A 57,671-nucleotide genomic window follows, 5' to 3' on the forward strand; every position below is an offset into this window, starting at 1 on the left:
CTGATCAAGCATCTCTATTCCAATAGTGCCCTGCCCGGCAATAATGTGGGCATCATTAAACGCATGTACAAATGTTGCACCTGTCTCCTTTTGGATTTCTATCGCTTTTTCGTAGGCGGCATCATAATTCTCCCCAGCGAGAATTACTTCGGCACCATAACCCTTGGTAGCAGTCGCTTTGGTAATGGGCGCTCCTTCCGGCATGATAATGGTGGCCTTTGTGTTTAGCAATGCTGCGGCATAGGCCACTCCTTGAGCATGATTGCCGGCGGAAGCGGCAATTACCCCCTTTTGCCTCTCCTTAATAGAAAGATTATGAATTTTATTATATGCACCACGGATTTTAAAAGAGCCGGTCTTTTGGAAATTTTCTTGTTTGAGATACACATCCAAACCGGTAAGCTCACTGAATGTAGCGGAATGATCCATAGCCGTCATATGGATTACAGGGTATAAGAGCTCGGCCGCATCTTTAATTGCTCCCACAGATACAGGCAAATGGTTCCTTATCATAGCTATCACCCCCTTATGTTTTGGTAACGACCTAGTACCAACTTCCCGGGGCCACTTCTATTTGCTTGCCAACCGTGTCCACAGAAATAAGGTCCAAAATTGATACATAATTGGCTACTAACTTTTCCTGGGGTTCCGAGGTTGCCACCATCACTCCGGTGGCCAGAACCTGGGCATTAAACTCTGCTAATAGATCATGCATTCCCCTGGCAGTTCCCCCTGCCTTCATGAAATCATCTATTATTATCACTTTAGCATTTGCCGGGATAGCTCGTCGGGCCAAAGACATGGACTGAATGCGCTGGGTGGACCCAGAAACGTAATTGATACTTACCGCCGACCCTTCGGTAACCTTGTTGTTAGCCCTAATAATCACGAGAGGTACATTAAAGGCATTGGCGGTCATCAAGGCCAAAGGGATCCCCTTTGTTTCCACAGTGACAATATAATCCGGCTTAAGGTCAGAAAAAATTGTAGCGAATAACTGTCCTACTCTACTGATCATTTGCGGATTGTAGCTTAAATCCGCCATATAAAGGTATCCGCCGGGCAATATTCTGTCTCCTCTAGCGATTTCCTGTTGGAGGTATTCGATCAATTCTTCGGTTTCCCTACGATTTTGCTTGGGCACAAACTTGACCCCCCCTGCCGCACCAGGGATAGTGACCACTTCTCCCAATCCCCATTTGTGACAGGCATCTCGCATAATCGTTAAATCCTCACTAATGGTAGACTTGGCAGCGGAAAAACTCTCCGAAAAATAATTTAATGAAAATAAATTCCTAGGGCGTTGGGTCAGTAGGCGGGTAATTACCACCATTCGTTCACTTCTACGACTTTTACTCATTTGTTTTCCCCCTTAGCAGCCATAGTAACAGCCAATTTCCGAATATTATTCGGCCAACACTAAAATAATATTCACTTCTACGCAGAACTAGAATTCCCTGCATGGGGAAAAAACTACTTAGCGGTCCCGTATAATACCAGTATCACACCTGATATGGTAATAACTATTTTTGCCCAAGATATATTTCCAGCCAAATCAGCAATACCCAGTACACTGACGGATACCATAATCAACGGTCCTACCAGCCCCAGAAAGGCATTTAATCGCAGTGCTTGAGGAATAGAGTTGTATTTTAACATCAATACTGCCGCTGAAAAAATCAACAGTGCAGAAATAAATCTTAATACAGCCATAAACAGTACTGTTCTGTCAAATGCCATTTTTCTCACCCCAAATTACTCACTAGCGATATAATACCCGAACGGATAGTCAATTAACTCCTTAACTATAAAAAACCTCTTAAAATTAAGAGGCGAATAGCAGTTGATTAAATTCAGCGACTGCCCTAATTGGTTAAAATACAGGGCGCAACATCATCCCCAGCGTCAACCATTCTGTACTAATTTCAACCAGTCATATAGTTTTTGACCATTTCCAGGTCGCTGAGTTTGTCTACATCCAGACCTACTTCGGGGTAGGGACTAATAACTGCATAGCCATTAATACCTAAAAGTGAAGAAACCCTGCTCTCAGCTTCTGTAATACTTAAAGCACGAAGCAAGAACTTAATGAGAAAAGTCACCCCCACTAATTTACAAAGTTCAAATGGCTTTTTTCTAAGGCGCACAAAATCTTCAACCTTAGCGGCACACTGGGGGACCTTATTGGGATTTATCAAAAAAATGTTGCCCCCGGTAAAAGTTCCCTCTTTTAATTTAACATAAGTACGTTCCGACCCCGGATACCTTGCTTCATGAACCTCGCGGTTAATTATCGGATAAAAAAGATCCGCTTTTCTATCTTGGCACTGCCCCACAAAATGGTCCACTGCCTCTGTTGTTATTAAGGGAATGTCATCAGTAGCAACTAACACCATGCCGGCGCTGTCTGAATGCTTCAGCCCATTAATGAGACTTTTCACCGGGGTACTTCCTGCCGGGGCAAGAACCACTTCAGGCCAATCCCGAAAATATTCTTGTACTTCCGGCAATCCCACTACAACCACGCTGTTAATGTTTTCTGATGCCAACAGCGCCTCCAACACATATTGAACCATGAGTTTGTTATGAATTTCTATCATGCCTTCCGCAGCAACTCCGCTAGCTTCCTGCAGTTTAGCGGAATTTGTACTTCCGGCTAAAATAATGGCATCCATTTACTTGTTCCTCCTCCGTAACTGGTTATCTGCTCTCTTCCTGTTTTTCTATGGCATCTAGAATGCTGTTCTCAGCATTTTCAATATGCTCAAGAGCCAATTCTCTTGCCAAACTAGCATTTCTTTCTGAAATTGCCTCAACAATCTTCTTATGTTCCCGCAGCGTATCTTTCATTCGCCCTGGAGATGCCAGCGATGTGGTACGAAAACGCTGTATCTGCTCCCGCAAATTACTAACTATTTGCACCAAACGGTCATTCCGACTGGCCCGATATAAACAATCATGAAACTCCGTATCTATCTCGATTATCTTTTCCAAATTCCCGTTGGCTGCACAGTCGGCAACCTGTACCAACAAGCGCTCCAACTCTTCCTGCTCTTCTTCGGTAATTCTATCCGCCGCCATACCCGCAGCTAAAGATTCTAATGCTGCACGTATTTCAAAAACATCAGCAATATCTTTAGTGGAAATGCCGGCTACATAAGCTCCTTTACGAGGTACCATGACAATAAAGCCTTCCAATTCCAGCTTACGAATTGCCTCTCGAACCGGAGTCCTGCTTACTCCCATTTCTTCTGCTAATTGTACTTCCATTAGCCGTTCACTAGGCCGAAGCTGCCCGCTGATAATAGCTTCTCGCATTGTTTCAAATACTATCTCCCGCAACGGACGGTAGTTTTCAAGTTTTATGGGTAGTAACCTTTCTCTCGTCATATGAAGTCCTCCCCCCTAAATAGTCTCAGCTACCTGAACAAATATCCCGTTTCTCTCCTGCAATCTTCGTACTATCTCACTTGCGTGTGACTTGCCCCGAGCTATACCGAAAACCGTCGGCCCGCTGCCGCACATCATCGCCTTTTCCACACCGTACCGGTACATTAACTCCTTTATTTCCTCTACTTGAGGGTATAACCTGAAAGTACTACTTTCCAGCACATTTTCCATCCCTTGTAGTAATAATTCTCTGTCACCTGCTTCTATCGCTTTGACTGCCACCCGGTTATTCGGTCTCTTCTGCACTTTTTGAGGGTCGAAATTATCATAAACCTGGGCCGTAGGCACGCCAAAATCCGGTTTGGCCAACACTAACCAAAAATGCGGCGCCGGTGGAAGCAGCGTCAGACGTTCGCCCCGTTCAGTGGCCAAGCATGTACCCCCCAATAAACAAAACGGGATATCGGAGCCTAACCGTCCCGCCAAATGCCCCAACCGTCCTATAGTCAACCGCAACCCCCATAAATTATTAAGTGCCAACATCACCGCAGCAGCGTCACTACTACCGCCGGCAAGCCCTGCCGCTACCGGGATATTTTTATTAATAACAATGCGGGCGCCACCTTCGTAATTAGTTTCCCGTTTTAGCAATTCCGCAGCCTTGTAGGCCAAATTATCCGGTCCTGAAGGCACCGCCGCATTATTACATTCCACGGTCAAACCATTACTAGGGTATATACTTACCTCATCATGAAGTGAAATACTCTGCATCAGCATTGATACCTGATGATAGCCGTCACTCCGTTTTCCCAAAACATCAATACTAAGATTCAACTTGGCATACGCATTAACTATTATCTGATTTTCACCCAAGGCAACTGCACCTTCCGTTAGTTTGTCTTCCTATTAAATTAGTTACCCGTTGGTAAAAATCCTTTTTTCCTCACCTCGATTTTGAACCGCATTCCTCGCCCTTTTATCGGCTTTAACTAAAAATTCGCCTTCCCTACTGTATATTTTTCCCATTAACATAGTCACTATACCAAAAAGGAAACCACATCCATCTCAGAAGATTAATAAACTCTAAGGATTAAATACTTTCCAACTCTACCAGCTTGTTAAATGCTTTTATAGCCAGGTTAAGCTCTTTTTCCGTTGGCTCTGAGGTAAATAAAAGATATTGTAGAACACCACCAATTTTACAAAGAAACCGGGATATCCCCCGAATGATTTTATTATTACTTTTAAATAGCTCATACCCTAATGCCACGCTCAATAGGGGTGTAATATACGCCGGCAGGAAAAGGGCCAGTGGTAGATTAAGCAGGATGATAAAAACCACAAGATTGGTCCCACATCTCGCCGATACCCTGCTTGCACTATTTACATTTTCAAATGTGATTTCCTTTCCCTTTAACCAGGTATTAAATACTTTATGCTCAGCACCATGCGACTTGCCCACGAAGTGTTTTATAAAAATTACTACTAGAGGAAACAGAATTAAATCAACCGGAGTGAACAGTCCGAATATCGGCCAACTAACACCTAAAAATTGGTTGTTAAAGTCAAATAGTAATGTGAGACTGATATCCACTGCTGCTAAGCCCGCCAATAAAATCCAGGTTACCTTTGTGCCCAGCAGTAAAGTGAAAATTCGGACCAAGCCGCGAACAACCGGGATATCGTAAAGTTTTCCCGCCCTATTACCCGATGACCTATGATAAGAGACCAGAATCCTGTCTTTCGAGGCCCTGGCTGTAACTCGAAACCTTCTAGAAAAAAATGTGACCTGGTTGACGAAGGCCAATCCACCAATAACCTGCAAAAACCTCACCCCTAACCAAACTTAATCTTATTATATCTATTCTAGCCGGGTTTCACCAGCATATGGGACAATAGCAGTAAGCAATAAATTTATCCACCCCGAAAAAAGAACAAAAGCATTTCATGCCTTTCGGCACTTAAAAGGTATCGGGAATTATCCATACCCATAATTCCTATACAAAATAGACTAGGCGGATGCCACCTAGTCTATAATATGATATTTTTATTATTATTTGCATCTGTGATTTTTTGCATTAGCCACGTCTGTCAAAATGGTAACTTTAACTTTTGTCCGGCAAAAGCCTGATTTCCACTAAGACCGTTAATTCGTTGTATTTCCTCCACCGTACTATTATACTGTTGGGCCAATGTTACTAAGGTCTCCCCTTGGCGTACAATATGGTCAAATACACGTATTTCCGCCACTATTACCACCTCTACCTCACGAGGCATCGACGGGTCAAAACGAGTATTAATAAATTCTACCCTCACATCCACATCGGCAAAATCACCCCGCCCAATGCCGGGCGCTTCAATAAAGTGAACAAAATTTACCCGTTCATCAAATTCAAAAACTTTGCGATCCGGTTTTCCAACATAGAGTACGGAAACCACAAAAAAGCCCTTAACAATTATCTTCCCGGGAATGGTTCTAACCTCTTGAACTACTGTTTTACTCACCCTCGCTTCTGCCACCTTGATGGCGTCGGGAAGACCATTAGGTATTGTAAGCTCCTCTTGAATAAGAAATTGGGTGCTGGCTTCAAATTGCTGCCTAAGAATAAAAATATTACCTTGTGCAGTACCTACAACAATTTCCAAGAGACCGTCGTCGTTTACATCGCCTGCAGCAACGCTGCTGATGGTGCCCTCGACATTAATTCTAGCAATTTCAGTAAATGTTCTATCCCATTGAAAGATAAATACCCTGCGGGACGTGCCCACTATCAGTTCGTTGTCGCCATCTTCATCCCAGTCTCCCGCTGCAAATCCTTGTATTTGAGAACCGAGGGAACTACTGACAAAACGTTCGCGGAGATTAGCTGTTCGTTCCAGAACCACAAACCGCGAGCCGGAATCAACCCCTACCACGATTTCTTCGTCAAAACTATCGATAACATTTCCAACAAATAAGGGCCCTGCTATGGTCCTGCCAATATTTGTACTACGCACCTCAACAAACTGCAGTCCGGTCCATCGAAAAAGACTTATTTGCCTTCCGCCGACAAATGCTACCACAAGTTCTATGCGCCCGTTTCCGCTAAGATCGCCAGCTCCTACCAGTACCCGTCTGTCGAAATCTAATTCTGCCACCAGGTCATATTCGGCGCCGTCAAAACCATAGACCAGCACCCTGCTGCCTGCCGTTACCGCGATTTCTTCAAGTCCATCATTGTCAAAGTCGCCCACGGCGATACTGGTAATTCTGCCTACATTAGTGCGGAACACCTGTTGAAAAGAAGCACCGGTCCACGTCCATACCTGCACTCCTCCGGTAGTACCCACAATAATCTCATTAATTCCATCCCCGTCAGTATCCCCTAAGGCGACTACCTCCACTGGTCTACCGATACTAATAAGCCCTCGTCGGCGGTAAGTACGTCCATTCCATTCGAAGATAAATACTAGTCCCTCGGAGGTTCCGCCAATAATATCAGTCAAACCGTTACCGGTCACATCTCCCACCGCGACCGTCACTCTTCCGCCCAGTTTATAACCAGACCAGGCATTATTATAGCGTAATCCGCTCAAATAAATTACCCCCTGAAAAATATGCTAATTCATTATATTCTCCAAGGACCGAGAAGTGACGTACACCCATAATATGAAGACTAAATTTATCAAAAGAGTCCCGGCTTAAATGCAAGTGCATATCATGTATTAAATCTTAGGGAAAGAAGTGATTGTCTTTGGCAAAAATAGTTATCAATCTCGGTCTTCGCCAACTATATTATTACAAAGACCAAGAACCGGCCAAAGTTTACCCCATAGCTATCGGTAAACCTTCTACTCCGACGCCAACCGGAAGTTGGCAAATTGTCGCAAAAATTAGACACCCCGGCGGTATCCTGGGTACCCGCTGGCTGGGTTTAGACATTCCTGACGGACCTTACGGAATTCACGGTACACCCCATCCGTGGACAATTGGCAAGGCCATTTCCCACGGATGCATCCGCATGTATAACCAGGACGTAGAAGAACTCTTTTTAAAAGTTAAAGTGGGAACTACTGTGGAAATTATCACCAATTGGCAAAGCAGCAGTACGCCTCCACCCCAAGCAACCCCCCCTACCCAACCGGCAAAACCCATCAGCGAGAGCCCTGACACTTATGTAGTTCAAAGTGGGGACAGCGTCTGGTCTATTGCACAACGTTTTAATCTGAATATGGAAGAACTGATAAATGCAAACAATTTTAAAAATCCCAATGTTATAAAAGTTGGGCAAAAATTAAAAATTCCCCTTCATACTTAAATTAGCAGTAATTATTGTTCCGGTTAGATTGCTGCGTAAAGTTGGAAACGCGACCATAATGGTCGCGTTTTTTTGTAGTCTTAGCTTATCCATTTGATTTCGCTTTCCTTGATCTGCCACTTGCCCTCCTTTTGTTCCAATACTGTTTTAACCCCAATGGCACCATTTCCCGAACGGAATTTGGATCCTTCAATAACTACTTTGCCGCTAATTGTTGTGTCTACTTGTTCCACCTTTAAGAGGAGGCCCTTGAGACTTAATGTTTCTTCGTCAAACAATCCCTTTTCTTTTAAAACATCCATTGACGCGTCCATCACTGGAACACCATGCTTTTTAAAAGAATTAAGTACCTTTTCCTTATCTTCTTGGGTAGCATCAAAAAGCGTTTCGGTATCAATGGCAATGAATTCTATATCACCGTTTAACCCCTTATCAAGCTGCATGAAGGAGTTGAGCCCTACGCTGTATATTTCCCCCATATCTTTTTCTGAACTACACCCAACAAGCGCTGTGGAAATAATCATCACTAATATTAATGCTATTATTTTTCTCAAAAGTTACACCCCCCTTTTTTTATGATTGACGCATAATTCTTCTATTAGTTCCTTTTTCATCGTTTAAAGCTATAAGCACAAACTCGTAATTTCGTTATTTCCATAGATGGGAAGTTATACTCAATCCTGATACTCATTTTAGGAATTTAATCTATTTAACAACGCAAAAACCGCTTAAAGCCATCATTGCAGCTTGAAAGCGGTTTTCCCTACAGTCTAAAGAGAGGTGATTAAAAAAATTACCTCTCTTTAGAATAATATAAGGTAGTTAATTACAACGTTAGCAACATCTTGCCTAGTTACTGCTTGATAAGATTGCCGAAGTAAGCTTTACAGTAAAGTTTGGGTTATGAAACACAACCACCTGGCCCGCAAACATACTGTGATTGCTTGACATCAGATGCTTTTTAGCATAGCTGTGTAATCTCCTGGCCAAACTTCATGCAGCGATCCAAACTTTCGTCATCAGGATACCATAATTCACGGAGACCATCGTGGATTAAATCAAAACCGCATTCTGATAGGCTTTCGGATATCATTTTAACTGATTCTCCACTCCAACCGTAGGTACCAAAAGCCGCCGCTTTTTTGTTCTTAAAGCCCAGTCCGCGTATTTCTTCAAAAATTCCGGCCAGAGCTGATAAAATGCCTTTGTTAACAGTTGGGGAACCTGCCAATACTGCTTTGGACTTGAACACCTCTGTAATAACATCGTTTTTATCGGAACGAGCAACATTAAAAATTTTGATATTAACATCTGAGTCCGCATCAGCAATTCCTTTTGCAATCGCTTCTGCCATTCTGCGGGTGCCGTTCCACATAGTATCATAGATAATCGTGATTTGATTTTCTTGATAATCTTCAGCCCATTTTGCGTAGGTTTCTACAATTTGAGTAGGGTTGTCCCGCCAAATAATCCCATGGCTGGGACAAATCATATTAATAGGTAATTTTAGGTCCAGCACTTCTTTTATTTTTTTGGTTACCAATTTACTGAAGGGTGTTAAGATATTTGCATAATATTTAATACACTCATAATCTAGCTCGGCCTGATTTACTAAATCATTAAACATTGGTTCAGCCGCATAATGCTGGCCAAAAGCATCGTTACTAAATAATACTTCATCACCTGTTATGTAACACATCATAGAATCCGGCCAGTGCAGCATGGGGGCTTCAATAAAAACCAAATCTTGTGAACCAATGTTTAATTTATCGCCGGTTTTTACAACTTGAAAATTCCAATCCTGGTGATATTGCCCCTTGAGTGACTTTACTGCATTACGAGTACAGTAGATAGGCGTATCGGGTATTTCCTTCATAAGCTCGGGTAAAGCACCACTGTGGTCGGTCTCCCCATGGTTTGCGACAATATAATCAATCTTATTCAAATCTATTTCTTTTTTCAGGTTTTGAACAAATTCTTTGGCATAAGGGCCCCAGACAGTGTCAATCAGCACATTTTTTTCGTCCCTAACTAAATATGAATTATATGTTGAACCCTTATGAGTTGAGTATTCTTCACCATGAAAAGTTCTTAATTCCCAATCCACTTTCCCAACCCAGTTGATCTTATCAGTGATTTTAAATCCCATTTTTATCACTCCACCTCCGCTTTTTTAAATTCGAATAATTGTTTATTTTTCTTCGTCGATAATGTCTTTATAGAAATCTTGCACTTCATTTTTAAACTTAGCAGCACATTCAGGACATACACACCAGCACGCCTCTTCTTTATCATTCTGGTCATTAAGCATTACAGTACAACTCATATTGGACTGAACTTCCTTTCCACACATATCACACTTAGCACATGCTGCAGTTCCTAATTCACTCATCACAAAAACCTCCTTAAGTAATATATTAGATGTTAAAAAATTGTTTTGACATCTTTTAATAAAATACCTCTTTTTTTCTTTTCCCTTTGCTCTATAAGTCACATATCACTCTACCGATATGTGTAACCACCCAGATTTAGTTTCTGCTCTTTAGTGTCATTGTAACGACATAAACAGAACCTTCTCTGTATAAAAATTTTTCTAGACCAAAACTAACATTGCGGAGGTGAATATGAAAAATGAAAGGTTTAAGCTTTATTGAAGGAGTTAGAAAGGGAACTGGACAAATACTCTATAATGCCTCCTGGGCCTAATATCGAAAGAAGAGCTTAATTTGATGAGCAAAATGATTCAATTTGGCAAGTTAAGAGGATGGGCATACATGCCCCCACAATTCACACTTGGGACAACTTAATCAGAACACCGATTCACCGCATCATTCTCGCCCACCACAACTAATAGATCACCCGCAGTAACCAGACCATCGGCGCCCGGTGCAACGATAATTCTTCCTCCTTTTTTTATTGCCAATACACTGATACCATACTTGGCTCTCAAATTTAAACTCCCTAACGTTTTCCCCACAAATTTCTTGGGAGCGATGAATTCAACAATTGAATGGCTGGGCGAAAGTTCAATAAAATCTAAAATGGTTTCCGATGATATGCTTTTTGCCACCTTTACTCCCATATCCTCTTCTGGGTAAACTATTTTAGAAGCTCCAACCTTCTCAAGTACCTGCCCGTGAAGCTCAGTCTGCGCCTTTGCAGTTATATTCTTTATTCCCATTTCACTAAGCATCACAGTTACCAATATATTAGCCTCTAAGTCCTGCCCGATAGCTACAACAACCCCATCAAAGTTACCCATCCCTAATGACCGCAGTGTTTCTTCGTCTTCGGCATCGGCTATAACCACGTGTGCCAGCATCTCTGCTAAGGCTTGAACCTTTTTGGGAGAGGTATCCACCCCCAGCACTTCATGACCTAATGCTGTAAGGGTCCGGGCAACACTTGCGCCAAACCTGCCCAATCCTATTACTGCGTAAGTACCCATTCTAATCCCCCTTACCCAGAAACGATGAGCAAAGTCGGTTCAATTGCCCGGCCAATATATTATGAAATACGTCATTTCCCATTTGTCCAGCATCCAAATCCTCAATAATTGCTTTAGTAGCTTTGATTAATTCTGGGTTATGGGTGCTATTAGCCGTGGTTTCTAAATCGGCAATAATTGACCACAGAAATTCTATTGTATCACCATCATAACTTTTATGTGCAATAGTTTCGTATTCAGCCTTACACTGCAAGCAATGTTCCACTTCTTTAATTACTTCGGCTGCAGCTTCAAGCCCTGATAAGTAGGCAACCTTAAACTTACTCATGTTTACATTGGCAGCTATCCCGCTGACGGGCGTGTACTGTAATTCTCTAAACTTAACATGCAAATGATGTTCTTGCCCTAATAGCTCCTCAATCAACGTTGTTGTCAGTTTACTCCACACGATAAAATGTATATTATTACGAGATAGGTATTTCAGACTATCCAAGTTAACCAGTTGAAGTCTTAGAAGATTTAACCCCAAACCCGGTCCCATAAGTATCTCCTCCAATAAGGGCAGTCTCTTGATTAAATTGTAAATTCATTTACCATAAATAAGCTGTAAAAAAAAGTTGAAGAGGTGTAAAAAAAATATAAAAAAAGCTTCGCGAGCAAGCTCGTGAAGCTTTACCTGTTTAGTTTTACCATTCGATTATCATCAACCTATACCCAACTCCCGGGTCCGTAATGATGTATGTCGGTTGGGTAGGATCAGGTTCTATCTTTCTCCGAAGCTGGCCTATATAAACTCGGAGGTAATGATGCTGGTTCTGATATTCCTTACCCCAAATAGCAGAAAGCAATTGACGATGAGTCAATACCTTTCCAGCATGTTGAGCAAGATTTTTTAAAATATCATATTCTATCGGTGTCAACCTTATTTCCTTACCGCTTACGATTACTTGGCGGTGGGCCAAGTCAATTGTAAGTTCGCCCAAACCAATAACCGGCTCATCTTCAGTGTTAGCCGCATGACGCAAAGCTACTCTAATTCTAGCCAATAGTTCACCCATACCAAAAGGCTTAGTCACATAATCAGCTGCACCAGCATCTAAAGCCCTTACTTTATCCTCTTCCTGTTCTTTAACTGATAGGATAACCACTGGTACCTGCGACCACTCTCGCAGATTATCAATCACTTCAAAACCATCTATGTCGGGCAGCCCTAAATCTAGTATCACTAAGTCTGGATGAAATAAAGCTACCCTTTCTAAGCCCTCCTGGCCTAACCCGGCTTCTTCCACCTTATAACCTTGGGCGGTAAGGGCAACTTTTAACATTTTCCTTATTTGTTGTTCATCATCAATAACCAATATACGGGCACCATTACCTGACATTTTCTTCACCTACTTCCAAAGGTAAGTCCGCGGGCACACTTTCACTTAAAGGCAATGTAAATAAAAACTGGTTTCCTCCACCATTTCGAGGTTCCGCCCAAATCCTACCATCATGTGCATCAATAATCCCCTTGCAAATAGATAAACCTAAACCCGTTCCTTCGGTCTTTTTATTTGGGTAATATGAACGGTAGAATTTATCAAAGATTTTTTTCCTTTCTTCAAGGGGAATTACAGTGCCTTGATCAATAACTGAAACCATAATCTCTTTCCCGTCACACTTCATTTCTACGGCGATACCCGTTCCCGGTGGGGAATACTTGGCAGCATTGTCTATTAAGTTTATCAAAACCTGTTCGATTAAGGTGAAATCAGCTTTAACAAGTGGGAGTTCATAGTTTGCACTGACCGTTAAACTATGCCGGTTGACAGTTTTCTTAGCGCGGCGTAAAGCTACCCCTAAAATATCCTGTATATCGCACCACTCTAATTTTAATTCTAGCCGCCCACTTTCCAGGCGAGCCATGTCCAAAAGGTTTTTCACTAGTCTATCCATACGTAGAGCACTCTCGTTCATGGTCTGCAGCAGCGATTGTTTATCTTTTCTGGTATAAATATCCCATTGGTCCAGCAAGCTGGTAATCGCACCAATAATCGAAGCTAGTGGTGTACGTATTTCGTGCGATACCGAATTAAACAATGCTGTTCTAAGCTTTTCTGATTGTGCGAGGTAATGGGCCTGTTGAGCTTCTTCAGCTAAGCGCAGCCGCACAATTGCTATAGCTACCAAATTCGCAAAGGCTTCCAGAAGTCTTTTTTGTTCGAGAGTAAAAAATTCTTCTCGTGCACCAAGTTGAACTGAAAGCACCCCTATGTTTTGCTGTTCGGATTTAATTGGTAAGTAGAAAGTGTCTGAATCACTAAAAGTTTCCGTTCCCTTTCCCGCTGTTTCCCCGTGTTTATAGACCCACTCCACCTTTCCTTTGTCATAGTTATTAAACATTTGCTCTGTGGATGCACTGACTTTCAACTCTTCGTTTTCATTGGGGGTCAGAATTGCTGCTCTACCATCTATCGTATTGGCTATCATTTTAACTGCGGCCTTAAAGATTCCTTCTATATCTGGCTCTGCTACTATCTTACGGCTTAAGGAATAGAGTGCCGCTGTTCTATTCTCTCTTATGCGCGCCAAATTAACTTGATTTTTCAATTTTACCGCTGTTGTACTGGTAGTAATGGCAACAAGCAAGAAAATTGCAAAACTTAAAAGGTAGCGGAGGTCATGAACGGTAATACTGAAATGAGGCGGTACAAAAAATACGTCAAATGAGAGTACACCTAATAATGAGGCCATTACGGACGGCCCATAGCCCCAGTTTACTGCACTGAAAAGCACAGGTAAGAGGTATAGCAAAGCAATATTGGCCAAATCAAAATATGGGTCAAGGAGCTTATTTACTAGTGTTATACTGATTATCAAAATGGCCGTGGCTAAATAATGCCAAATTTTTGTTCCCTTGACTTCCTTAGAAAGCACACTTCTTTGGAGTTTAACGTTCTCACGCTGAATTTGTTCATTTTTTTTATTTGAAAGTCTATTCCCGTCATTCATAGTTACTTCTCCTCAGGCAAATTAATGCATAGTAACTGAATATCTCTAATCTTCATTCTATTTTTTGAATTTTTTATGGAAATCAACTTGTCTACGCCTTACTTCCAACTCTGAATTTCCACTATGTTCCCCTCCGGGTCTCTCGCATACACAATAGTTAATAGATTCGGGACAAGCAATATTCTATCTATTATGTATTTCGCTATTATGACAATTTATCCTGGTCTTTATTTTTAACACTCAGGCGTTGGAAGAGTATGCATATATTTACTTCCCTTTACCCCGCTCCATGGATATAAGGAATGTCCACAGCTTTTTTGTAATCAGTAGGAGGTTTTATGGTATTATTAACAAAATACATCTGATTGTGATTATAAGAACCCCTCGTGGGTAATGTTTAGATTATGGGCTGCGGGGAAGCTAGCAGTTTATATTAATTCTCTGCTTGGAGAGTGACGAATGAAGCCATCTTTTGTACTACTTATCGGAAGTATTATTTTAACTTATGCAGGGATTAATTTCTATATTGGCTTAAGAGGCTGGCAGTCTATAGGAAGGTTTATTCCTTTCTTAAGTAGTATGGTTTACTGGTCAGCCTTTTGGCTGATGGTATTCTCCTACATTCTTAGTAGGCTTACCGAGAAGTATTTACCTGACTTTTTCACTAAATCTTTCTCAATACTAGGCGGTTACTGGATCCCGGCCATGGTTTATTTGTTGGTAATTTTATTAACCCTTGACTGCCTGCGGTTGATTGACCGACATTTTAGTATTTTCCCCAAAGTACTCAGGGAACACCCCTATGCCGTGCTTTATACAGGTTTCAGCGTTTTGTTAATTTTGTTAATTGTTTTTACCTATGGTACCTTTAATAGCCGAAACATTAAAATTACCAATTACCAATTACCAATACCCAAAGAAACCGATATTAATCAATTGCACGCTGTCTTAGTTTCAGATATACATTTAGGATTAGTGATAGGCAATAAACGGCTGACGGAGATAATAGAAAAGGTCAATAGCCTGAAACCTGATATTGTTTTTCTGGCGGGGGATATTCTCGAAGAAAATATCAACCAGTTGAAAGAAAAACAACAATTAACAGATACCTTTCGTCAGTTGAATGCTAAATACGGGGTTTTTGCCATACTAGGCAATCATGAATATATCGGCGGCAGCGCGGACAGTGTTGCTGAGTTTTTTAAAGACGTCAATGTGATTACCTTACGGGACCAATATGCAAAGATCGCCGATAGTTTCTATGTGCTTGGGCGCGATGACTTATCCACCAACCGCTTTAATCAAGGAATGCGGCAGGACCTTTCTGCCATTATGAGAGATATTGATAAATCGCTCCCTATGATTTTACTTGACCATCAGCCCAGCCGCTTAGATGAAGCGCAGCAGGAAGGTATTGATCTGCAATTGTCAGGGCACACCCATCGTGGTCAATTTTTTCCCTTCAACCTTATCACAGACCGGATTTTTGAAGTAGATTGGGGGTACCTGAAAAAAGATGATTTACAGGTTATTGTCTCCTCCGGTGCCGGTACTTGGGGCCCACCCATTAGGATAGCAAGCAGATCAGAGATAGTAAGTATTAAGATAAAGCTTGATAAATAATCTCCTTTGGCATAGGCGGTGACAACATTGCTAACGACAAGTGAAAATACTTTAGTTTTTCCCTGCAAAAAGTGGTTTAGCTTTGGCCTAACACGAGGTGCATTGTATTCCTCGGGCACGCACCTTATTAAAGAGTTATAAGAGGTATCATGCCAAACATGTCCGCTGATGGATAATGGAAACTTCTCTCGTCCAAAATTTGTGTTTCCTTTATCAAGTTTTTTAGCATTATTCATTATAAGTAAATTGCTTATATCGCGTATAATCGCTTTCCCGGCATTCCACAGTTAGTAGTGTCCCATAACTTTCATAACTTACTGATTTTACATTAGCATATTCATTGAAGTAAGACACAATACTGCCTTGTTCATAGGGAATAAGCATTTTACATTCAATATGCTTAAATATCTTTTTGCTGATAAGTTGTATCAATTCTTCTAATCCTATCTTTTTCTTAGCAGATATATAAACAGTTTCGTCTGTGTTATAAGGCGCATCCATTGTAGTAAGGTCCACTTTATTATATACATAGATCGTTGGAATTGCTCTAGCCCCTATTTGTTTCAAGGTCTCATCTGTTACCTCTATCTGCTGCTCGTAATTAGGATTTGAAAAATCTACAACATGTAGTAACAAATCTGCATCCCTCACTTCTTTTAAAGTCGAGCGGAATGCTTTGATTAAATCATGTGGTAATTTACTTACAAAACCAACGGTATCGGACAAAAGAAATACTTTGCTATCGGGCAATGTGATGTTTCTCACTGAGGTATCAAGTGTTGCAAAAAGCATGTCCTTTTCAAATACTTTTTTGCTAGCGGATTTTTGGTAAAGTTCAACCATAGAATTCATAAGGGTTGACTTACCTGTATTTGTATAACCTACTAATGCAACTGTTGGTAATCCCACTTTATTTCTTTTCTTACGCTGTGTCTCACGAACATTACCAATTAACTCTAACTCTTTGTTTAAATCATGTATCTTTTCCTCAATTTTTCTACGGTCAAGCTCTATTTTCTTTTCTCCCACTCCTCTATTTTTAGTGCCTACCCCTCCACTTTGTCTACCCAAATCTTGATTCAACCCTATTAGTCTGGGCAGCATATAGCGGAGACGAGCTAATTCAACTTGTAGCTTAGCTTCTCTTGTTTTAGCTCTATTAGCAAATATTTCTAGAATCAGTGATGTTCTATCCATTATTATAGGCTCTAGGGCCTTTTCAAGATTTCGTAATTGGGTTGGAGATAGCTCATTATTAAAAATTAAAACATCTGCTTCTGTCTCGTTTATTAAGTCATTAACTTCTTCAATTTTACCAGAACCGATATAATGTCCTATGTTTATAGACTTGAGATTCTGCTCTATCTGCCCCACCACTTCTAATTCACAAGCAATTGCTAAGTTCTTTAATTCCTCAAATGTTTCTTCAAAATTAGCTTGTTTATTTATATTTACACCAATCAAAAGCGCTCTTTGTCTTTCTTCCATCCTTAGTCTCTCCTTTTAATTACTTTTGTGGAAAACACCACCTTTAAAGGGATTAGGTAAATACCTCTGTTTTTGCATACCAATTACTTGCACAAATTCAACTGCAAGACGTTTTGGTGAACATCAGTACAATACAAAAAGAGAGGCCTTGCCCCTCTTTTTTGACCAACATCCCTCTTCTATGAGCTGGCTATATCGGATTTCGGTTCTGTTGTTGATTTGCTTTCCTTTTCGGCAGTTGGTTTACTAACAGTGCTCTCTTTCTTGGCCTTATCCTTATCTGCTGCCGGGCGGTTGTCAGTGGAATAAAACCCTCCTGCTTTATAAATAATTCCTACGTTTTTACTGATAAGCCGTTTAACAGGGCTGTCACATTTAGGGCAGCTTTCAATAGCTTCTTCGGTAATTCTCTGCTTTGTTTCAAACACTCCACATTCGGGACAGCGGTATTCGTAAATAGGCATGTCGTGCCCTCCTTAGAAGATATATTATTAATTCTTAAATCATTTATTGTTCTCCTCTGCTATATTATTGAAAATTTTTTGAAACTCTTCATAAGGCTGGGCTCCTACAATACGATATCTGTCGTTAATAACAAATGTCGGTACACCCGTGGCCCCCTTCTTGGAAGCATCGGCAGAAAACTGCTTCAGACGCTCTTCGAAAATAGGATTCTGCCATGCTTTTTGTACTTCTTCCCGTAAAAACCCGGCTTTTTCAGCAAGTTGAAGCAAGACTTCTCTATCTCCGATATTCTTTCTCTCTTTAAAATAAGCTTGGAAAAGATTCTTGTGCATATCACTTCCTTCCGGACGTGTTTCGGGGTGAATTTCTAAACCAATCCATTCTTTTTTAATTTCAAATTCTTGTTCAAGTTTCTCGACAATACCATTGCCGATATAACAAAACGGTCAAATGTAATCAGAATATATTTTTATTTTGAACACAATAGTAACCTCCTGTCTATTTCTTTTTTAATTTAAGATCTGAAATTCTATCTTTTAGCGAAAGGTTGGGCTCAGCGCCACTCTCTGTCTCCGCTGGTCCGTAGTATCACAAGTTTATCTGCTTGCTCATGAAAAACACTCCTTTTTTTGTAATTTAGTTCAATCCCAACCATCTTGGCGGGATTATAGTTTTATGATAATGGTGGTTCCAGACTAATACTGATATTCTAGCATAAAATGATGATTTTCCAAACCTGGTACCAATAGCAAAACAGGTAATCTAGGGCACTAAACCAATGACTGACTTTTGTGGATACCTATCTAATGTAGTGTATTAATCTATACTAGAAAGAAAATACTATGATAATAAAAGACAAAGAACAAAAGGAGATACGATGACAAAGAGAAAAGAAATAATAGAAACAGGATGGAACTTAGAAAATAGCTATGCCCGTCTACCGAAATTATTTTTTAAGAGACTTAACCCGAACCCTGTACCCTCACCGAAGTTAATCATTCTCAATCATCCTTTGGTAACATCTCTGGGGTTGAGTGTCCAGGCGCTGCGCGGCGAAGATGAAGTCGAAGTGCTTGCTGGCAGCCGGATTCCCGAAGGCGCTTTCCCTCTTGCTCAAGCTTACGCGGGACATCAATTCGGGCATTTTGCCATGTTAGGGGACGGCCGGGCTCTGCTGCTAGGCGAGCAGATCACTCCCCTAGGTGAGCGGGTTGATATTCAGCTCAAGGGTTCAGGAGAAACGCCATACTCCCGCCAGGGTGATGGTCGGGCAACACTTGGATCGATGCTACGCGAATACATCATCAGCGAAGCAATGCATGCGCTTGGTATTGCTACCACCCGTAGCCTCGCGGTGGTGACAACTGGTGAATCAGTAATCCGCGAAACCAAGCTGCCTGGTGCAATCCTGACTCGCACAGCAGCCAGTCATCTGCGCGTCGGTACCTTTCAATACGCTGCAAAATGGGGCAATGTTGAGCACCTCCGGGTCCTGGCTGATTATACATTGCAACGACATTTTCCCGACGTTGACGCAGTTGAGAACCCTTATCTTTTCCTACTTCAAAAAGTGATCAAGCGTCAGGCCGGGCTCATTGCCAAATGGCAACTGATTGGCTTTATTCACGGGGTAATGAACACCGACAACATGGCCCTTAGTGGAGAAACCATTGATTATGGTCCCTGCGCCTTCATGGATGCCTATGACCCGGCAACGGTATTCAGTTCCATTGACACTCAAGGCCGCTATGCCTATGGCAATCAGCCGCATATTGCTGGGTGGAATCTCGCACGATTTGCTGAAACCCTGTTGCCGCTGCTTGATGTCAATCAGGGGCAGGCTGTCAAGCTGGCCCAAGATGCGATCTCGGAGTTTGCAGAATTATATCACCATCATTGGCTGGCAGGGATGAGAGCAAAGCTGGGAATATTTAATCAAGAGCAACAGGATGAATCCCTTATTGAAGGCCTCCTCGGTGTGATGCAGAAGTATGGTGCGGACTATACCAATACCTTCCTCGCATTAACTTTTGATACGCCGGAAGATACGGTCTTGTCCGGCAAGCCAGAATTTACTCAGTGGCATGAGCTGTGGCAGGAGAGACTAGACAGGCAGCAGGAATCGAAAACCTCCTCGGCTCAGTTAATGCGCGACAGCAATCCTTCACTAATCCCTCGAAATCACCGGGTAGAAGCTGCATTAGAAGCCGCAGTAAAACAACAAGACTATAGCGTGATGGAGCGGCTGCTCACTGTTCTCTCAAACCCCTACGCACATTCCCCCGAACAGGCGAGTTACTCCACTCTGCCTGAGCCATCATCCCGTCCTTACCGAACCTTTTGCGGTACGTGATAGATGCACGGGACACTTAAGTAACATAGCTGCTTTAATAAAAAAGGCTCTATAATAGATTATTTTCTAAAGTAAAACCGACGCCATGGAAATTCAGAAGGTGCGTATTTTTCGACAAGCATGACACAAGGTTAAAAAAACGGTATAATCCGTGTATCCCTTTTCTTTATTATTTATAAAGAACGTATTCTTGTTGTTGAATCCCAACCCATCAACGGATAAAATATACATAATAGATGGGGGGGCGAGCCCTTGTTCGGAGCAAGAATAATAGTAGCAGATAGTGATGCGCGCTTTCGTCAAAAACTAAACAAACTGCTGACTAAAGCCGGCTATTTAGTAGTGGCCGAGGAAGATGACGGTCGTAAAGCTATTCAAGCAATACATACTATGCAGCCGGATTTAGTTATTATCGATTCACAGCTCCCTGGCAAAAACGGTCTGGAAATTGCCAAAATTGTGGAAGAAGGACGGGTAGCGCCTGTGCTGCTGCTAACTGCATATAATCATCGGGAAATGGTGGAGAAGGCCAAAGAATCCTGGGTATTTGCTTATCTGGTTAAGCCGGTTAACGAAGCCAATTTATTTCCTGCGATGGAAATTGCTATGGCCAACTACCGCAAATTAATAAAGCTGGAACAAAAAATAAGCCAACTGGAGGAAACTCTGGAAACCCGCAAACTAGTTGACAGAGCTAAGGGAATGCTGATGGAAACGCTAAACATAAGTGAACCCCAATCCTTTCGACTATTGCAAACCCAAAGCATGCAGCGCCGTCAATCCATGCGCCAGGTAGCAGAAATAATTCTTTCTTATTCTGTAGAACAGCTTAAGGAAAAAATACATTATTAAAATGCAGCATCGCATCAAGTATACAATATTCTTCCGAAGAAACTCTTGTAAACAATTTGATAAATAGCTAAAATTAACCTAGTTTATCGGGCAAAGGGGCCCAAAGGCACATTCGCAGGCTATTTCTGTGCTTTTGAGGGTCTTTTTTTATTGTTCTTTTAAGGGCATTGTAACGTTAGGGTAAATAATATTCTTCCAAGGAGGTGACAATAAACATAATCGCGTACCTTTAGTAGGCTCTCAGGCTAAAATTTAAAAAATTAGAAAAAGATGGAGGATGGTAGAAATGACTTTTAGCAGACCAAATAGATCAGAAGCAACTTTAACAAGGAATAGGACGCCTAAGTCCATATCGCCTTTTAGCGGTATGTGTGCCACTTGTTCGGTTGAGTGCGCCGGCCTTTGTGACATAGGCAAATCTTCGTATCGTGGAAAGGAAGCCCTTTACCCCCAGCCCTTCGGTGCGGTTACTGCAGCTTCAGAAAAGGATTATCCGATAGATTACTCTCACTTCAACATCATGGGTGGCGCAGTTGGCGCTAAGGGTATTGAAGCCGACAGCGACAAGGCAATATTCCCTAATGTAGATACTTCAATTAAAATTAGCGATATTGAGTTGGATATGCCTATTGTTATTGCTGGTATGGGTTCCACTAATGTGGCAGCCAATCACTGGGAAGGTATGGCCGTAGGCGCAGCGATTTCTGGTATTGGTATTGTAATTGGCGAGAACGTTGTCGGTATGGATCCCAACTCGGAAATTAAAAATGGCCGGGTAGTTCAGGCCCCTAACCTTGCTAGAAGAATAAAAGATTTTCAAAAATATAGTGAGGGAAAAGGCTTTATCGCGGTGCAGGCAAACGTTGAAGATACCCGTCTGGGTGTACAAGAATGGGCTATCGAAAACTGCGGTGTCGAAGTAGTAGAGATGAAGTGGGGCCAAGGCGCAAAAGATATCGGTGGAGAAGTAAAGCTTGATAGTTTGGACAGGGCTCTACAGCTTAAAAGACGCGGCTATGTTGTTCTTCCCGATCCGGAAGACCCCAAAGTACAGGAAGCACATAAGAACGGAGCTTTTAAAGAATTCGAGCGCCATTCCCGTATCGGCATGGTAGAAGAAGAATCCTTTCATGCCCGAGTTGCGGAGCTGCGCGCTGCCGGAGCCAAGTATATATTCCTGAAAACGGGCGCATACCGCCCTGCTGACCTAGCCCGTGCACTGAAATTTGCTTCTGATGCTAAGCTTGACATGCTGACCATTGATGGCGCCGGTGGCGGCACCGGCATGAGCCCCTGGCGGATGATGAATGAATGGGGTGTTCCTTCAGTAGAGCTGCACAGTCTGGCCCATCAATATGCCAGCCGTTTAGCGGCCAAGGGTAAGCATGTTCCTGCCATGGTATTTGCGGGCGGCTTTACCTTGGAAGACCATATCTACAAGGCCCTCTCCCTGGGTGCACCTTTCGTCAAGGCGGTTGGTATGTCTCGTGCCTATGTTACTGCTTCTTTTGTGGGTAACAATGTTGCACAAGCGCTTAAAGAAGGGAAATTGCCTTCTGCATACAAAACTTATGGCGAACGGGCTGACCAAATATTTATTACTTCAGCAGAACTAAAATCACGTTTCGGCAGTGACTTTGATAACCTACCTGCCAGTGCCATTGGCGTCTATACCTATACAGAACGCCTCAAGCAGGGACTCAAACAATTTATGTGCGGTGCAAGACAGTTTTCCCTGGACTATATTACCCGTGATGATATCGCTGCATTAACCAAAGATGCTGCAGCTGTTAGCGGCATTACCCACATTATGGATGTTGATAAGGATGAAGCAGAAAAAATTCTTGGCTAACTCCTTGGTCGACAATTCCTCATAGCATTCAAAAGAACCTGCAGGTTAATCTGCAGGTTCTTTTTATAATGATCTTTCGCCCAACACCAAATGCAGCTATAAGCATTTGGTGTAATGCTATCTTTATCATTGTCTTACGCTTTTTATTTCTCCGGGAATATCGCCGTCAGTAAACTGAAGATACCGATTAATTCCTTTGGCAATGGCCAAGGCTAATTCTTGTTGATAATCCTCTGTCTGCAATTGGTTTCGTTCCTCTATGTTAGTAATGAAACCCAATTCAACCAGCACGGCCGGAATTGAGGCCTGCTTTAAAATAAAGTAATTAGCGGGAATTAAATCCTGCTGATGATGGCGAGAGACCTTACGCAGTTCAGCCAGCAGCGTTTCAGCCAGCCGTTTGCTGTCCGAGCTATTCTTTTGGTAAAAAACCATTGGACCTTTGAAGCTGGCTTGGGCCGCATTAACATGAATGCTTACCAAAACATCCGCATTTTCCTCCTGAGCCACCTTGACCCTGGCCATGAGGTCTCTGCGCTGCCTGGTTCGTTCCTCGGGATAGAGTCTGCTAATGTCATTATCGGCTTCGCGGGTCAGCATTACTTTGCTACCCAATTTAGACAAGTTCTTCCCCACTTTTTCAGCAACGGCCAAAGTAATTTCCTTTTCCTTTAAAGAACCGTATTCGCTACCCCCGTCTATACCACCGTGGCCGGGGTCTAACGCTACCAAATACTCCTCCAACGACAGTTTCTCCACTAGCTTTTCTTGGGGTTTAGGTTCTGACCGCCGCGGATATATGACAATTGTCCCCGCTACCAGCAAAACAACCATAAGCGCGCCAACCGCTAGATATACTAACTGCCTATTCGTTAATATCATATCTGACTCCCAATCTCTTTTTATTACATCTTATGGAGAAAGGTCAGACATTATTTATCTTGCAGCAGCTTTTTTCGTCGATAATAAAACATTCCCATGGTTGCTGCTATAATTACTACACTGATAACCTGGGCCGCCCGCAGATTGCCTAACATTAAACTATCGGTACGAAGTCCTTCAACCACAAAACGTCCCAGGGAATAGAGTGCCGCATAAAGCAAGAATACTTCACCGTGCACCTCTTTCTTGCGCCGGCGATACCATAATAAGACTAAAAAGACGCCCAAATCCCATAAGGACTCGTAAAGAAAAGTCGGGTGGCGGTATGCACCATCAATATACATGGCCCAAGGCAAATCCGTGGGATAACCGTATGCCTCTTGATTAAAGAAATTACCCCAGCGGCCTATGGCCTGGCCTAAAATGATGCTGGGGGCGACGATATCTGCCATCTGCCAAAAATTAAGTCCCTGCCGGCGTACAAATAAATAACCGGCCAATACACCCATAATAAGTGCACCATGGATAGCCAGCCCGCCATGCCAAATTGCCGGTATTTCAGATGGGTGCTGACTATAATAAGGCCATTGAAAAATTACATAGTAAGCCCGGGCTCCGATAAATGCCAGCGGCGCAGCAATTATCACCAAATTTAATATTTGTTCCGGATCGATATTTTGCCTATCCGCCTCACGATAGGCTAAATAAGTACCAAGAGCCAAAGCGGTACTCATCAATATTCCATACCATCTTATGGCCAACGGGCCAACCTCAAACGCTATCGGATCCAAAATTTTGCCCCTCCTCTTCGTATGAAACTTTCTTTTACATTATATCTTACCCCATTGTCTTGACCGGGTAAACGGTAACCCTGATAAATTAAAAAAATATGCTGCAGGCAGCAACTATCGTAGTTACCAAATTAACCGCAATAGACAATTTAAACCCGGGGGCTACGTCCCCCGGGTTTGCATTACCTTTACAATTAATTTGTCCACCTGACAACTCTTATCATATACTTCCTTATCGGTCAGTGATTTGCCTGCTGCCAACATACGAGTTAATTCTTCCCTTTCCGCGGCTAACTTAACATTAAGCTCGCTCTCCTTATCCACGGGGCTCACCACTTCCACTAAATATTGTACTGCTATTCTGCCTGTTTCCTATATATGGTATTTCGACAGCTTTAATAGAATTCCTGCCCCAAATCGATTTATTTTCTGCATTTTATCCATTTTTATACATTATTCCAAAACCGCCTCGGGGGTTACGCCAATCAATATTGTCATGAGCGCACCCGTACCTGCAGGTACCACATTCTAAACATCCTTCATATGCGGTATCTATACGCTCTTCTTTCTCGTCCCAAGCATATACTTTTGCCGGACAGATGTAGGTACATGGTTTACGCTCGCAACTTCGACATACGTCCCTATCTCTAATTTTCAAATGGCTATGCTTATCAGCTTGAAAGCGATTGAGAAACAATTTATCTTCAATCGTCATTTGCTTCATCCCATCACCCTCCAACCGCGATATAGGTCTTTAATTATTTCATATTTGGAGCGTTGAGATGTCACTTCGTTCCAGATTCTTTGCTGTTTTTCCTTTTTAGGAACACTGTCTACGGTTAAGAATTCTTCCAATGCGGCATTAACAGCGTGAGGGTAAAAACTGAAGAAATGTCGGTTTCTTTCCATCACTACGCCCACATTCTGATATTTCTTCAAATCCTTAAGAACAAAAGATTTTTCCAATTTGCTCTGATATTCCGACAGCATTCCAGCACTATAATCACCTCGCTGGTGAGCAGCAATTACAGTTTCTGCAGCGAACTTACCCGAAGTTAAGGCCATATTAGAACCTTCCCTGTGAATGCCGTTACAAAGCATTGCAGCGTCGCCAACAACCAAAACATTATCACGATAGAGTTTAGGCATTGCCCGGTAACCGCCCTCGGGAATCATATGCGCCAAGTATTCGTTGCTCTCCCCACCCTGCAGCAGCGGCTTCACCGCTGGATGGCTTTTCATATGCTCCAATATTTCATTAGGGTTGAGCCCCTCATGCTCTACCAGTTGAGAAACCAACACCCCGCAGCCCACTGATAAAGAGTCCTTGTTTGTATAAATAAACCCTGTCCCCATCATTCCAAAAGTAGAATCCCCCACAAGTTCAATAGTTGCCCCTTCTCCCTCTTCCAGGTTGAAACGGTCCTCTATTTTCTCCTTGGGCAGAGTGATGATTTCCTTAACAGCGACTGCCAGCTCAGACGAATTTATTCCATCCCTTTGCAGACCCACCTTCTGCGCCAACAATGAATTTACTCCTTCGGCTAAAATTATTACATTGGCACGGATATCACCCTGTTCTCTTCCGGTTTTAACTCCTACAATTCTACTGCCGTCATAAAGAAAATCCTCTACCACTGTCTCAGTAATTAATAACGCCCCGGCATCCACTACCTGCTCCGCAAACCAGCGGTCGAATTTTGCTCTTAGCACGGTGAAATTATTATATGGCTCTGTACCAAACCCTTTACTTCGGTGACCCAGGGTAACCACAGATTCTTTATCAACCAACCACATCCGCTGCTCCACGATAGCTCTCTCTACCGGCGCTTTTTCCCAAAACTTAGGGATAATTTCTTCGGTGGGCTGGCGGTACAACACACCACCCATAACATTTTTTGTGCCGGGATGGTCACCGCGTTCAACAATAATTACATCCATACCCTCCTTGGCCAGCATATAACCCGCTGCCAATCCCGATGGACCTGCCCCGACAATTATAACGTCAAATTTATCAGACATAATGAACCTCCTTATTGAACCAGCTGCTTCTTAAACTGCTCTATCATGGCCGGCAACACCTGAAACATATCACCTTGAATGCCAAAGGTAGCTACTTTAAATATAGAGGCGTCAGGGTCCTTGTTAACTGCAACGATAACATCGGATGTCTGCATACCCACCAAATGTTGTATTGCACCTGATATGCCGATAGCAAAATAAACTTTAGGCCGAACGGTGGTGCCCGTCTGCCCCACCTGATAATCGGCGCTAATCCAGCCCGCCTCTACCGCCGCCCGAGAAGCTCCTACTGTGCCTCCCAATACCTCGGCCAGCTGTTCAATCAGCCGAAAATTTTCTTTACTTCCTAACCCCCTGCCGCCTGCTACAATTATTTCCGCTTTATCAAGATAAACGGCCTTACCTTTTTCCTTAATGTAATCCACTACTTTAACCGCCACATCTTCCTCAGCCAAGCTCAAATCTTCTCGGATAAGCTCTCCTTGCCGACCTTCCTCGTACTGAGGCATATCCATAATCCTGGGCCGCACCGTTGCCATCTGGGGACGACGATGGCGGCAGATAATGGTGGCCATAATGTTGCCCCCAAAAGCAGGCCTAGACTGCAGTAGATACCGGGATTCCTCTTCCACGTCCAACTGGGTGCAGTCAGCTGTCAGACCTGTCCCCAGCTTTGTAGCCACCGTGCCGGACAAATCTCTGCCCATGGTGGTGGCTCCCATCAAAATGACCTCCGGCATATGTTTTTTCGACAGGTTAACTATAGCTTCAGCATATGGTTGAGTGCGATAATGTTTCAACACCGGCGAAGCAACCAAGAAGACCTTGTCCGCACCATAAGCAAAAGCTTCCTGAGCTAGATTATCCACATTGTCCCCTAATAGAATACCTGCCAAATAGGTATCCAGCTTGTCCGCCAGCTTTCGCCCCTCGCCTAGCAGCTCCCAGGAAACTGGCGCGCCCTTACCTTCCATTTGTTCAATAAATACCCATACTCCTTTATATTTGGTTAATTCTGCAGACATCTCACGGGCAGTCTCCGTCATTTCCTTAACCTGTTCCTTCTCCTTCTTATCCATCTTTTCCGGGGGTTCATCTAAAGCCAAAGCTTCTGTAGGACATACCTCTACGCAGGCCCCGCAGTTAGTGCATTTTTCCGGATCAACATCTGCAACACCGTCCACCAGCGTCAAGGCATCAAAAGGACAGGTCTGGACACAGAGACCACAACCGATACATTTCTTTTTCGAAACTTCAACAGCCATATATTAGTCCTCCTATATTACCAGTCTGCGATAATCTCTTGTTTAACCAACTTTTCTACCAGAGCCGCCGCTGCCTTCTCCGGCTCTTCCATGCCACCAGGAATAATTTCCCCCTCGTCCCTGTCCGGAGGCGGGAATATCCTTCTTACTGCAGTAGGCGAGCCCTTAAGACCAAGCTGTTCCGAGTCCATATCATCAAAGTCGTTTTTTCCCCACACTGCCGCTTTGTCAAAACGTGCTGCCTTAATCATATTGGGCAAAGATGCGTAGCGTAAATCATTAATATCCTTCACTACAGTAAGCAGCGCAGGTAGTGGCGCCTCTAAAATTTCTTTAGAACCTTCGAGCTTACGCGCTACCTTAATCTTCTTTTCTTCCGGGTTCGCATCAATTATTTCCATGACATATGTAAGCTGTGGCATTTCTAATCGGGTAGCAATACCCGGCCCGACTTGAGCGGTATCGCCATCAATGGCTTGCTTGCCGCAAATAACCAAATCAACCTGTTCCTCCTGATCTAGTTTCTTTATGGCTTGAGAGAGAATATAACTAGTTGCCAGAGTATCAGATCCGCCGAAGGCCCGGTCGCTGACGAGGACCGCTCTATCTGCCCCAAAGGAAATTGCTTTTCTTAGCACCTCTTCCGACTGAGGAGGGCCCATGGAAATCACCGTTACCGAGCCCCCATATTTATCCTTTAACACCATGGCAGCTTCCACAGCGTGGGCGTCATAAGGATTCATGATGGACGGGACCCCTTCTCTAATTAAAGTATTAGTTTCCGGGTCGATACGGACTTCCGATGTGTCTGGTACCTGCTTTGCACATACTACTATATGCAAATTCAATCACTCCTTCCTTGGATCGGGTTTACCGCATAATTCATTTGATATATATTTTTCACCTGTTGCGGCAAATTAATGTGAAATACTTGATAAAATCCTTTAATGTCATTAAATATGACCTATAACCATAAATTTATCAGACATTTGTCAATATGGATGTGGCTTGACTAACAGGACACTTGTGACTTTACTCACATTTCCACACTGATTGCAAATACCTTCGTCGCTTCAGCCGCTGGAATGGCGCGAAATCATTCCTAACCCATAGCTTCCGGCGCATAAAAAAACCACGGCACTTTCGCCGTGGTTTTTACTAGCACACGTTATTATCCTTTTGCACCGCTGATACTACAAACCTTAATGGTTTGCCCGATTTGTAGATTGAGTGGATCTATACCGGGGTTTAATTCTTCGATTGCTTCAACTGATGTATTGAATTGCTGGGCTATCTTGAACAGTGTATCGCCCGGTTTAATTTTAACAAAGGTCAATGTAGTACCCGGTGGGCATTCAGTTGGTGATACCGTTGTAGTAGGAGTAACTCCTGTTTCAATAACATCGGTAACTACATCCAACTGTACGCTTTCTGTTACCTTCACGAATACGGCGATAATTGCCGTCTGTTTCCATGGGAAGTCATCGGGGTCAAAATCTTGGGACGGGTGATCATTCTTGCAAATATCGCTGGGATAATTCGGCTCGTCAAAGAGAACATCTTCTACCCGGGGGTGTACCTGTAAGTTCATATCCGGCTCAGCGCCAGGAATATCTACAAATACTGAGAAGTTCTCATCAAAGCTTTCTTCCTTGACAGAATCGTCACAAAGGTCCACATAGAATACTTGTTTGTGCAAATTACCTTCTATGATTACCTTATCACGGATGGCTTCAGTTTCCTTACGATTGATCTCGATATCAGTCTTTGTTTCCACAATTTTCTTAACCGGTACCGGGAAGGTGATATCCCTTTTGACGCTGGTTTGCCTTTCATTTTCGCCAACCACGCTTTCAACCTTCAACAGGTCTTTTTCAACCTCGATACCTTCACCCACAACATCAGTAACCACTTCAATCTGCAGGTCTTCGGTTACCTTAACAAATACTGCCAGAATTGCCCGCTGTTTTGCCTTTGAGCGTTTGTGTTTGCTGGGATGTTTGTCATGGTCTTTGTCATGGTCTTTGTCATGGTCTTTGTCGTGCTTTTTGTCATGCTTTTTGTCTTCAATGTTGATATCAACGTCTTCCACGTCAACATGTACCTGGGCGTTCATTCCGTCTTCAGCACCGGGAATTTCCACAAATGCATCAAAGTTCTCATCAACGCTCATTTCAAATACCTGGCCGGTATCCTTCTCAACATAGTAAATCTGTTTGTGGAGCACTCCTTCAATAATTACCTTATCAGGAATAATTTTTGTAGTAACATCCCTGACCCTGGTGGTAACATCCTTTATCTTTTTTATCTCCCGGGGGAAGGTAAGGTCTGCTTCTACAAAAACCTGGTTTTCGTCCTCACCGACCACGCTCTGAACCTTTAAAAGCTCCTTAATTACATCGAGCTGCTGGTCCGGGGAAGTAACATCAGTAACCACTTCAATTTGAACAGTTTCAGTGACTTTTACGAACAGTTCCAGAATTACTGTCTGACGCCACGTGTCCGGTATCGCATACGGGTCATCCCTTAGATCATCGTAATCAATAAATTCGATACGGGGATGGACCTGGACGTTCATGTCACCGGTAGTACCAGGAATGTCTACAAACGCTGAGAATTTTTCATCAACACTTTTTTCAAATACTTCACCTTTTTGATAGGTTACGCCATCAACGGTACGGTTCTCGTCTGCAACCCAGAAGATTTGCTTATGAATTATGCCTTCGATTATTACCTTATCTTCTATTGGATTTACTGTGACATCCTCAACCTCAGCCTCTGTGTCCCATATTTTTTTAGCCTTTACGGGAAACTCAATGTCATTGACCACCGTTGTCTGGATCGTATCCTCACCAACAACGTTCTCCACCTTCAATAATTTCTTGACAACATCAATGTCGGACATTAAGTCAACCTCCTTTCATAAAATTATTCACCATAATATATGCTTAACTCCAAGAAAAGTGACACCTCCCTTTCCTGGAAGAGTCATTTTTACTAATATATTGTATGAGGCACCAAGATATTTGTGATAAATAAGAAAAAGCTGAATTTTTTTTTATTTTAAGCAAAAAAAAAGGAGAGGACGTTGTCCTCACCTTTTGCTGATAAACATTTGGGTATACATCTTACCATATGGCCCACCATCAATTATACCAATGCCGATATGGGTAAAATTCGTGTTTAGAATATTAGCTCTGTGTCCCGGGGAATTCATTAAATTTTTATGGGCCGTACCTACGTTAGGGGCCCCAGCCAAGTTCTCTCCAGCGTATCCAAATTCAACACCATACTCTCTCATCATATCAAAAGGAGAGCCGTAGGTAGGCGATTGATGGGCGAAATACCCCTTGGCGATCATATCGCGCGATTTCATCCGGGCCAACTTAACCAGTTCACTATCCATCTGCAGCGGTGCCACGCCAGCTTCCTTCCTAGCGGCGTTAACCAAAGAAAGCATCTGGGCCTCATCCTGAGCAAGTGTCCCATTCAAATTGCTGGCATTATTCGTCTCTGCCGGCTGTTCTCTCTGTACAATATCGGCTGAAGATCCAGCTCCCGTGCTGGTCACATTACCCAGGGATTTCTGAATGTTTTCAGCCCATACCTGCACCAGCCCCGTAGAAGTGGAGTTATTGGCCTGCCAATCTACTTCTGTGACAGTTGCTAACAACTTATCATTGACCAACACCACCGGCATCCCATCAATTTCTCCAGCGTGTATGGCTGAGGGCAGCAGTTCTCCTTGGCGAGCGAACACGCTGATCCGATCAATAATAATCCTGCTTCTTTCCCATGCTGAATAATTAGGGATACTACGATAACGCATTACTACCTGACTATCAAGGGATATCTCGTATGTATTGATATCTCCCCCCTTAGGTCGGGCAGTAAGACCTATGGGTCCCCCCCATGCGGCAGGCACGAGAGAAATACTCATCATTACAAGCAACAAAAATGTCAGAGTTTTTTTCTTCATTATTTCCCCCCTTTCTGAACATATTTTAACATTAATTGTACGTTAGGAGGAAATGGCGCAGAGACTGTGACAAGCCATATTTTTATCTTAACAACCCTTGGCTCTGTCTTAGCGACGGTTATAAAGTTTTATTATCTAATGGTTTAAGTTGGCACGGCAGCTTATTGGTTCCAAATTATTAATGCTCATTTTATTCTCCCGGTGCCTTACAATAGGTGACTCTTTCTGCTGTGCCCAATATGAACCCCATTGTCTGAGCCGTTTTAACCACCAGCAATATAACCGGCGCCCACCGCCATACCCGTATACCGGCGGAAGGCAGCTTCCGCTTGGCAAGGCAGACACTTATCAAGATAAAAACTACTGCGATAAACGGTAGTAACCATGGCCGAAAAAAAATACCGCCCAACACGCTCAGCAACATACATGCCCAAATAGAAATAATATAACGGTAACTGTTGGGGAAAGCATCTGCTTGACCGTCCCCTCGTGCGCAGCACCAAAACTGCGACCACAAGTCTCCAATGCTTTTCCGTTGTTCCCAATAAACCACCGCCTCCGGCGCCAATACAAATGTACAGCCGTGCTTTCTTAAAGCCAAATCAAAATAAGTATCTTCCCCATAATTCAGCCACTGGGGATAACCACCCGCTTTTCGCCAAGCAGCCTTAGTAAATGCTACAGACCGACCGGAAGGAAGAAATTTTGTAAAATAGGGGCTCTCAGAAATAGTCAAAGCAGCGGTACACTGTTGTAATGCCGTATTGGCTTCAGGTATGTAGCGTCCGGATACAACCTCTATCTCGGGAAGTTCAAAAGGTGCGGTTATTTCCCTGAGCCAGGCCTTATCGAGAACACAGCTGGCATCAGTAATGGCAACCACCGGATATTTGGCAGTTCCTATGGCCTCGTTGCGACTCTTGGCAATGTTGGCACCAAATAATTGCAACAGTTTTACCGGAAAAGGCGCCTGCCCTTTAAAATTAATTAGGTATGCCCATGTACCATCACTGCTGCCACCATCGCTTACTATCATTTCCGCTGGATAAAAACTTTGGGCCGCCACAGAAGGAAGAAATTCCTTCAGTCTCTTTTCTTCATTTTTTACCGCAACTATCAAAGTTACCGGTATGTGCTTCATGATGCAACCCCCGATTAGATTACCATAGGCCTCGTTTTGTTTGACCTTAATTCCAAAACTATATTTCACATTATGCAAGGCCTTTCAAGAGGGTGCACCAAAAAAGCTGCCGCCTTTATGTTGTATCGAATTTCCCTATGGCCTGTGTAATTATTTGCTGGTATTTCCGAATTAATTGATTATCTGGGTAACCCTTCTCAACATCGGCAATGATGTTCCTAGCTTTATCCAGATAAAGCCGAGCCAATAATAAATAGGCCTGTAAATAATCGGTATCCAAAGCTAATGCCTTTGTAAGTAAATGTTCCGCTTCAATATATAAGTCCTTATCAGCACATACCTTACCAAGAATCAGACACCCTTCCGCATCCAAACGGTCTTCCTCCATACAATCAATCAACTCTTCAGCAGCTAATTCCCAATGTCCACATCTCCATAATATTTTTGCCAGCCGCAGAGACGGGCGTTCCCCGGGTATACCCTCTAACAGTTTAAAAATATCGGGTAGTGTTTGGATAGCTTCAAGAGACAACGCTTTTTGAACTAATACATATATTGCCGGAAGATATTCCCGGGGCACTATCCGAGGAGCATGATTAGTGATGGCCTGATGCAGTAGAAGGCACACTTGACATAGTTTATCAGAATTATTAATTTGCCATTCCTCAATAAGGTTACCTGCTTGTTGGTATTCTCCCAATAACCAATAACAAAAGCATCCTTCCGTCAAGGCCTCAGAACTCATTGAACTGGTAAATACTCCCCCCAGTTCATCTAACGCTTCCTGGAGCCGCCCCTGGCGCGCTAGCGCCTTGCCCCTTAACAGCACCAACCGTGCTTCGTATGGCCCGTCAATCAGTGCCTCATGCGCCCAATTCAAACTGCTGCTATATTGCCCAGCTTGGTACCATACATCAGCCATTAACCCCTTAAATTGAGGAGTAGAAAAATTAAAGTAAGTAAGGAGTCGTTTCTCCGCCGCCGCTGCATCCCTCTCAACCCGCAGAAGCAATTTTACTAAAGGATAGAAAGCTGATAGATGTCCCGGTCCGCTTTCAATCATTCCGATATAGGCATTTATTGCTTGTGGATAGTCTTTAATTAATTCAGATACCTGCGCTATCAGATTATATGCTCGAAAGCCGCCAACGCCATAAATGGCATCAAATTCCGACGGCGGGTCCCCAAGTTTCAGACAGTGTTCTGCTGCCTTAATGGCTTTACTATGCTGGCCTCTTTCTTTGAAAATAAATCCCGCCAAATACCAAAGGTCGGTAAAAACAGGATACTCCCTTTGTCCCTTTTCTATTACCTCCATTGCCTCGTCATATTTCTGTAATTCTATTAAACACGCAGCATAATTGCGAATTAGGGCCGGTTTATAGTCAACTGATGAATCTATTCGAAGGTAGGCCTTAGCGAAATGGCTGTTTGCTTTTTTATAGCGCCCCTGGTCCAAATACGCTGTTGCTAGGTTAAAATTAGCTAGGGCGTCTTCGGGCTGCTGCCGGTATTCCCGCAAAAGAATTTCCATGCTACTTTGCGTCTTACCCCGAATGTTAATCTTGTCAGGCACGTAACCGCCATGAAAGATGGTCAAATCACTCACCCCATTTGACATTTTCTCTTTTGTGACAAGCCCCTCACGTTAAATCCTACCAGACTGCCCTAAATGTACTTCATTACACCTTTACTTAGGTGGTAAAGAAAAAACCGGGTTAGCCCGGTCTTTAAAATTTTATTTCTAGTGCTTCTGCCACATTTTCCTGTCTATTGAATACCGTAACTTGGTCAGATCCCGCAAAGAGCAGACCCACAGCTTGCATCTGTTCATCTAAAATTAGCGACCCACTGTCTCCCGGCCGAGAAAGTATATCTGATATCACTTGGTCGGTAAATATGGCAAAATCATTACTGCCCAGGGCTACCCGTAGTGTGACGTCGACGGCGTTGACCTTACCGGCGGTAACACCGCTAGTGCGGCCGCTTTTCTGCACAGTAAGGCCCGGCTCCGCTATAGTTGTACCGGTAACCCGGCCTAATTCGTAAATATCTTCATTTACCATGTCAGCACTTGTAGGTCGGGCCACAGCGCAGTCTACCTTATTCGTAATCCCGTAATTCTTTTCCATTCGAAGTCGGTAGTTTCGTCGGACCAGCTTTACCATCCTATCACCCACCGCGGCTGCCGCCAAAGCCACTGGACAATCAATTTCTTCAAATGCTCTGTGTATAGGAATAAAACGATCTAAATGAGCTATTATATCATTATCAGTGCCACCGTCGTAAGCACCGGGCTGGTAAATTGGATCACCGGGTTGGGCTTTGCCATCTTTGCCGTTAGTAGCATTGGCCAACACATGACAGTTAGAGAGAATAAGGAGTTCGCCGCTTTTTGCATCTTTGACCACCGCACCAAAAGTCCCGGCGGTTATGTTATAATGGCCGATACTCATGCCTGGTTGGGCGGGCCGCATCCTGTCCGTTCTTCCATACATCTTAATTTCGCCGACCTCAATAACATCTGTAGCCATCTTATCTAATTTTTTAGGTACCAGAGTCTCTCCACGCAAGTATGCCTGAGGCAATTTCTTAGACACAAATACTACCATAGCAGGTTCCTTAGTTTCCTTACCCCTGACCATCTTATAGCCAACACCCACACCCACTACATTTTCCAGGGACATCAAATAATCCCTATGTTTTTCCAATGCCTTTCTGGCATTCTTCATCTGCTTCATCTCCTTTCTTAAATTGAGACATCCAACAGCCTAAGTACATTCTTTATCGGATTGTAAATAACTGCGTTATATGAACCTCCCACCAGTAGGCCAACCGCTTTTTTACCACCATTCACCAACAGCGAACCGCTGTCCCCGGGGCCTGCCATTTTGTTGGTCAGTATCTGATTTTCAAATATCGCCGTTTCCCCAAATCCATACCCGATGCGGACAGTTAAATCCACGATACGGATCCGCCCACTGGTCACCCCTGAAGCTGCACCACTTTTATAAACCCGCATGGCAACTACCCCATCTTCCGTTCCTCGCGGCCGCACAGTTAGACCAAGTATCTTTCCGTCAACCAAGCGACGGTCCGTGGGCAATGCCACTGCAGCATCAACTTTATTAACGGTAGTGTTGTCATAAAATATTGGCACATAACGGAATAATGTACCAATTAAAGCTTCAGACACCGTCCCGCCATCACCTGGGCCGGGTTGTAAGATGGGGTCACCTATCTGAGAACGGCCGTCATTACCATTGGTCAAGTTAGCCAAGATATGATTATTCGATAGAATTAGCACTTGTCTAGTCTTGTTGTCCCTGACTAATGCCCCAAAAGTACCGCAGGTAATACTTTCATGCCCAATACTCACCCCCGGCCGGGCAGGGCGCACCGAAGCTCTGCGATTAGGCATCTCTTGATAAGACTTGAACTCCCCCACTTCCACGACATCCGTAGCCACTTTACCGACGTGCTTCGGTATCACATGCTCATGAGGGAGGTTGCCTTCAGCAATTTTTCTAGTGACGCACACCATCAGTGCTTTCTCTTCGGTAGGGACAGAATGTCTCTCTTTATAGCCCACACCCACACCTACCACGTTTTTTAGTCTTAACAAAGAGTGCTTATTTTGTTTTACTGCTCGGTGAACGTGTCGCATTGTTTTTCCCCTTTCAATTAAAGAAAGCAATTACCGCTGCTACATACTATTCTTGAAAAGATTTTTCTGTTCCAGATAAATGAAACTTGGCTTGTGCCATAGAAGAATTGCCAGCTTGCTGGCCTAGTTGCACTTGTACTCTCGAGTGGAAGACTTTAGACACAGGCGGAAGTCTTAGTTGAATTTATGCCTCCCCAGAAATTCCTCTCCCGAACTGGTATAAAAAAATAAGCCACCTTATAAATAGGTAACTTATGTTAGTAACTGCTATTGCTATACGCCCAGCGGCTTACATTAAAAAGGAATAGAAAATCGAGTAAAAAACCAATCATCACTTTTCTGCCGCCGAGTAAAATAATCCTGGCGCTGTTTCCAAACATCACTGAAGATTACCTCGGTAATAACCTTGGAAAATTTGCTACTTTCTCTAAGCTGGTCTACCGCTTTGGCAGCTCGCTTCTCGCTGAGATGGCTAAAAACCATGCGAAAAAAATTATAGTTCACCTGCAGAATACTTACCGAATATGGATGCTTAGGCCTGAAGTAATGTCGGATTAATACGTCGCTATGGATATATATTTTATAGCCAAATAACCATAGCTTCAGTGAGATTTCCTCATCTTCATGGCCCCAAACTTTAAATCCTTTGTCAAATCCACCTATAGTTTCGAAGGCTTCTCTGCTTATCGCCATACAACCACCGGGAATTAATGGCACCGTATATACTGATTTATTCCTCCAAGGCAGCCACTTATTCTCTAAATTTTCATTCCAAGTTTGACCATACCCCACAGCATCGCTGCGATTAATATCACCTATAGCTGGTGCAACTGCACCTACCCCTGGACGGTTTAAGACTTCAACTAGTCCATCCAACCAGTTATCCTCCACCAAAACATGCCCATCACAGAAGACCAATATCTCCCCCCGCGCTGACCTAGCCCCTTCATTGCGAGCCTGACAAGCACCTAACCCTGACGTATTCACTAATTTCTCAGGACGGCTTCCCCCCCGGAGAAAGCCACAGCATCCGTCTACAGAACCATCATCCACCACAATTATCTCGTAATCTATACCTGTCTTAGCGTTGTCCATGGAGTTAAGCGTCATTTCTACCAAATCACCTTCATTTTTACACGGTATTATAATAGATACCAAACTCAATTCCGACCACCCCCAGGCTAAATATTTGTTGTATCATATGCCTCGGAACAATAAAAAAACACCCCCATGTAATAAGATGAGGGTGCCATATATCAATACTTTTATTTATTTGCCTATGAAGTGCTGGGTAAAAATTTGCCCGTACTGACTGCCATCCACAATACCGATACCGATATGAGTATAATTAGGACTAAGTATGTTAGCCCTGTGACCCGGGCTATTCATCAAATTCCGATGGGCTGTCTCAACCTCCGGAGCACCGGCCAAATTCTCACCAGCATAGCGATAGCCTACACCGGCGCGCCGCATCATATCAAAAGGAGATCCTAAATTTGGGGACTGGTGCGCGAAATAGCCGTTATCTACCATATCCTTGCTTTTTAGTCTGGCGGTCTCTACCAACTGCATATCAACTTTTAATGGGGCTAGTCCCCTGCTCACCCGTTCTTGGTTGACCAAATTAATCATCTGCTGCTCTTCAGCGTTTAAACCGATAGGCAGATTGGTATCATGTGCGGGACTTGAATTTCCCCCGCTAGGAGGATTATTGCCCTCATTTGTACCAGGTTGCTGGGTATCATGACTTTCCCTACCGTTTTCCGGTGTGCTCTCTTCAACATCACCGTTTCCAAGTTCCGAAGCCAGAGTCTTTAATTTACGCCACGTTTCCTGGTCTACCTCACCTGTTACGTTTAATCCTGCATCCCGCTGAAAATCCCTCACTGCCAATAAGGTTGAGATGGAATAAAACTTACTGACCTTACCTGGATTATACCCCAGGGCATCCAGCTGAGTTTCCACCTGAAATACTTCATCACCGTAACTTCCATATCTTAACTGCTGGAAATTGGAACCTGAGTCTTGGTTGTCCCGTCTATTTGGATATCGAATGATTATTCGGGTCCCTGAATTTCCATTTTGAGAAAAATTAGAAGTATCGTTACTTTTGCTAATCTTTTCATTAATTAGCTTGAGGATATCACTACCGGCAACGCCAGTCACCCTCAGGCCATTGTCCTGCTGGAACTGGCGTACCGCCCTCTTGGTGGCATAATTAAACCAGTAACTGCGAGAGCCGATACGATAACCCAATTTCTCCAGATTTTGCTTTAATGTCTGCACCTGCTCATTATAATCGCCATAACCTAATGCCTTAGCCTCGTCGTTCTGCCTGTGACCACTGCTGCCCCCATTAACATAGTAAGTAGTTGCCCCGGCTGCAGGAACGCTGGTCAATATAAAAAAAAGTGCGGTTATTACGGCCATCATCGTTGAAAATTTCTTCATTATGTCCCCTCCGTCTTGTGAATAAGTATACTAAGTTAATTAAATTATTCGCCAAGAGGATTTCTAGCCCTGCCGGTAAAAGTTACCATTAATAGGAACCCACCACATTGACTGCTGTGCCAATTGGTAACAATGGATAAATGACTTCCACATCCTTGTTATGCATGCGTATGCAACCATGGGATACTGCATTGCCGATGGACGCTGGATTATTGGTGCCATGAATTCCATAGCTTCCCCAAGGAACATTAAGACCCATCCACCGAGTGCCAAACGGCCCGCCGGGGTGAAGCCATTTATTTTTAACAAGCCAGTGTCCGATGGGTGAAGGGGTAGCTGGTTTACCCACCGCGACCGGATAAACCCCAAACATTTTTTCGCCGATAAACAAGGTTAATTTTTTATGCGTCACATCTATTTCAATACGAGGGACCGCTGTTTCTCCGGTGATGTCAAGTAAAGCCTTGATGGTCGCCGCATTTGCTATACCGGTAGCGGGCAGACGGCGACTAAGTTGAAAATGTATTACTGCCTGCTCAGTCTTAGGCCCAAATATTCCGTCCACCGGGCCCACAGCAATAACCAGCAATGTCAATCGGCGCTGTAAATCGGCAACATCGCCACCCCGCATACCACGTTTCAAATCCCGATTACCTAACATAGCAACTCCCCTCCCTAGGTTTGTCACTATATCCTATGCACCAGATGCTCCTCCCGTCAAAGCATCATCTTCATAAAAAAAACCACCAGGATCAACCCTGGCAGTTCCTTAAGCCTTGCTACCTGCAATTTTAACTTCCTGTTCGTCATTAAATACTGTTAACTCAACTGTTTCCGTTAAAACATCTGTGTAACTGAAAGAAATCCGGCGGATACTTTGTTTCTCATCAAGTTTGATGACAAAAATATTAGGGTAAGTCTTTTCTAAGACGCCTACTCTTTCCATTACCTTTTTCCTGCCCCGGTTGGCCTTCAAGCGAATCTTGTTACCAACATATCCTTCCAAGTCCTGTTTAATTTCCGCTAAAACTTTTTTTGCCGCCAAAAAAATCACCTTCTTTCCATTGTACTATATTATACCGGACGACCCCACTTTTGTCAAGTAAAGATTTAATTATACTAAAGTATCTCTGCAAGGTCAATTAATTTTTTAGAATTTCTATTAATACGGGGATTTTGGATATCCCAGACGGTGCCGCCCTCGTGTCTCAATTCCACCGACACCATCCGTCCCTGTAATGGTATTTACAATGACATCCTGAATAGAAAGTTTATCATTTATTGAAGAAAACGCCACTTTCTCCACTATGAACACCGGGTCAAAGGCATGAATAAGCACCCGTAACGGGGAACTGGCAAAATTGGCACCGGCCCCCAATATTGCCTCATAATGTGACTGACATGCTCCCGCAAATACTACCAAGTCATCTCTGCTTGGCTCTATCCGTCTCGCCGCACGTACTGCTTCCACAAAATACCTTGAATTTCTATAGCTATCCAGTGAAGTTAAGTCTTTTTTGCCTTTTAAAATACCATCGTGACCGGTAAGAACTACAATGTCTACCGGATCTTCCAGCAGCAGTTTAGATACCCGCTTTGGCTGGTCTTGTTCAGCGACAACTTCTCCTCGGGCCCTGATGTTTAATTCTTTATATGTTTCCATACATTTTTCTAAGTATTCTGCATCTCCGTCAATATGCAGCACCCTGCCCGGCACTTCAAAGAAAGAATCGTTATTCTGTTCATTCATACGAGATAATGACTTTTGCATATCTCTTTTGCGCCGCCGAAAGATATTTTTTTTACACCCTACACATTGACTGTTTAGAGGTTTCCTGTATTTTTCTATTTCATCGTCGTTTTTTACCTGCAAATCTTCCACTGGAGCATCCGCTAAAAGGCGTAGGTCTAGTCCCTTAATTTCAGCTAAGTGCTTGCCATTATCTTTTCTCACATCTATCACCTTAAAAAGAACATCATTACCATAAGAAATACGACCAACAATATCCCCTTTCTTAACCAATATGCTCACTCCTCAAAGTAGGTCTTCTACCATACTATGTTACTAGCCGCTAAAAAGTTAAGGATTAACAACACCGGTACCCTCAATAGCATAGTATAAAGTAAGTAAAAATAGGAGGTCATCAAAATGCTCGCAATTGTCATTCCTGCTATTAATGAGGCAAAACATATAAACCGTGTAATATATAATGTCAATGTCCTTAAACCAGACCTAATTTTACCCATCATCAACGGTTGTAGTGATGATACATTAAACACGGTACTAGGCAGCAAAAATTCCGCCGTTAAAGTCTTACACTTCCACGAACCACTGGGTATCGATGTCCCCCGGGCTTTAGGTGCCTTATATGCTTTTAGAAACGGCGCTTCCCGGGTCATCTTTGTGGATGGTGATATGTCAGGTGACTTCCAATTTCATCTGCTGGAACTTGATATTGCACTAGTCAATGGCGCCCACATGGCCCTCAGCAACTGCTACCCCTATATTACCTCTCGCCATCCCCTTATTTCCATGATACTTCAGTTCAGAGCACGGCTAAATTCTGCCTTAGGGTTATATGCGCAATTGGGTCTAGCATCCCCTTCTCACGGCCCTCACGGTATTACCAAAGAATTATTTTCGGCAATCCCCACCCGGGAATTGGCATTGCCGCCGGTATCTTTAGTTCTGGCAGCAAATCATGGCTTCCATGTTAAAGTGGCAACCGCCCTTCCCCACACCAAATTGGGTTCGCCCGCAAAAGGAAACTTGCATTCTGAAACCGTCGCCAATACATTGATTGGTGACTGCGTGGAGGGATTGGAAATTTTAAAGCAAGGACCCCGTTCCCGCTTGTGGGAGGGCAAAAAATATGTCGGCTATCATAACGCGCGGCGCTTTGATATTATAGAAGCTTACTTGGCTAAATCTCGTTCATGGGATATCTTTCGCCCCCGGAAATAACCCCTGGAAATGATTCTCCTTTTTGGTTTTCTTTTACGAATGAAATAGCCCCTGCTTTAAGCTATAATGTGAAGGACATCTAAAGGACACGTATAAAGAAGAAGGGAAAGCTAATAAGGGAGGTTTTTTTGATTATGCAGCGTCATAGAGTGAAAATGATTGTTATAATGTTCACAATTTTGTTCAGTGTTTTATCCATGGGAACGGCATGGGCGTGGACTTACTATGTCCAACAAGGGGACAGCCTTTACTTTATCGGCCAAAGGTTTGGTACCAGTTCACAAGAATTAAAGGGCACCAACGGCCTAAAGTCTACTATGATTTATCCCGGCCAAAAATTGGAAATACCGGAAAAAGCGCAAACTGCATCTAGTAATACCTATACTGTCAAGGCGGGGGATAGTTTATCTTCCATTGCCATGAAATTTGGCGTCAAGTACTCTCAAATTCGTTCGGCAAACAACCTCACATCCGATTTGATCTTGGTTGGTCAACAACTATTAATACCAACCGGTACGAACACTTCAGCATCAAGAACCAACCTATCCAGAAGCAGTTATGACCGAGATCAGGTAATGCTGCTGGCCAAATTGATTTATGGTGAAGCTAGAGGGGAGAGCTATCAAGGTCAGTTAGCAATTGCTGCCGTTACCCTAAACCGTGTGGATAGTCCGCTCTTCCCCAATACCCTTCGCGGCGTTATCTTCGAGCCGTGGGCATTTACTGCAGTACATGACGGCCAATTCTATATGGAGCCAAATTCCACCGCTATCAAGGCCGCTACGGATGCTTTAAACGGGTCTGACCCCACCAACGGAGCTTTGTACTACTGGAATCCGGCAACAGCCACCAATACCTGGGTCTGGACTAGACAAATAACTGGGAAAATAGGTCAGCATCTTTTTGCGATATAAAATACCTTATAGTGCGTGTTCGAAAAGGCGCTTATGCAAGAAGCAAGAAGTCCAAGGCCGCGAGCATTTGCACCCTTCGGGTATTAACTCAACTAAAGGCTTCCGCCTTCGCCTTCGGCTCGCCACAAGCCAAGTTTCGTTGAAGACAGCGCAGGCGTACTGAAAAGTACGTTGAGCATGGCAAAATGGGAGCAACGCCGGAATTCGCAGCTTATTCTTGAGTGACTTTTCGAACATCCTCTTATAACAAGAAATTATCCACACCCCATAATTTCCTACACACAGACAAAGACTGTGGCAGCTGCCGCAGTCTTCTTAATATAAAAAACACCGGACTACACCCGGCGTCAATAGTATCTATTGTACTTGTTTTTTATCTCTATTACCTTTTTTAACCTCAGCCTTAATACTTTTGACCACATTTCTGGTTAAACCCAACATTTCCAGACGCCGCTTTACCTCTTGTTCAGGTGTTTGCTTCATAAGATAAACCTCCGGGATTTTTTCCTATCTATTATTCTTCCCGGACCTACCTATCCCTAAACATAGTGTTTGCTTAATTGTAAATTATTTAGTATACTTATCCGCTACCGTGGATGCGCCGCTGGAATTGGGCTTGATTTTAGCATCAAAACCGCTTCCTATTACCATGCCAACCACTTCACGAATAAGCTCCTTGGTATCCCCATGCGGCCCGATATCCAAGTGTATCTCCAAATCCATGTCCCCGTGACCACTTTTTGCCAGATGTTCCGCAACCTTACCGGCGGTATCAAGGCTAAGTGCTGTCTCATAAAAAATTTTCTGTCTTAAGCTCTCAATTTTTCGCTGCCTTTTCTTCCGATAATAATAACGGGCACCCCTACCCACCCGATGAACAATAATGGCCGTCACAAAACAAGTGTCATTTTTCACATGGGAATCCGTACCAATAATAATTTTGTAGCAATCGCCAGGAATCTCTTCCATAAAAGCCATAATATCATTAAAGACTTCTTCTAAGGAAAGCCTTCCTTTAGAGGGGCTTACAAAGTTCATAGAGGGACACCTTCTTCATCACGTACTTCATTCAATATATAGTTTATAGCTAAAGAAAGAAAATAATGAGCCTTATCTCTCCAGCTGATTGGTCAAAGCCGCAAACTGATGGATGGATAATCTTTCTCCCCGCACCTGATTGTCTAAGCCCATACCCACAAGAATATCCTGTACATCAGTCTTGTCAAGCTTAAGCGGTGAATTAGCCAAGGCATTTGACAGGGTTTTTCGTCGTTTATTAAAAGCGGCACGTACTACTTGGAAAAAAAATTCCCTGTCCGCAACTTCCACTGTAGGTTGAGGCTGGAGATTTAATTCCACTACCGCAGATTCCACTGCTGGTTTGGGGACAAAAACCGTCGGCGGCACAATAAACTTAACTTTGCAGTCACAGAAGTATTGAACCGCCACCGTCAAAGAGCCATACTCGGGGGTACCAGGTTGAGCGGCCATACGCTGGGCAACTTCCTTCTGTACCATCAGCACCAATTTCTTAACGTCGAACCCGGTGGTGAGCAGATGCATTACCAAGGGGGTACTGATGTAATAAGGTAGATTGGCTACTACTTTATATGGAACAGTACCAAAGTCCTGAACCAATCGGTCAAAGTCTGTCTTAAGGGCATCGCCTTGAACAATGGTCACATTCTCAAACTCTGCCAAAACCTCATTCAAAACCGGTACTAATTCCCGATCCAGTTCTACGCACACTACTTGCCCTGCCTGTTCTGCCAAGTATCCGGTCATAGCGCCCAACCCCGGACCTATTTCCACCACAGTTTCATCTTCTTTTAAATCTCCCACAGACACTATTTTTTTAATTGTATTGTTATCTATCAAAAAATTCTGCCCTAGATGCTTTTTAGTAGAAAGGCCGTATCGGGCCATAACTTCTTTGGCGTAGTTAGGGGAAATTGATTTCAAGAAAATTCCTCCTCCATGCGCTTCAATTATACTACATTAACATTTATTCTCCAAGCTAACCTAATTACAATACTTTCAGTTTGCCCCAACAAAGCGTTGCCTGCTTTTGGCATGTTGCGTTAATTTATGCCTCCCAAAACTTAAACCTTCTCCCACCGCCTTCGGCACACTATATTAAGGTAACGGCTTTGCTTGCACCTGACAAAAATAGAGCAGACACTATTGTCTGCTCTATTCCAACACATATACCTTTGTTCTACGCCTGCCCCAGGAAAGGGCGTCTTTTTTGGTATCAAAAAACAAATCTATCCTTTGCCCTTTGATGGCGCTGCCAATATCTTCGGCTTTAGCGTAACCGTATCCTTCTACGTAAAGCTTGGTACCTAACGGAATAACCCTGGGGTCAACCGCTACGGTGCCTACCTCAGGGTAAACACCGGTGTAGGTACGATTACCGGTATGCGTGTAACCGGTAGCTGCCACCTCCACTGCCCTGTCAAAGCGAAAATTTCGCGACCCCCTAGAATAATTCGCAATTGTTCCTAACGCAACCACCTGATTACGGGGTTCCTTAAGGGTCTCCGTAGCCGCAATCTCTCTCTTGATTTCAACACCGTCTTCATAAGTAATTTTCGTAATAACTTTTTCCTTGCCCGGTTCACCCTGCTGGATAATTCGCCGCAGTCCCCGTTCTAAACTTCTGTCATCCTTACGCACAATGCTAAATGGTATTTCCTTCTCCCGACTAATTTCTTTACTTTCCACCCTGACCACCCGTATGGCATCATCAGGGCGCACTATTTCAGATAAATTAGGGAAAACCTTATCCTGTTGTCCCAGTCGCACTCCGGCTTTAGCCAAAACCTGCTCTACCGTGTCTGGTACAGTAATAACATTTTTCTCCTCACCGTCTGAAATCACCTTAACACGGTATGCCCGCACCACTTCAATATTCATTCCGTTAACTGCTTCGGCATTAAGTCCGGGAATAACCTTATCCGCTCTATTTAATCTAATTCCAGCTTGAGCCAATACTTCCCCTACAGTCTTATGAAGTGTCTTTATTGTGATAGTTCTTTCACCGTCAACCATGGTGACCGATTTTACAGCAATACCATATGCAAAACCGACCATCAGTACCAATAAAGCTGAGGTCACTAGGATGAAGCGTTTCCATCGCCTGGTTTTGTTGCTCTTATTTTCCAGCATGGTATCACCCTCTCTAAAACATTCGTATTCGCCACCGCTGGGAAATATCCTTTGGTACAATTTGCCTAAATTTGCCGACAATAGCACTACCGCAAACTTCTTCAATCAAGACCTAGAATAGTATTAGTATTATTGTAGGTGATAAAAGCCAGCTCTGCCAATGAAATGTGCTTTATTTCAGCAATTTTTTCCGCAATATAGCATACGTATCCAGGCTCATTACGTTTCCCACGCTTGGGTTCAGGTGCCAGATAAGGACAGTCCGTCTCCACTAATAGCCGGTTCACCGGCACCATCTTAGCTATCTCTTGAGGCCTATGAGCATTTTTAAACGTCACCGGGCCAGCCAAAGATATATAAAAACCCAATTCCAAACATTGCTTTGCCATCTGCCAACTACCAGAAAAACAGTGTAATATGCCTCCCACCTGGTCAGCGCCCTCTTTTTTTAACATATCAATAGTATCCTGGTGGGCATCCCGGTCATGAACAATAATGGGCATCTTTAGCTCCTTGGCCAAGTTAATCTGTTGAGAGAACACTTGCTGTTGGACATTTTTAGGTGATAGATTGCGATAATAATCTAACCCCATTTCGCCGAGGGCCAAGACCTTTTCCCTCTTAGCTAAGTCCCTCAATTGAGCCAACGTTTCCTGGGTTACAGAATCTGCATCATGCGGATGTATTCCTACAGCCGCATAAATGTTATCATACTTTTCGGCCAGCTGTACCGAAGTCCTGCTTGCCTCAAGATCGTAGCCCACATTAAGTATTCGAGTAACACCATTTTCCTTGGCACGTGAAATAACTTCCTCTAAATCGGACTGAAACCGTTTATCCCCTAGATGTGCGTGACTATCAAAAAGCATCTATTTCACCTTACTCCCCACTGGGACATCCTCACTTACAGTGAGCAGCGATAACTCATCATCCTGAGAGGCTGCAAGGACCATGCCCTGAGATGTAATCCCTCTAAGTTTAGCCGGCTTTAGATTTGCCACCACCACTATTTTTCGGCCTATAAGCTGTTCCGGTTGATAATGTTTTGCCACACCGGCCACCAAGGTTCGCTCTTCGTCACCTAAGGAAACTCTTAACTTTAGCAGCTTGTCCGTTTTCTCAACTTTTTCAGCAGCTAATACTTCGGCTACCCTTAATTCAACATTGGCGAAATCACTAATATCAATCATTTTTTTCTCCTCTTGGTTTTCCTTCTTCTGCGGCTTTTTCTCTTTTAGTGGGGGGGCAGGTTTGTCTTTATCCTTACCCATCTCCTCTTCGTTTACCTGAATGCGCGGAAAGATCGGCTCCCCACGGTCAACCTTGGTCCCGCTGGGAAATAACCCCCATTGTTTACTGCTTTCCCATGCCTGCAGTTCCTCCGTGCCTTGCACACCCAACTGCTGCCATATCTTATCAAGCAGATTCGGCATGAATGGGCTGCATAACACCGTCACTATCCTTATCGCTTCCACAAGATTATACATCACCGAAGCCAATCTATCGGCTTTGGCTTCATCTTTGGCCAAACTCCAAGGTGCCGTGTTTTCAATGTATTTATTCGCTTTGTTTACCAGTTCCCAAATAACCGCAAGAGAATTAGCCAGTTCCATCTTTTCTATCAGTGCCTCTACTCTTGCTGGCAGTACAGCGGCCAGTTCAATTAATTCTTGGTCTTCTGGTAGTTGGGTGCCGGGCTTAGGAACTAACCCTCCGCAAAACTTATCCACCATGGCCGTGGTGCGACTAAGCAAGTTTCCTAAATCATTAGCTAAATCCATATTAATTCGATGGATAAGCGCATCTTCCGAATAGCTGCCATCATTGCCATAAGGCATTTCTCTAAGAAGAAAATAACGCACCGCATCTACTCCGTACTTTTCAATTAACACTAGTGGGTCCACTACATTGCCTTTGGATTTTGACATCTTGCCACCCGAGAGCAACAACCAGCCATGTCCGAATACCTGTTTAGGCAAAGGAATACCTGCAGCCAATAAGATAATAGGCCAAATAATAGTATGGAATCGCACTATGTCCTTACCGACTAAGTGTATATCCGCCGGCCAATAATTATTAAACTTGTTGGGTTTGTCCAAATAGCCGATTGCGGAGATATAGTTAGTCAATGCATCAAACCAGACATAAATTACATGGTTGGAATCAATTGGTACTGGGATACCCCAATCAAAAGTGGTACGAGACACACAAAGGTCTTCCAAACCCTGATTAATAAAGCTTACCATTTCATTTCGGCGGGACACCGGTTGAATAAATCCCGGGTGTTGATCAATGTATGCTAACAGTTGATCAGCATATTTACTCATCCGGAAGAAGTAACTCTCTTCTTTCAGCAATTCCACCTCTCGCCCACAATCAGGGCATTTCCCCTCTTCTAACTGTCGATCCATCCAGAAAGTTTCGCAAGGGGTGCAATACCATCCTTCATATTCAGATTTATAAATGTCACCCCTTTGGTAAATTGCTTTAAATATATGCTGGACTACTTTGATGTGTCTTTCCTCAGAGGTACGAATAAAGTCATCATTAGTTATCAGCAGTTTATCCCATAGATGCTTAAAGTTAGCGACTATACCATCTACATATTGAATAGGTGTCATTCCCTCGCTTTTCGCCTTACGCTCAATCTTTTGGCCGTGTTCATCCGACCCCGTGAGGAACATGACGTCGTAACCGCGCATCCGTTTATACCTAGCCATTGTATCGGCCGCCACAGTGGTGTACGCATGACCAATGTGCAAATTATCACTAGGATAATAAATTGGTGTGGTGATATAATAACTCTTCTTACTCACAATAATACCCCCTTAAAATGAACAAAAGCATTTCATGCCTTTCGGCACTTAAAGGTAATGCTTTTGTTCTTACCCAGGGAACCCCTGGTTCCCTAGGTCGCTTCGCTGTGACCCTCCTGCATTTAACATAAGGGGGCAAGCCCCCTTAACAACCCCCATGTATAGGAAATTATCCACAACCCATAATTTCCTATACATATAATAAAACTCCCATCCCTTTAGGGACGAGAGGTTCGCGGTACCACCCTAATTCACCCATTAAACTTTGGGTCTCATGAAAGCTTGGCTTCCTACCTTAACGCGGTAGAACGGTTCTACCTACTAGACGTGACGCCTTTCAGTGAACAACTCCGGGGCCATTTTTAGCAATCCATTGGTACGGGCTCACACCAACCCCGCTCGCTGATAACCTAGGCTTTGCCTACTCTTCCCCATCAATGCCTTTAATTTTCTATAGCTGTTTCTTTTACTGCTTTGTATTATAAATTTCCCCTTCCTTCATGTCAAGTTTTCCCTAATTTTCAAACTCTTACTCAATTTATAATTTTTTACAATTTGTCTGTTGACTTTAACTGGAACAACTGGTATCATTTACTTGTAATAACGTGTCGAATATTGTAGATAAGAGAGGTGAAACCCATGATCAAATCAACAGGCATAGTAAGAAAAGTGGACGAGCTGGGTAGAGTGGTTATTCCCATTGAACTGCGCCGTACATTGGGTATAGAGGAAAAAGATGCCCTAGAAATTTATGTTGATGCCGAAAAGATTATTCTTCGGAAATATGAGCCAGCCTGTGTTTTTTGTGGCAATGCCGAAGATGTAGAAATCTTCAAGGGCAAGAATGTCTGCCGCAACTGCGCCGCTTCTATGGCAAATAAAGCTGGTTAAAAGCTTTTGTAGCATTAGCATTATATTTTGTTAAGGTTGGCTTCTTCAGCCAACCTTTTTTGTTCTTCCTATCTTAGCTTTGAGCTGGAGGGCTCATAACAATTTTATTCATTATTCCTTATCATTTTGTTGATGATACTGGGCATATACCTCCCTCTTAGGCAAACCTCTCTCCCGGGCGGTTTCTTTTATGGCATTATTAGTAGTATACCCCCTATTAATAAGGAGTTTTATTTGTTCATCAGTGGTTATATTCTCCCACCATGCTGTTTCCCTTTTATCCGCCGCTGCTAAATTTCCGCCAATAATCAGGCAAAATTCCCCTTTTATGTCCCGTTTTGCCAATATGTCCTCTAACTCGCCCAGTGTCCCTCGCAGTATCTCCTCGAATTTTTTCGTCAATTCCCGGGCAATAACGGCCCTTCGTTCAGCCCCTAAATATTCCACACATAATGCTAGTGTCTTTATGATTCGATGTGGTGCCTCGTAGATAATAATAGTCCGGTCCTCATCCAGTAAGGCCTGTAAACGTTTCTTGACCTCTTCCTTTTTTCTTGGGAGAAATCCTTCAAATACAAACCTATCTGTAGGCAGTCCCGATACTACTAAGGCTGCCAGTGACGCACTGGGCCCAGGTATAGGAGCAACGCGCAGCCCATTTGCTACTGCCTCAGCAACTATTACAAATCCAGGGTCAGAGATAGCTGGCATGCCTGCATCCGAAACCAACGCTACATCCTGCCCGGCCCGCAGTTTCTCCAGCAGTTGTTGGGATCGCTCCCGGGCGTTGTGTTGGTGATAACTTATTAGTTGAGTGTTGATTTCAAAATGATTTAGCAGTTTTTTGGTATGTCTGGTGTCTTCCGCTGCAATTATTGCTGCATCTTTTAATGTTTCCAGCGCCCTAAATGAAATATCCCCCAAGTTACCAATCGGGGTGCCCACCAAATAAAGGGTTCCCTCGGGCACATTAATCACCACCATAAAATATTTCTACCATTTCAGCAGTATATTGACCATCGTCGTTATATACTATTAATGGCTTTTCTACTACCAATCTTTTATTTACCTGTTTCTCACCTTCTAATAGCAAAAGCTCAGCCGGTTTCTCCAGCTGAGAATGAACAAAACGCAATCGCACCGGCCGCAGCCGATTATTAACAAATTCTGAAATGAGTTCCGATAATCTCTCCTGTTTATACACCAGTGCAACCCGTCCGGCGGGTTTTACTAACCGCGCCGCCGCACGAACCACCTGAGGTAATGCACAGCTTATTTCTTCAGTTGCAATGCTTCTTTGCATAGAAGGGCTGCGGCCACCAGTGCCAACAATTCTATATGGTGGATTACTAACAACTATATCAAAGTGCCCTAAACCCCATTTTTCCTCAATTGCGGTGAGGTCTCCCTGTTCAATAAACACCTGGGAGGAAAGATTATTTAATCGGACATTCTTCTTGGCCAGGTCGGCCATTTCCGCTTGAATTTCCACCCCGTAGACTTTTGTTTCAGGAACCCTTGCCGTCAATAGCAAGGGGACAGCCCCAACGCCACAGCCAAGATCTGCCACTAAATCTCCGGGTTCCGGTGCTGCAAATGCAGATAAAAGCACCGCGTCCAGTCCCATACGGTATCCTTTTCGCGGCTGCCACAGCTTGCGCTTTTTTAAAATTAGATCATCGAGAGTCAAATCACTCTTACCCATGACTCTGTCCGCCATCTCCTGCCCTTTTAAGAAAGCTCAAACAAAATAAACAGTCTTCGCCGGCACTTCGGTAGCTGCCAAAGTGTGCCGGGCAAACATGAAAACTTTCTTCATAAAGGCGCACCAAATTATCAAAGCCCTCGCCGGTGTCTTTACGCTGGTAGAGCTTACGACGCAAGCTTTCATTCTGTTCTTCCATGGCATAAACCTGCATTTTAAGATTTTGCACATCATCTAACAACTCTTTTAATTTTTCTTCCGCTGCCAATAGTTGTTCTGTTAGTTTCATTTATACCGCCCCCTAATCCGGAGCATTTACTTCTTCTTTTCTTTTTTTACATCTTCTAAGGTGTACTCCATGATTTCACTACCGTCTTCCAACTGTACCAAAACCGTTTCCTTGAGAACATTTGTATTAATTACCCTTCCTTTTCCTTCAGGAGTAGATACGGTGTCTCCTTGGTCAGGGAAAAGATGACGCGCCTTTTTGTAAGTGTCCGCTTCATATTTCAGACAGCACATCAACCGACCGCAAATCCCGGATATTTTATTGGGGTTAAGGGATAAATTCTGATCTTTAGCCATACGAATAGATACCGGGTCAAAGTCACCCAAAAAGGCCTTGCAGCATAGCACTCGCCCACATGAGCCAATACCGCCAATTAGCTTAGCCTCATCCCGAACCCCAATTTGCCTCAATTCAATACGGGTACGAAAAACAGACGCCAAGTCCCTTACCAATTCACGAAAATCCACCCTGCCATCCGCGGTAAAATAAAAAATAATCTTGCTTACATCAAATGTATACTCTACATCCACCAGCTTCATCGGTAAGCCATGTTTCTCAATCTTTTGCAAACAAATATTAAATGCCTCTGTCTCTTTTTCTAGGTTTTCCCCCACTTTGTTCTGGTCTTCAATAGTAGCCATACGCACTACTCTTTTAAGAGGGCTGACTATTTCATCTTCACTCACCTGTTTTGGTGCCACCACTACCTCACCGAATTCCACACCTCTGGAGGTTTCCACTATTACATTATCACCCAGGTTAGGGGTGGTCTCACCCGGATCAAAGTAATATATTTTACCCGCATTTTTAAAGCGAACTCCCACCACATTTATCACAAAGAGTTCCTCCTCGTCACTTAGTCTTTATCTAGGCGTTTGCAAAACGCCGCAACCCTTGCAAATTCTATCTTTTTTCTTGCTTAGTTATATAGAACTCCTCACTTGTCTTGTGTAAAATATAGTTAACAGGCAATATCTACATTCAACAAGAAAGGAGATCTATTCTGTGAAATTTAAACAATTATCCCTATCTGATATTTATGACGGTTGTCTTGATTTCGTTGATAAGGATAAACCTCGGTTTCTAGCGCTTCTTGAAGAGCATATTCAACTTTCAGAGTATATTTCGCTGAGTTTCTATCAGGCTTTTTACAAGCACTTTGGTCGCAAACGAAAATTTAAGCTTGAGTCTTTTCTTTATGCACTCATCATTCAGAGAATCTTTTCTATTCCTACAGATGCGCTTCTGATTATTTTTTTGAATTTTTCCAAGGAAATCCGTGAATTCTGTGGTTTTTCTAAAGTACCTGATGCATCAAAATTTACACGATTTAAGCAAGATTTTTCTAAACATCTTCAAACACTTTTTGATAACCTTGTTGATCAAACTGAACCTATTTGTGAGCAAATTAACTCAGAACTTGCTTCATATCTCGTCTTTGATACCTCTGGCGTTGAAGCTTACGTTACTGAGAATAATCCTAAGTTTATCAATCGCTTAATCAAGCAGCTTAAGTCTCAATACAAAGGCAACTCTTCTGTTGACCCATACAAAATGGCATACGGCATTATGCCTTCCTGCGCATCATCAAATCCAAATGTCAAACAGCTTTACATCAATGGCCATTTTTGCTATGTCTATAAATTTGGTATGCTCACAAATGGCCTTGGTATAGTCAGAAATATTTCCTTTTTTGATGAAGACTTTATAAATGCACACCCTGAAATCCCAATAGAGAAAAAGTCTGATTCCCCTGATGAAGATAAATCCTTATCCGATTCTAAAGCACTTAAACCTGTTCTGCGCGACTTTTTTAAAACACATACTCATTTTAAACCCAGCACGTTTATTGGCGATGCTGCTTTTGATACAAACGATTCCTATAACTTTTTATTGAAGGATTGTCACTTTTTAAAAACAGTCATTCCTCTGAACGAACGAGGTTCTAAGAACCTCCCTGAACCCGGGTTCAACGAATCTGGACAACCTCTGTGTCCGTTAGATTCTTCTTTACCCATGAAATATGAAGGTAAAGCGCCCTTAAGGAGTGGCGTTGTTAGAGATAAATGGGTTTGCCCAAAAATGAAGTGGAAAGGTTCTAAACGCATTACTTTATGTGAACATCCTTGCTCCGACTCTCCTTCTGGTAGAATGTTTTATACCTATCCTGAAAAAGACTTAAGACTTTATCCTGGCATTATTAGAGACACCCCTGAATGGATTGATATCTACAAAAATCGTTGCGTTATTGAGCAAACCATTCAACACTTTAAATCCAATTTTGGCGTCGCCAACAGAAAAACTACAAATGCTTTAACCATTAAGGCTGACTTACTCCTTGCAGGAATTACTCAACTGCTTACCGTTATTCTTGCAGACAAACTCCATAAACACGAACTCATCAGAAGCCTTAAACCTCTTTTGGCTTAGCAAATCCTTTATACTTGCTCTTTCAACCCGCAAAATACTTGCGGTTATTTGTGCCGAATTTTTTCTGTCCAACCTCTGCTTAAAATTTTCTGTCCTCTTTATTAAACTTTCTGATTAGCTGCCTACGTTAAATTTTGAATTTCGCAATTACCTATAGTCTTTATCTATAAACCTTTGACCATTTTAGCAACATGTCCTGCATGGTTAATTTTTTATTTGCATTAACGCTTAGTGCCCATTGAGCTTCTAAGATAATATCAATAATTCCTCGCATATCTCCGTCCGGAGTAGTATCTTGCTTTATCTGTTCCATTCTATCCATATTAATTATTAGGTTATCCGTTCCCGCTTCACGCCATACCAATAGGTCTCGATACCACAATATCAAAACCTGTATTATCTCCCAGGCAAATTCGCCCGACCACTCCTCTGCCACCGTCATTAGTTCAGCCTGGTGCATAGAGTCAACCCGCTTAACCTTGTCCAATACCTTGCCCCGAAGCTCAAACAATTTTCCCTCTAAAAGCTGCCGTGCCCTTTCTACGCCCTCTCCGCCAATTTGCATCGCCAGTTTTACCTCTGACATACTATAACCAGTCTCTTCAATCAACAGTTTATACGTATCTTCCAAGGAGGCCGTTTGAAAAGAAACCTTTTGGCAACGTGATAGAATTGTTGTCTTTATGGCGGAAATATTCTTCACAATCAAAATAAATACCGTTTGGGCTGGTGGTTCCTCTAAAATCTTTAGAATACTGTTTGCCGCCTCGCCAGTCATCTTTTCAGCTTGTCGGATTATAATTACTTGGCACCCGTTTTCAACCTGACGGAGTGATAATTCCCGTTTTAGCTCTTTAAACTGATGCAGTTTAATCGAAGCACCATCAGGTTCGATATAATAAATGTTTGGGTGATTATTGTGATGTATTTTTCTACATGATACGCATTGCCCACACGCTGTTCCGTCATGATCAGGATTTAAGCAATTAACTGTAGCCGCAAAGGCCCTGGCCACTGACTCCCGGCCGGACCCTTCAGCCCCTTGAAAAATATATGCATGGGCCATTCTCCCAGCCGTTATCGCCTTTTTAAGCTTATTCCACACATCTATATGAGTATCTATCGGTTCAAATATTGACATACTGCTTCACTTCCAAAACAATTTTGATAGCACCACTACCGGGTACCTCCACGTTATCCTGCGCCACCGCCACTGCTAACTTCATGGTTGAAACCTCCCAATACCTTAGCAACTTCCGCCCAGACTTTATTAAAAACTTGTTCCGGTGCATTGGTAGCATCAATTAAGCGAAAACGATGGGGATGTTGTTCTTTCAGCCATAAATATCCCTGACGTACTTCCCGATGAAATTTTATGGCCTCTTTTTCCATTCGGTCCGGTCGCCCTGTACCCTTAGCCCTCACTAATCCTTGTTCTGCCGGAATATCCAGCAGTAGTGTTAGCTGGGGCACAGTCCCCTCAGTTGCCTGTAAGTTAACTGAACTAATAAAATCCAAGTCTAATCCCCGCCCAAATCCTTGATAGGCAATGCTAGAATCCACAAACCGGTCGCATAATACTACCTTTCCAGCTTTAATTGCCGGGCCAATGACCTGGAAAACATGCTGTGCCCTGGAAGCAGCGTATAACAGTACCTCAGCACGGTCGGACACATCTTTCTGGCCGGGATCCAACAGAATCTCCCGTATTGATTCTCCCAAGTCAGTCCCCCCAGGTTCTCTAGTAACAACCACATCCCGGCCCATTTCCCTTAGCTTAGCCGCCGTCTTTGTTATTTGGGTAGTTTTACCCCCACCATCAGGTCCTTCAAAAGAAATAAATATGCCTTTCATCAGCACTCCTTAACCTCACTTATAATGGCGATTTTATTTAAATCACAGTCATGTATACCTTGAAAATGTGCCCCCAACCTTTTTAAAGTTACTATCCGTTCCAGCACCTCTTGGGTGATGCGCTCACCAGGCCACAGCAAAGGTATCCCCGGTGGATAAGGGACCACTGCTTCCGCGGTGATTTCCCCCACAGTCTCCTTCAGTGCTGCCATCCTGCTGCTGGCGAAAGCCGCTTGTCTGGGATTAAGCACCACATCCCAATCAGAAAAAGCCGCCGTTTGACCAATTAAAGGTACATTGAATGAAGCATCCCTTGCGCTATTTATTCCTATCCGGTTTGCTACGCGGCGTAATCTCTGACTAATAAATGCTATGGTGGTTTCGTCCTCTGCCGGATTTATAATCAAAACCACATGCCGCCAACCACACATTTCCGCTTCCAATTTTTCCTCTCGCAACATTCGGGCCAAAGTGAAACCATCAATTTTATTGCCGGCACGAAACACAACCCGGGTTTTATCCAATTCGCCCATGCCCTTATTCCTGACATATTCATCTTCCAACAGCTGAAATTCCTTTAAATTCGAAATATCCCGCCTCAAAATCTCCGCCAAAGTTACAGCCCGTGCCCAATCCTCACAACCATCCTTAGCTAAATATCCTTGAACCCCGTCTAAAGACGCCAATAATACATAAGAAGGACTGGTGGTTTGCAGTATATCTAGAAACATCCTTAGTCTTTCTGCTATCGGTTGCTTGACATGGGCCATAGCGGTCTGAGTCATTGTTGGTAAAGTCTTATGGCTTCCATGAATGACAATATCCGCTCCCATAGCAACTGCCGAGGGCGGAAGCAAGCCATTGAAAATAAAGTGACTGCCGTGTGCCTCGTCCACTAGTACTGACATCCCTTTCCCATGCAGCATTTTTACCTGCTGTTCCATTGGCGGTGCTACTCCCTCGTAGCTAGGGTTAAGCAACAAAACTGGTGTTGGCTTGTCCAATACTTCATATTGAGCTGTGGGTACGCCCAGAGGAAAACCCCATTCCTCATCCATCACAGGACTTAGATAGCGTGGCTTAAAATTCCCCATCACCATTCCTGCATAAGCACTACGATGGGCATTTCTGGGTAAAACAAACTCCTTTCCGGGTGAGCCCAGAGCCAGCATCCCAGCTTGAATTCCACTGGTAGCACCCTGTACCAAATAAAAAGTACGGTCAGCGCCGAATAACACAGCTGCCTGTTGTTGACTTGCAGCTATTGCCTGCTGGGGATTGTGTAGATCGTCCAATCCAGGAAGTTCCGTTAAATCTATTGCCAACAAATCTTTTGTTAATTCTTTTATTATCGGCCAAACATATCGACCCTGTTTATGCCCAGGTGTATGGAGTGGATACATATCCTTGCTCAAATATTGCGCCAATGCCTGCAGCAGCGGTGTATTATTCGTTTCTGCCATAACACCACCCCTTTTTCTCCATTTCTGGCCGATTATACTTTAATCCATTGATTGTAATTTTAACATAAGTTATGAAAAACTGCTAGAAACTAGCATCGTTACGGCTACATAGTAAGTACGCATACCGCAAAAAATAAGCTTGAGGTGATAAATTGGTGCAAACCCGAGTACCACCCTATGTGGACCAAAAAAAGCTATCAAAGAAATATCGC

Annotated in this window: 59 protein-coding genes and 1 other annotated feature (2 of these 60 running past the window's edge); of the genes, 10 read left to right on the plus strand and 49 right to left on the minus strand. The window is 43.3% G+C overall.

The features are described 5' to 3' along the window. The 8 genes from ilvA to MFMK1_RS01200 all read right to left on the minus strand — a co-directional run. On the minus strand, positions 1–513 hold the 5' portion of the coding sequence (ilvA, locus tag MFMK1_RS01165) for a threonine ammonia-lyase (protein ID WP_366923355.1). The gene continues 714 nt to the left of window position 1, outside the view; only the first 513 of its 1,227 coding nucleotides appear in the window; its start codon is at positions 511–513; the stop codon falls past the left edge of the window. Between the two features lie 31 nt (positions 514–544). Continuing rightward, on the minus strand, positions 545–1,360 hold the full coding sequence (purR, locus tag MFMK1_RS01170) for a pur operon repressor (RefSeq protein WP_366923356.1): 816 nt from the start codon (positions 1,358–1,360) through the stop codon (positions 545–547). A gap of 113 nt (positions 1,361–1,473) precedes the next feature. Continuing rightward, the gene (locus MFMK1_RS01175; protein ID WP_366923357.1) at positions 1,474–1,740 is read right to left on the minus strand and encodes a DUF2619 domain-containing protein; all 267 of its coding nucleotides are present in this window, start codon (positions 1,738–1,740) and stop codon (positions 1,474–1,476) included. 185 nt (positions 1,741–1,925) lie between these two features. Continuing rightward, positions 1,926–2,675 (minus strand): nucleotidyltransferase family protein, encoded by a 750-nt coding sequence (locus MFMK1_RS01180; protein ID WP_366923358.1) that lies wholly within the window; start codon positions 2,673–2,675, stop codon positions 1,926–1,928. Between the two features lie 25 nt (positions 2,676–2,700). Continuing rightward, on the minus strand, positions 2,701–3,390 hold the full coding sequence (locus tag MFMK1_RS01185) for a GntR family transcriptional regulator (protein ID WP_366923359.1): 690 nt from the start codon (positions 3,388–3,390) through the stop codon (positions 2,701–2,703). A 15-nt stretch (positions 3,391–3,405) separates the two neighbouring features. After that, the gene (gene ispE / locus MFMK1_RS01190; RefSeq protein WP_366923360.1) at positions 3,406–4,263 is read right to left on the minus strand and encodes a 4-(cytidine 5'-diphospho)-2-C-methyl-D-erythritol kinase; all 858 of its coding nucleotides are present in this window, start codon (positions 4,261–4,263) and stop codon (positions 3,406–3,408) included. A 217-nt stretch (positions 4,264–4,480) separates the two neighbouring features. After that, positions 4,481–5,215 (minus strand): DUF1385 domain-containing protein, encoded by a 735-nt coding sequence (locus MFMK1_RS01195; RefSeq protein ID WP_366923361.1) that lies wholly within the window; start codon positions 5,213–5,215, stop codon positions 4,481–4,483. Between the two features lie 266 nt (positions 5,216–5,481). Next, positions 5,482–6,966, minus strand: a complete 1,485-nt coding sequence (locus tag MFMK1_RS01200) for an FG-GAP-like repeat-containing protein (RefSeq protein ID WP_366923362.1) — start codon at positions 6,964–6,966, stop codon at positions 5,482–5,484. A gap of 158 nt (positions 6,967–7,124) precedes the next feature. On the opposite strand from MFMK1_RS01200, the gene MFMK1_RS01205 reads away from it, so the two are divergent. After that, positions 7,125–7,688, plus strand: coding sequence for a L,D-transpeptidase family protein (locus MFMK1_RS01205; protein WP_366923363.1), 564 nt, complete (start codon positions 7,125–7,127; stop codon positions 7,686–7,688). 80 nt (positions 7,689–7,768) lie between these two features. Here the strand turns inward: MFMK1_RS01205 and MFMK1_RS01210 are convergent, their stop codons facing one another. The 7 genes from MFMK1_RS01210 to MFMK1_RS01240 form a co-directional block, all read right to left on the minus strand. Then, entirely contained in the window at positions 7,769–8,242 is a 474-nt protein-coding gene (locus MFMK1_RS01210; RefSeq protein ID WP_366923364.1) for a peptide ABC transporter substrate-binding protein, read from the minus strand. 407 nt (positions 8,243–8,649) lie between these two features. Next, positions 8,650–9,837, minus strand: a complete 1,188-nt coding sequence (locus MFMK1_RS01215; protein ID WP_366923365.1) for an anaerobic nitric oxide reductase flavorubredoxin — start codon at positions 9,835–9,837, stop codon at positions 8,650–8,652. Between the two features lie 42 nt (positions 9,838–9,879). After that, entirely contained in the window at positions 9,880–10,080 is a 201-nt protein-coding gene (locus MFMK1_RS01220) for a hypothetical protein (protein WP_366923366.1), read from the minus strand. Between the two features lie 411 nt (positions 10,081–10,491). After that, positions 10,492–11,136: a potassium channel family protein gene (locus MFMK1_RS01225; protein WP_366923367.1), complete on the minus strand. Its 645-nt coding sequence runs from the start codon at positions 11,134–11,136 to the stop codon at positions 10,492–10,494. A 1-nt stretch (position 11,137) separates the two neighbouring features. After that, positions 11,138–11,677 carry a hypothetical protein gene (locus MFMK1_RS01230; protein WP_366923368.1) on the minus strand — a complete coding sequence of 180 codons (540 nt, stop codon included), beginning with the start codon at positions 11,675–11,677 and terminating at the stop codon, positions 11,138–11,140. A gap of 145 nt (positions 11,678–11,822) precedes the next feature. After that, positions 11,823–12,518, minus strand: a complete 696-nt coding sequence (locus MFMK1_RS01235; RefSeq protein WP_366923369.1) for a response regulator — start codon at positions 12,516–12,518, stop codon at positions 11,823–11,825. After that, positions 12,508–14,130, minus strand: a complete 1,623-nt coding sequence (locus tag MFMK1_RS01240) for a DUF4118 domain-containing protein (protein WP_366923370.1) — start codon at positions 14,128–14,130, stop codon at positions 12,508–12,510. Before MFMK1_RS01240 ends, MFMK1_RS01235 begins: the two co-directional genes overlap by 11 nt. Before the next feature lie 459 nt (positions 14,131–14,589). Between MFMK1_RS01240 and MFMK1_RS01245 the strand changes: the two genes are divergently transcribed. Next, positions 14,590–15,753, plus strand: coding sequence for a metallophosphoesterase (locus MFMK1_RS01245; RefSeq protein WP_366923371.1), 1,164 nt, complete (start codon positions 14,590–14,592; stop codon positions 15,751–15,753). 228 nt (positions 15,754–15,981) lie between these two features. On the opposite strand, the gene hflX is transcribed toward MFMK1_RS01245, so the two are convergent. From hflX to MFMK1_RS01260, 3 genes are all read right to left on the minus strand, one after another. After that, positions 15,982–17,241 carry a GTPase HflX gene (gene hflX / locus MFMK1_RS01250; protein WP_366923372.1) on the minus strand — a complete coding sequence of 420 codons (1,260 nt, stop codon included), beginning with the start codon at positions 17,239–17,241 and terminating at the stop codon, positions 15,982–15,984. A gap of 179 nt (positions 17,242–17,420) precedes the next feature. Further along, positions 17,421–17,705, minus strand: coding sequence for an FmdB family zinc ribbon protein (locus tag MFMK1_RS01255; RefSeq protein WP_366923373.1), 285 nt, complete (start codon positions 17,703–17,705; stop codon positions 17,421–17,423). Between the two features lie 39 nt (positions 17,706–17,744). Beyond that, the gene (locus MFMK1_RS01260) at positions 17,745–18,038 is read right to left on the minus strand and encodes a DsbA family protein (protein ID WP_366923374.1); all 294 of its coding nucleotides are present in this window, start codon (positions 18,036–18,038) and stop codon (positions 17,745–17,747) included. A gap of 545 nt (positions 18,039–18,583) precedes the next feature. Between MFMK1_RS01260 and MFMK1_RS01265 the strand changes: the two genes are divergently transcribed. The 3 genes from MFMK1_RS01265 to MFMK1_RS01275 all read left to right on the plus strand — a co-directional run bounded on the left by MFMK1_RS01265 (position 18,584) and on the right by MFMK1_RS01275 (position 22,763). Further along, positions 18,584–20,059 carry a protein adenylyltransferase SelO gene (locus MFMK1_RS01265; RefSeq protein WP_366923375.1) on the plus strand — a complete coding sequence of 492 codons (1,476 nt, stop codon included), beginning with the start codon at positions 18,584–18,586 and terminating at the stop codon, positions 20,057–20,059. A gap of 252 nt (positions 20,060–20,311) precedes the next feature. Continuing rightward, positions 20,312–20,911 carry an ANTAR domain-containing response regulator gene (locus tag MFMK1_RS01270; RefSeq protein ID WP_366923376.1) on the plus strand — a complete coding sequence of 200 codons (600 nt, stop codon included), beginning with the start codon at positions 20,312–20,314 and terminating at the stop codon, positions 20,909–20,911. A gap of 286 nt (positions 20,912–21,197) precedes the next feature. Then, the gene (locus MFMK1_RS01275) at positions 21,198–22,763 is read left to right on the plus strand and encodes an FMN-binding glutamate synthase family protein (protein WP_366923377.1); all 1,566 of its coding nucleotides are present in this window, start codon (positions 21,198–21,200) and stop codon (positions 22,761–22,763) included. Between the two features lie 126 nt (positions 22,764–22,889). On the opposite strand, the gene MFMK1_RS01280 is transcribed toward MFMK1_RS01275, so the two are convergent. From MFMK1_RS01280 to yabG, 18 genes are all read right to left on the minus strand, one after another. Beyond that, a complete protein-coding gene (locus MFMK1_RS01280; RefSeq protein WP_366923378.1) occupies positions 22,890–23,645 on the minus strand; it encodes an N-acetylmuramoyl-L-alanine amidase family protein in 756 nt (251 codons plus the stop codon). Positions 23,646–23,695: 50 nt separating this feature from the next. Next, a complete protein-coding gene (gene lgt, locus MFMK1_RS01285) occupies positions 23,696–24,439 on the minus strand; it encodes a prolipoprotein diacylglyceryl transferase (RefSeq protein ID WP_366924847.1) in 744 nt (247 codons plus the stop codon). 159 nt (positions 24,440–24,598) lie between these two features. Continuing rightward, complete coding sequence (locus MFMK1_RS01290) at positions 24,599–24,760, minus strand: aspartyl-phosphate phosphatase Spo0E family protein (protein WP_366923379.1); 162 nt, start codon at positions 24,758–24,760, stop codon at positions 24,599–24,601. A gap of 112 nt (positions 24,761–24,872) precedes the next feature. After that, positions 24,873–25,151: a ferredoxin family protein gene (locus tag MFMK1_RS01295; protein WP_366924848.1), complete on the minus strand. Its 279-nt coding sequence runs from the start codon at positions 25,149–25,151 to the stop codon at positions 24,873–24,875. Positions 25,152–25,156: 5 nt separating this feature from the next. Next, positions 25,157–26,458 carry an FAD-dependent oxidoreductase gene (locus MFMK1_RS01300; protein WP_366923380.1) on the minus strand — a complete coding sequence of 434 codons (1,302 nt, stop codon included), beginning with the start codon at positions 26,456–26,458 and terminating at the stop codon, positions 25,157–25,159. An 11-nt stretch (positions 26,459–26,469) separates the two neighbouring features. Then, entirely contained in the window at positions 26,470–27,723 is a 1,254-nt protein-coding gene (locus tag MFMK1_RS01305; RefSeq protein WP_366923381.1) for an FAD-binding protein, read from the minus strand. 17 nt (positions 27,724–27,740) lie between these two features. Next, a complete protein-coding gene (locus MFMK1_RS01310; protein ID WP_366923382.1) occupies positions 27,741–28,565 on the minus strand; it encodes an electron transfer flavoprotein subunit beta/FixA family protein in 825 nt (274 codons plus the stop codon). A gap of 329 nt (positions 28,566–28,894) precedes the next feature. Then, positions 28,895–30,628: an SPOCS domain-containing protein gene (locus MFMK1_RS01315; RefSeq protein ID WP_366923383.1), complete on the minus strand. Its 1,734-nt coding sequence runs from the start codon at positions 30,626–30,628 to the stop codon at positions 28,895–28,897. A 189-nt stretch (positions 30,629–30,817) separates the two neighbouring features. Continuing rightward, entirely contained in the window at positions 30,818–31,702 is an 885-nt protein-coding gene (locus MFMK1_RS01320; protein ID WP_366923384.1) for a CAP domain-containing protein, read from the minus strand. 190 nt (positions 31,703–31,892) lie between these two features. Continuing rightward, on the minus strand, positions 31,893–32,843 hold the full coding sequence (locus MFMK1_RS01325; RefSeq protein WP_366923385.1) for a glycosyltransferase: 951 nt from the start codon (positions 32,841–32,843) through the stop codon (positions 31,893–31,895). Positions 32,844–32,958: 115 nt separating this feature from the next. Further along, positions 32,959–34,443 (minus strand): tetratricopeptide repeat protein, encoded by a 1,485-nt coding sequence (locus tag MFMK1_RS01330; RefSeq protein WP_366923386.1) that lies wholly within the window; start codon positions 34,441–34,443, stop codon positions 32,959–32,961. Positions 34,444–34,573: 130 nt separating this feature from the next. Then, a complete protein-coding gene (locus MFMK1_RS01335; protein WP_366923387.1) occupies positions 34,574–35,575 on the minus strand; it encodes a chymotrypsin family serine protease in 1,002 nt (333 codons plus the stop codon). Between the two features lie 17 nt (positions 35,576–35,592). Then, entirely contained in the window at positions 35,593–36,510 is a 918-nt protein-coding gene (locus tag MFMK1_RS01340) for a hypothetical protein (protein ID WP_366923388.1), read from the minus strand. Positions 36,511–36,804: 294 nt separating this feature from the next. After that, positions 36,805–37,674, minus strand: coding sequence for a glycosyltransferase family 2 protein (locus tag MFMK1_RS01345; protein WP_366923389.1), 870 nt, complete (start codon positions 37,672–37,674; stop codon positions 36,805–36,807). A 105-nt stretch (positions 37,675–37,779) separates the two neighbouring features. Beyond that, positions 37,780–38,961, minus strand: a complete 1,182-nt coding sequence (locus MFMK1_RS01350; protein WP_366923390.1) for a peptidoglycan-binding protein — start codon at positions 38,959–38,961, stop codon at positions 37,780–37,782. A gap of 88 nt (positions 38,962–39,049) precedes the next feature. Then, positions 39,050–39,622 carry a L,D-transpeptidase family protein gene (locus tag MFMK1_RS01355; RefSeq protein ID WP_366923391.1) on the minus strand — a complete coding sequence of 191 codons (573 nt, stop codon included), beginning with the start codon at positions 39,620–39,622 and terminating at the stop codon, positions 39,050–39,052. Between the two features lie 108 nt (positions 39,623–39,730). Then, positions 39,731–40,006, minus strand: coding sequence for a Veg family protein (locus MFMK1_RS01360; protein WP_366923392.1), 276 nt, complete (start codon positions 40,004–40,006; stop codon positions 39,731–39,733). A gap of 117 nt (positions 40,007–40,123) precedes the next feature. Then, positions 40,124–40,984 (minus strand): sporulation peptidase YabG, encoded by an 861-nt coding sequence (gene yabG, locus MFMK1_RS01365; RefSeq protein ID WP_366923393.1) that lies wholly within the window; start codon positions 40,982–40,984, stop codon positions 40,124–40,126. Positions 40,985–41,110: 126 nt separating this feature from the next. Here yabG and MFMK1_RS01370 point away from each other — a divergent pair, with 126 nt between their 5' ends. Together MFMK1_RS01370 and MFMK1_RS01375 are read left to right on the plus strand one after the other, a co-directional pair. Then, positions 41,111–41,926, plus strand: a complete 816-nt coding sequence (locus MFMK1_RS01370) for a glycosyltransferase family 2 protein (protein WP_366923394.1) — start codon at positions 41,111–41,113, stop codon at positions 41,924–41,926. Positions 41,927–42,060: 134 nt separating this feature from the next. Then, entirely contained in the window at positions 42,061–42,840 is a 780-nt protein-coding gene (locus MFMK1_RS01375; protein WP_366923395.1) for a cell wall hydrolase, read from the plus strand. Positions 42,841–43,197: 357 nt separating this feature from the next. Here MFMK1_RS01375 and MFMK1_RS01380 read toward each other — a convergent pair whose 3' ends face one another. The 6 genes from MFMK1_RS01380 to metG all read right to left on the minus strand — a co-directional run bounded on the left by MFMK1_RS01380 (position 43,198) and on the right by metG (position 48,827). After that, complete coding sequence (locus MFMK1_RS01380) at positions 43,198–43,323, minus strand: hypothetical protein (RefSeq protein ID WP_366923396.1); 126 nt, start codon at positions 43,321–43,323, stop codon at positions 43,198–43,200. An 84-nt stretch (positions 43,324–43,407) separates the two neighbouring features. Next, positions 43,408–43,878 (minus strand): ribonuclease H-like YkuK family protein, encoded by a 471-nt coding sequence (locus MFMK1_RS01385; RefSeq protein ID WP_366923397.1) that lies wholly within the window; start codon positions 43,876–43,878, stop codon positions 43,408–43,410. Between the two features lie 72 nt (positions 43,879–43,950). After that, positions 43,951–44,802: a 16S rRNA (adenine(1518)-N(6)/adenine(1519)-N(6))-dimethyltransferase RsmA gene (rsmA, locus tag MFMK1_RS01390; RefSeq protein ID WP_366923398.1), complete on the minus strand. Its 852-nt coding sequence runs from the start codon at positions 44,800–44,802 to the stop codon at positions 43,951–43,953. 231 nt (positions 44,803–45,033) lie between these two features. After that, positions 45,034–46,011, minus strand: coding sequence for a resuscitation-promoting factor (locus MFMK1_RS01395; RefSeq protein ID WP_366923399.1), 978 nt, complete (start codon positions 46,009–46,011; stop codon positions 45,034–45,036). A gap of 101 nt (positions 46,012–46,112) precedes the next feature. Then, positions 46,113–46,880, minus strand: coding sequence for a TatD family hydrolase (locus MFMK1_RS01400; RefSeq protein ID WP_366923400.1), 768 nt, complete (start codon positions 46,878–46,880; stop codon positions 46,113–46,115). Then, positions 46,881–48,827 carry a methionine--tRNA ligase gene (gene metG, locus MFMK1_RS01405; protein ID WP_366923401.1) on the minus strand — a complete coding sequence of 649 codons (1,947 nt, stop codon included), beginning with the start codon at positions 48,825–48,827 and terminating at the stop codon, positions 46,881–46,883. A 217-nt stretch (positions 48,828–49,044) separates the two neighbouring features. Next, positions 49,045–49,274: a binding site (T-box leader), on the minus strand. Between the two features lie 192 nt (positions 49,275–49,466). Here metG and MFMK1_RS01410 point away from each other — a divergent pair. Further along, positions 49,467–49,718, plus strand: coding sequence for an AbrB/MazE/SpoVT family DNA-binding domain-containing protein (locus MFMK1_RS01410; protein ID WP_366923402.1), 252 nt, complete (start codon positions 49,467–49,469; stop codon positions 49,716–49,718). 111 nt (positions 49,719–49,829) lie between these two features. Here the strand turns inward: MFMK1_RS01410 and rsmI are convergent, their stop codons facing one another. Genes rsmI through MFMK1_RS01430 form a run of 4 tightly spaced genes read right to left on the minus strand, consistent with a single transcriptional unit; the run spans position 49,830 to position 52,548 of the window. Beyond that, on the minus strand, positions 49,830–50,687 hold the full coding sequence (gene rsmI, locus MFMK1_RS01415) for a 16S rRNA (cytidine(1402)-2'-O)-methyltransferase (RefSeq protein ID WP_366923403.1): 858 nt from the start codon (positions 50,685–50,687) through the stop codon (positions 49,830–49,832). Position 50,688: 1 nt separating this feature from the next. Next, positions 50,689–51,438: a tRNA1(Val) (adenine(37)-N6)-methyltransferase gene (locus MFMK1_RS01420; protein ID WP_366923404.1), complete on the minus strand. Its 750-nt coding sequence runs from the start codon at positions 51,436–51,438 to the stop codon at positions 50,689–50,691. Then, on the minus strand, positions 51,416–51,712 hold the full coding sequence (locus MFMK1_RS01425) for an initiation-control protein YabA (RefSeq protein ID WP_366923405.1): 297 nt from the start codon (positions 51,710–51,712) through the stop codon (positions 51,416–51,418). The genes MFMK1_RS01420 and MFMK1_RS01425 overlap by 23 nt, the downstream gene beginning before the upstream one ends. A 26-nt stretch (positions 51,713–51,738) precedes the next feature. Next, entirely contained in the window at positions 51,739–52,548 is an 810-nt protein-coding gene (locus MFMK1_RS01430; protein WP_366923406.1) for a PSP1 domain-containing protein, read from the minus strand. A 160-nt stretch (positions 52,549–52,708) separates the two neighbouring features. Here MFMK1_RS01430 and MFMK1_RS01435 point away from each other — a divergent pair, with 160 nt between their 5' ends. Beyond that, positions 52,709–54,142, plus strand: a complete 1,434-nt coding sequence (locus tag MFMK1_RS01435) for a transposase (RefSeq protein ID WP_428846297.1) — start codon at positions 52,709–52,711, stop codon at positions 54,140–54,142. Positions 54,143–54,302: 160 nt separating this feature from the next. On the opposite strand, the gene holB is transcribed toward MFMK1_RS01435, so the two are convergent. Genes holB through MFMK1_RS01450 form a run of 3 tightly spaced genes read right to left on the minus strand, consistent with a single transcriptional unit; the run spans position 54,303 to position 57,459 of the window. Next, a complete protein-coding gene (gene holB / locus MFMK1_RS01440; protein ID WP_366923407.1) occupies positions 54,303–55,283 on the minus strand; it encodes a DNA polymerase III subunit delta' in 981 nt (326 codons plus the stop codon). 53 nt (positions 55,284–55,336) lie between these two features. Then, positions 55,337–55,996: a dTMP kinase gene (gene tmk / locus MFMK1_RS01445; RefSeq protein ID WP_366923408.1), complete on the minus strand. Its 660-nt coding sequence runs from the start codon at positions 55,994–55,996 to the stop codon at positions 55,337–55,339. Next, entirely contained in the window at positions 55,996–57,459 is a 1,464-nt protein-coding gene (locus tag MFMK1_RS01450; protein ID WP_366923409.1) for an aminotransferase class I/II-fold pyridoxal phosphate-dependent enzyme, read from the minus strand. Before MFMK1_RS01450 ends, tmk begins: the two co-directional genes overlap by 1 nt. 152 nt (positions 57,460–57,611) lie before the next feature. Between MFMK1_RS01450 and MFMK1_RS01455 the strand changes: the two genes are divergently transcribed. Further along, a protein-coding gene (locus MFMK1_RS01455) for a hypothetical protein (protein WP_366923410.1) crosses the window boundary here: on the plus strand, positions 57,612–57,671 show its 5' portion. It continues 156 nt past the right edge of the window; 60 of the gene's 216 nt are visible here — the first part of the coding sequence; it begins with the start codon at positions 57,612–57,614; its stop codon lies off the right edge, out of view.

It is taken from the genome of Metallumcola ferriviriculae (assembly GCF_035573695.1).
GTDB classification, from domain to species: domain Bacteria; phylum Bacillota; class JADQBR01; order JADQBR01; family JADQBR01; genus Metallumcola; species Metallumcola ferriviriculae.

What these genes read in the sequence shown, in the direction of transcription:
- MFMK1_RS01265 (WP_366923375.1), top strand. Translation starts at nt 18,584, where the DNA reads ATGACAAAGAGAAAAGAAATAATAGAAACAGGATGGAACTTAGAAAAT.
- MFMK1_RS01340 (WP_366923388.1), bottom strand. Translation starts at nt 36,510, where the DNA reads ATGCGACACGTTCACCGAGCAGTAAAACAAAATAAGCACTCTTTGTTA.
- MFMK1_RS01215 (WP_366923365.1), bottom strand. Translation starts at nt 9,837, where the DNA reads ATGGGATTTAAAATCACTGATAAGATCAACTGGGTTGGGAAAGTGGAT.
- MFMK1_RS01450 (WP_366923409.1), bottom strand. Translation starts at nt 57,459, where the DNA reads ATGGCAGAAACGAATAATACACCGCTGCTGCAGGCATTGGCGCAATAT.
- MFMK1_RS01325 (WP_366923385.1), bottom strand. Translation starts at nt 32,843, where the DNA reads ATGAAGCACATACCGGTAACTTTGATAGTTGCGGTAAAAAATGAAGAA.
- MFMK1_RS01180 (WP_366923358.1), bottom strand. Translation starts at nt 2,675, where the DNA reads ATGGATGCCATTATTTTAGCCGGAAGTACAAATTCCGCTAAACTGCAG.
- MFMK1_RS01245 (WP_366923371.1), top strand. Translation starts at nt 14,590, where the DNA reads ATGAAGCCATCTTTTGTACTACTTATCGGAAGTATTATTTTAACTTAT.
- MFMK1_RS01300 (WP_366923380.1), bottom strand. Translation starts at nt 26,458, where the DNA reads ATGTCTGATAAATTTGACGTTATAATTGTCGGGGCAGGTCCATCGGGA.
- holB (WP_366923407.1), bottom strand. Translation starts at nt 55,283, where the DNA reads ATGTCAATATTTGAACCGATAGATACTCATATAGATGTGTGGAATAAG.
- MFMK1_RS01400 (WP_366923400.1), bottom strand. Translation starts at nt 46,880, where the DNA reads ATGCTTTTTGATAGTCACGCACATCTAGGGGATAAACGGTTTCAGTCC.
- MFMK1_RS01380 (WP_366923396.1), bottom strand. Translation starts at nt 43,323, where the DNA reads ATGAAGCAAACACCTGAACAAGAGGTAAAGCGGCGTCTGGAAATGTTG.
- purR (WP_366923356.1), bottom strand. Translation starts at nt 1,360, where the DNA reads ATGAGTAAAAGTCGTAGAAGTGAACGAATGGTGGTAATTACCCGCCTA.
- MFMK1_RS01230 (WP_366923368.1), bottom strand. Translation starts at nt 11,677, where the DNA reads ATGGGACCGGGTTTGGGGTTAAATCTTCTAAGACTTCAACTGGTTAAC.
- MFMK1_RS01175 (WP_366923357.1), bottom strand. Translation starts at nt 1,740, where the DNA reads ATGGCATTTGACAGAACAGTACTGTTTATGGCTGTATTAAGATTTATT.
- MFMK1_RS01295 (WP_366924848.1), bottom strand. Translation starts at nt 25,151, where the DNA reads ATGACGATTGAAGATAAATTGTTTCTCAATCGCTTTCAAGCTGATAAG.
- MFMK1_RS01260 (WP_366923374.1), bottom strand. Translation starts at nt 18,038, where the DNA reads ATGCACAAGAATCTTTTCCAAGCTTATTTTAAAGAGAGAAAGAATATC.
- MFMK1_RS01240 (WP_366923370.1), bottom strand. Translation starts at nt 14,130, where the DNA reads ATGAATGACGGGAATAGACTTTCAAATAAAAAAAATGAACAAATTCAG.
- MFMK1_RS01350 (WP_366923390.1), bottom strand. Translation starts at nt 38,961, where the DNA reads ATGAAGAAATTTTCAACGATGATGGCCGTAATAACCGCACTTTTTTTT.
- MFMK1_RS01420 (WP_366923404.1), bottom strand. Translation starts at nt 51,438, where the DNA reads ATGGCGGACAGAGTCATGGGTAAGAGTGATTTGACTCTCGATGATCTA.
- MFMK1_RS01425 (WP_366923405.1), bottom strand. Translation starts at nt 51,712, where the DNA reads ATGAAACTAACAGAACAACTATTGGCAGCGGAAGAAAAATTAAAAGAG.
- MFMK1_RS01235 (WP_366923369.1), bottom strand. Translation starts at nt 12,518, where the DNA reads ATGTCAGGTAATGGTGCCCGTATATTGGTTATTGATGATGAACAACAA.
- MFMK1_RS01315 (WP_366923383.1), bottom strand. Translation starts at nt 30,628, where the DNA reads ATGTCCGACATTGATGTTGTCAAGAAATTATTGAAGGTGGAGAACGTT.
- MFMK1_RS01370 (WP_366923394.1), top strand. Translation starts at nt 41,111, where the DNA reads ATGCTCGCAATTGTCATTCCTGCTATTAATGAGGCAAAACATATAAAC.
- MFMK1_RS01395 (WP_366923399.1), bottom strand. Translation starts at nt 46,011, where the DNA reads ATGCTGGAAAATAAGAGCAACAAAACCAGGCGATGGAAACGCTTCATC.
- MFMK1_RS01410 (WP_366923402.1), top strand. Translation starts at nt 49,467, where the DNA reads ATGATCAAATCAACAGGCATAGTAAGAAAAGTGGACGAGCTGGGTAGA.
- MFMK1_RS01280 (WP_366923378.1), bottom strand. Translation starts at nt 23,645, where the DNA reads ATGATATTAACGAATAGGCAGTTAGTATATCTAGCGGTTGGCGCGCTT.
- MFMK1_RS01375 (WP_366923395.1), top strand. Translation starts at nt 42,061, where the DNA reads ATGCAGCGTCATAGAGTGAAAATGATTGTTATAATGTTCACAATTTTG.
- MFMK1_RS01275 (WP_366923377.1), top strand. Translation starts at nt 21,198, where the DNA reads ATGACTTTTAGCAGACCAAATAGATCAGAAGCAACTTTAACAAGGAAT.
- tmk (WP_366923408.1), bottom strand. Translation starts at nt 55,996, where the DNA reads ATGAAAGGCATATTTATTTCTTTTGAAGGACCTGATGGTGGGGGTAAA.
- MFMK1_RS01255 (WP_366923373.1), bottom strand. Translation starts at nt 17,705, where the DNA reads ATGCCTATTTACGAATACCGCTGTCCCGAATGTGGAGTGTTTGAAACA.
- MFMK1_RS01185 (WP_366923359.1), bottom strand. Translation starts at nt 3,390, where the DNA reads ATGACGAGAGAAAGGTTACTACCCATAAAACTTGAAAACTACCGTCCG.
- MFMK1_RS01355 (WP_366923391.1), bottom strand. Translation starts at nt 39,622, where the DNA reads ATGTTAGGTAATCGGGATTTGAAACGTGGTATGCGGGGTGGCGATGTT.
- MFMK1_RS01305 (WP_366923381.1), bottom strand. Translation starts at nt 27,723, where the DNA reads ATGGCTGTTGAAGTTTCGAAAAAGAAATGTATCGGTTGTGGTCTCTGT.
- MFMK1_RS01385 (WP_366923397.1), bottom strand. Translation starts at nt 43,878, where the DNA reads ATGAACTTTGTAAGCCCCTCTAAAGGAAGGCTTTCCTTAGAAGAAGTC.
- MFMK1_RS01335 (WP_366923387.1), bottom strand. Translation starts at nt 35,575, where the DNA reads ATGAAGAATGCCAGAAAGGCATTGGAAAAACATAGGGATTATTTGATG.
- hflX (WP_366923372.1), bottom strand. Translation starts at nt 17,241, where the DNA reads ATGGAAGAAAGACAAAGAGCGCTTTTGATTGGTGTAAATATAAATAAA.
- MFMK1_RS01320 (WP_366923384.1), bottom strand. Translation starts at nt 31,702, where the DNA reads ATGAAGAAAAAAACTCTGACATTTTTGTTGCTTGTAATGATGAGTATT.
- MFMK1_RS01225 (WP_366923367.1), bottom strand. Translation starts at nt 11,136, where the DNA reads ATGGGTACTTACGCAGTAATAGGATTGGGCAGGTTTGGCGCAAGTGTT.
- MFMK1_RS01220 (WP_366923366.1), bottom strand. Translation starts at nt 10,080, where the DNA reads ATGAGTGAATTAGGAACTGCAGCATGTGCTAAGTGTGATATGTGTGGA.